The organism is Mesorhizobium sp. J18, assembly GCF_007829525.1.
Classification (GTDB): Bacteria; Pseudomonadota; Alphaproteobacteria; order Rhizobiales; family Rhizobiaceae; genus VLJP01.
The window spans coordinates 84,353-135,531 of the sequence record NZ_VLJP01000067.1 but is presented as its reverse complement, the minus strand read 5'-3'; the positions used below and the strand labels follow the sequence as shown (position 1 = coordinate 135,531).

The following is a 51,179-nucleotide window of genomic DNA, read 5'->3' as shown; positions in this document are numbered from 1 at the left end:
GTCTCGACGGGCGCGCGTCCCGGCGCCGTCGGCGCTTTGGCAGGGGCATCCATGGATGAAAGGCTCGTCTCGGACAAGATTTGCGACTCCGGCAGGCGATAAATCTGTTTCGAGCCTGCATATAGGCCTCTTGTCTCTGCCCCGCCTTCGTGGTTTGGTCTCTCTCTTTCGCGAATGGGCCAGTTCGGTGGCGAGAAAAGCACAAGGCAGCAAATATCCGGGCATTGACGCGCCGCATCATCTGCGGCTGGCCTGGCTCGAGCAGGCGCCCGGCCCTGTCCTTGCTGTGGCGACCGAATATGAGAGCGACTACCGGGTCAACGAGCACACCCATACGCGTGGTCAACTTCTCCATGCGCAAAGGGGCATCGTGCTGGTCACCACGGTGAAGGGACGCTGGATGGTGCCTCCCGGCCACGCATTGTGGATTCCTCCGGGAGTCACCCATGCCGTCGACATGATCGGCAGCGTCAGCATGCAATCGGTCTATGTATCGCCGGACGCGGTCGAAGGCCTGCCGCAGGAATTGCGGGTTTTCGCGCTCACGCAACTCATGCGCAGCCTGATCATGGAGGCGGTCTCCCTTCCGCAGGACGAGCAACCCTTGGGACGGTCCAAGCTCGTCCTCGACCTGCTTCTGGTGGAGATACCGAATCTCGAGCAGCGGCCCCTGGCGCTGCCCTTTCCATCGGAGCCGCGCCTGGCGCGTCTCTGCCGCAAGTTCATCGAAAAGCCTGATCCGCATGCGACCATCGATTCATGGGCGGAAGCCCTGGCCATGAGCCGTCGCAGCTTCACGCGCAATTTCGCCCGGCAGACGGGGCTAAGCTTCTCCACCTGGAGGCAGCAGGCATGCCTTTTCTCGGCCTTGCCGCGATTGACGAGCGGAGAACCCGTCATCAGCGTGGCGCTCGATCTCGGCTATGACAGCGTTCCGGCCTTCACCACCATGTTCAAGCGGATGCTTGGGCAGCCGCCGCGCGCCTATCTAGGTATGGCCCGCAATTCTCTTAATTAGCCCGCGCTGAATTATGGCAGTTCGACAACACTTCTGCGGAATACGAAAAATTTCATACTGAAAGACTCTGTTACTGATTGGCCCTGAGGCCAATTGCCGGTAGATAAGAACTGCACACGGCGCGTAGGCTTGCGCGCCTCTCGGCAACTCACAGGCAACTCACTTGGGCATGCGGGCTTAATCATGCTGGAACCGGCTCTAAGGCGGCTGCGCGCGGGATTGCTTGCAATCCTGCTGCTTCCGATTGCCGCGTGGCCCGTCTCCGCGGAGGAGAAGGTTGCCGCGCTCGACGTAACGAAGATCGAGGCCGCAATCTCCGGACAGATCGGCAAGGGCGCCAGCAACCGCACGCGGCAGCTTGACCTTGTCAACAACCGTCTGGATACGACGCGTGCCTTGCGGCCCGGGGGTAGCAACGCGAATTCAAGCTCCTTAGCAATCCGCTTCAACGGCAAGGACGCTGAAAAAAGCGCTGCCCTGGAAGCAAAGAACTATATCGCTCCCGAAAAGGCACGCCGTACGCGGCGGCTGGCGGTCTGGATGGCCGGCGACGTGATGGTCGACAGCGCCCGCGCGCAAGACCCGCATCTCGCGACCGTCTACACCAATGGTCTCGTGATCGGGGCGGATGCGCGGTTGGGGCCGCGTCTGCTGGTCGGAAATGCGGTCGGCACGGCTTTCGACCGTACCGGTATCGGAGGCGAGGGCTCGCTTCGTTCGCGCTACATATCCAATACCTTCTACGGCAGCGTGTTCACGACGGCCCACACCTTCCTGGATTTCGCCCTCGGCGCATCCCATTCCGATTATTCCAGCCGTTACGGCCATGCCGATCAGGATCGGGCCGCCACCCAGGTCTTTGGTCTCGCCCGCTACAGCCGCGAATTCCGCCGCGACCGCTTCCGCTTCCGTCCTTACGGCCAGGCAGCTCTGTCGCGGACCGGCCTTGGACGTTACGATGGACCGGCGACCGGTTACTGCGGCACCCAATCCACCGACACCATGAAGCTTACGCTCGGCATGGAAGGCGACACTTCGATCGTCACTTCCGCAGGCAAACTGCGTCCGCATGCGGGGTTTGAGATGACGCGGGTAACGAAACACACTTCGGGTGGCGTCATCACCATTGACGACGGCAGCGACGACTACGTGTTCGCCGCGTCGACCAGTGCCTCCGGCAACATGGTGGCAAGCACCGGCATCGATTGGTCGATCAACGACCGTACAACCTTCAATGCCCGATACGGCGTGTCGACCGATGTGGTCGATTTCTCGCCGCAGCAGACGATCAGCGCCAGCTTCAAGCTGCGCTTCTGACCGGATCAGCCGCCGGCGACAGCCTCGACAAGCCTTTTCGCATCGTCGCCTGCCCAGGCAGCCGGACCGTTCATATGGGCAAGAAGGCAACCTTCTCCGTCGATCAGCAGTGTGACTGGAAGGCCGAGCGCCAGGCCCCGCTTCTTCAGATCGTTGAAAAGGACGAGCGAGTTTTCGCGGTAATAGCCCAGATTTTCGATCCCGGCCTCGGCAAGGAACTTCTTCGGTTTCTCATCGTCGCCGGTATCGACATTGACCGCCACCACCTCGAAATCATCCCCTCCGCGCTCCTTCTGTAGAGCGTCGAGTTCCGGCATCTCGGCGCGGCAGGGCGCGCACCAGGTGGCCCAGAGATTCATGAGCACCGTCTTGCCGGAGAGATCGGCGACGGTCATGGGAGCGCCATCCGGCCCGTTGAAGGCGAGACCTTTGAGCGACTGGGGCGGATCGGCGCGAAGCATGGCGGCGACATCCCCTGCGGCGGCATCGCCCGCCTTCTTCGCCAGGTCCGTCTTCGCCTCGCAGGCGGCCACGGCGGCTTCGTCCACCGAAGCGGTGACAGGGGCATTGTTGCCAGACAGGTCGCCCTTCACGTATACGGCAATCGCTCCGGCTGCCACGCCCGCGACCGCCGCAAGCGCGATCAGGCGGAAAGCCGGAAGATGCCATTTGCCGTTCGACATTCGCTTCACCAATTTCTCAAGACGCCGGTTATCACGATGAGCGACGAAAAAGCCAGCAACAGCATGTGGGGTGGACGATTTGCCTCGGGCCCCGACGCCATCATGGAAGCGATAAACGCCTCTATCGGCTTCGACCGCAAGCTCTACGCCCAGGACATCCGCGGATCGCTGGCCCATGCCGAAATGCTGGCGAAACAGGGCATCATTTCGGCCGAGGATCAAAGGCAGATCGCCGACGGGCTGAAGACGATCCTGCGGGAGATAGAGGACGGAAAATTCGCTTTCTCCACACGCCTTGAGGACATTCACATGAATGTCGAGGCGCGCCTTGCCGAACTGATCGGACCGGCAGCCGGCAGGCTGCACACGGCCCGCTCGCGCAACGATCAGGTGGCGGTTGATTTCCGGCTCTGGGTCAAGGAGGAATTGCAGCGGACTGAAGCCGCCCTCCTGCGGCTGATCGCGGCATTCCTCGACCGCGCCGAAGAGCATGCCGCAACTGTCATGCCCGGCTTCACCCATCTGCAAACCGCGCAGCCGGTGACATTCGGCCATCACTGCATGGCCTATGTCGAGATGTTCGGTCGCGATCTCTCGCGGGTGCGCGCGGCAGTTGAGCGCATGGACGAATCGCCGCTGGGTGCGGCCGCACTTGCCGGCACCGGCTTTCCCATCGACCGTCACATGACCGCTGCGGCGCTCGGCTTCCGCGAGCCGACCCGCAATTCCATAGACAGCGTGTCCGACCGTGACTTCGCGCTGGAATTCCTGTCGATCGCCGCGATCTGCGCCACGCACCTGTCTCGGCTGGCGGAAGAGATCGTGATCTGGTCCACGCCGCAATTCGGCTTCGTCCGGCTGTCGGATGCCTTCTCGACCGGCTCGTCCATCATGCCGCAGAAGAAGAATCCGGATGCGGCAGAGCTGATCCGCGCCAAGACGGGCCGTGTCAACGGCCACCTCATCGGCCTTTTGACGGTGATGAAGGGCCTGCCGCTGGCCTATTCCAAGGATATGCAGGAAGACAAGGAGGCCGTCTTTGACGCCGCCGAAACGCTCGACCTGATGATTGCTGCCATGACCGGCATGGTGGGCGACATGACAGTCAATGCCGCCGCCATGAAGAGGGCTGCCGGCTCCGGCTATTCGACGGCGACGGATCTCGCCGACTGGCTGGTGCGCGAGGCGGGCCTGCCTTTCCGCGAGGCCCATCATGTGACCGGCCGCGCCGTTGCCCTGGCCGAGGAGAAGAGATGCGGCCTGGAGAAGCTGTCCCTGGAAGAGCTTCAGGCCATCAATCCGGCGATCACGGTCGACGTCTTTTCGGTCCTCTCGGTCGGCAATTCCGTGAAGAGCCGCACTTCCTATGGCGGCACTGCGCCGGGCGAGGTGCGCCGGCAGATCCGATATTGGCGCAAGCGCCTCACACGGGGTGCAACGAAAAGCAAAAGCCGCTAAAAGCGGGCAACCTGGTTTTTCCATGAACGGAACTGCTCCATGACGGCCATACGGCTCCTGACCATCCTCGCCTTAGCTGCCACCGCCGGCCTTGCCGGCTGCGGGCGCAAGGCAGCGCTCGACACGCCTTATCAGGCCGCGCTCGACGCCCGGGAAGCGGCCGAGGACGAGGGGAAACCGGTTCCCCCGACGCCGGCCCCACCCGTCAGGGACCGGCCGTTCATCCTCGACGGTCTGATCCAGTAATCCTTTTTCGAAAGTCCGTCCGTGAACCATTTCGAATATCGTGACGGCGTGCTCTGCGCCGAGGACGTGCCCCTGACCAGGATCGCAGCCGAGGTCGGCACGCCTTTCTATTGCTATTCCACCGCAACGCTGACACGGCATTATCGCGTCTTCACCGAAGCGTTTTCGGGCCTCGACGCGCTGGTCTGCTACGCCATGAAGGCGAATTCCAACCAGGCCGTCCTCAAGACGCTGGCCAAACAGGGTGCAGGCGCCGACGTCGTTTCCGGCGGCGAATTGCGCCGCGCCCTGGCGGCCGGCATTCCGGGCGAAAAGATCCTCTTTTCCGGCGTCGGCAAGACGGCGGCCGAGATGGATTTCGCGCTTGAAGCCGGCATCCTCTGCTTCAACGTGGAATCCGAGCCGGAACTGGAGCTTCTGTCACGACGCGCGACGGCCCGCGGCTGCGAAGCGCCGGTTTCGCTGCGCATCAATCCCGACGTGGATGCCAAGACTCACCGGAAGATCGCCACCGGCAAGGCGGAGAACAAATTCGGCATTCCGCTGAAGCGGGCACGCGAGGTCTATGCGCGCGCCGCCGGACTATCCGGCATCCGCGTCATTGGCATCGACATGCATATCGGCAGCCAGATCACCGATTTGCAGCCCTTCGACAATGCTTTCGCCCTGCTTGTCGAACTGACGGAAATGCTGCGCGCCGATGGCCATGCGATCGAGCATGTGGATCTCGGCGGCGGGCTTGGAATTCCGTATCATGACGACAATGCCCCGCCGTTGCCGGAAGCCTATGCCGAGGTGGTGCGCAAGCATGTCACCCGACTCGGCGTGAAGGTCATCTTCGAGCCTGGCCGCCTGATCGCCGGCAATGCGGGCGTGCTGGTGTCCGAGGTGATCTATGTCAAGGAAGGCGAGGCGAAGAACTTCCTGATCGTCGATGCCGCGATGAACGACCTGATCCGCCCGACGCTTTACGACGCCTATCATTCCATCCGTCCGGTCGTGGAGCCGCGGCCGGACACGCCGCGCATGACGGTGGATGTGGTCGGTCCCGTCTGCGAGACAGGCGATTTCATCGGCCATGACCGCGATCTTCCGGCCATGAAGTCCGGCGACCTGATCGCCGTCGGCACGGCCGGCGCCTATGGTGCGGTGCAGTCGGGAACCTATAACACCCGCCTGCTCGTGCCCGAGGTTCTCGTCAACGGTGATCGCTACCATGTGGTGCGGCCTCGTCAGACCTATGAGGAGCTCATCGGCCTCGATTCGGTACCGGACTGGCTCTGACGCTCGTCATCACTATTTCGTGGGGTCGCCTCGCCTTCGCCGCGTTTGTTGCTATTCTCTAGTCTGAGACAGCGCGGCCTCGCGCCTGCGCGCAGCAACGACAAAGGAGCTGATGGCCGGGATTTCCGACAAGCCCCATTTCTCGTCCGGATGGCTTTCGCGTCTGGGACGTACGCGCGCGGCGACGCGTGCGGCGATACTGCTTGAGCGCCTGTGGCCGCTTGTCCTGCCCCTACTGCTCGTCGCCAGCCTTTTCCTCAGCCTGTCCTGGTTTGGCCTTTTCCGCATGATGCCGGACTGGCTGCGTTTCGCCATGCTTGGCCTTCTGGGGCTTGCATTCATTGCCTGTCTTTGGCCCTGGCGCCTGTTCCGCTTGCCGACGGAGAGCGATGTCGATCGCCGGATAGAGCGCTTCAATGCGCTTGAGCACACTCCCATTTCCGCGCAGAAGGACCGCCTTGCCGGTTCGGACGATGCTTTCGCGACCGCCCTGTGGCAGGAACACCAGAAGCGCATGGCCGAGCGCCTTGGCGGTCTCAGGACGGACCTGCCGCGCACCGGAGTGCCCACTCGCGACCCTTGGGGCGTCCGCGCGCTCGCGGCGCTCTTCCTCGTCACCGCACTTGCCTTTTCCGTCGGCCCCTATGGCGGAACCATCGGCGACGCCTTCCGCCCCCATATCGGCCGCGAGGCGGTGCCGGCGCGCATCGACGCCTGGGTCACGCCACCAGCCTATACCGGCAGGGCTCCGATCTTCCTGACCGCGGCGACGAAGCCCGGCGAGGACATCCCGACCTTCACGGTGCCTGCCGACAGTGCAATCACCGTGCGCGTCACCGGCGGGGCAGGCGACGAGACGCTGGCATTTCTCGATGCTGCCGGAAACGAACGCGCGATAGAGCCCGACGGAGGCGGGAAGGCGGACGCGGAGAAAGCTGATGCGGCACCGGCTGCGGCGACAGGCTCCAATGCGCGCCAGTTCGCCGGTATGCTGACCGACAACGGCACGATCGCCCTGCGTTCGGCCGGCGGTCGCGCTCTCCAGAGCTGGACCTTCTCGGTCATTCCCGACAATCCGCCCTCGATCCGTTTTGCAGGCGAGCCGCAGCGGGCCGTCAATGGCGCGCTGGAACTGGCATACGAGATCGAGGACGATTACGGCGCGGCAAGCGCCGACGCAAAGTTCGAGCTGGTCGAAGAGGCGCCGGACGCAAGACCGCTTTATGAAGCACCCGAACTGCCGCTGACCTTGCCCCGCCGCGGCAGTGACAGCAAGGCGGCAAAGACCTCGCGCGACCTGACGGAGCATCCCTGGGCCGGCCGCGAGGTCAGGCTGACGCTGGAAGTCACCGATGATGCCGGGCAGACCGGACAGAGCGAGACAAAGACCTTCACCCTGCCGGAGCGGCCCTTTACCAATCCGCTCGCCAAGGCTGTCGTGGAACAGAGAAGCGAGCTGGCGCGCGACGCGAACCAGAAGGGTCGCGTCATGGAGCTTCTCGAGGTCCTGACGCTCTGGCCCGAGGAAACTTTTGAAAACATGGCGCATTTCCTCGGCATCCAGTCGGCGCATTCGCGCCTCGACATGGCCGGGACCGACGACCAGTTGCGCGATGTCGTGGATTACCTGTGGGAGATCGCGCTCAATATCGAGGATGGCGACCTGAGCGCCGCCGAAAAGCGCCTCCGCCAGGCGCAGCAGGCGCTGCGCGACGCTCTTGAGAGAGGCGCCAGCGAGGAAGAAATCGACCGCCTGATGGCGGAATTGCGCGACGCCATGCAGGAATTCCTCCGCGAATTCGCCGAGCGCGCGATGCAGAACCGCGAATTCTCGCAGCAGATGCCGCAGGACGGTCAGATGATGACCGAGCGCGACATCGAGCGCATGCTCGATCAGATCGAGGACCTGGCCAAATCCGGGTCACGCGATCAGGCCGAGGAACTGCTCTCGCAACTCGAAAACATGATGAACAATCTGCAGGCGGGCCGCCAGCAGCAACAGCAGCAGGGCGGCGGAGAGCAATCCGAAATGCGCCAGCAGATGGACAGGCTCGGCGACATCATGCGCCGCCAGCAGCAGACGATGAACGAGACTTTCCGCCTCGACCAGATGCAGCGCGGCCAGCGCCAGCAGGGACAGCAAGGCCAACAGGGACAGCAGGGCCAGCAAGGACAAGGCCAGCGGGGTCAGGGCCAACAAGGGCAAGGCCAACAAGGGCAAGGCATGACGCCTGAGGAATTCGCTGAAGCCATGCGCCGGCTCCAGGAAGGCCAGGGTCAGCTGCAGAGCGAGCTCGAGGAACTGATGCAGGGCCTCGAAGGCCTCGGCATCCAGCCGGGCGAGGGTTTCGGCGAGGCCGGCGAGGCGATGGGCGAGGCCGAGGGCGCGCTGGGCGACAATGACGGCGAACGCGCCACCGGCGAGCAGGGCCGCGCGCTGGAAGCGCTGCGGCGCGGCGCGCAGGACATGATGAACCAGATGCAGCAGGCCATGCAGGGCGACCAGGGCACCGGCGAGCAGGGCCGCAGGCAGCAGAATTCCGATCGCGATCCGCTCGGCCGGCCGCGCGCTACCACCGGTCCCGATTTCGGCGATTCGGTCGACGTGCCCGACGAGATCGATATCCAGCGCGCGCGTCAGATTCTCGAAGCCATCCGGCGGCGCCTTGGCGATGCGTTGAGCCCCGAGCTCGAGAAGGAATATCTGGAGCGGCTGCTCGACCTGAGATAAGCGTGCTGAAAACTTGTCAGGCCAGAGCCTGCGCCACCCGGTCGCGTATTTCCTTCAGCGTGAAAGGCTTGTTGACGACGCCGATGACGGCGCCGTCGAGTTCGGCTGCCCGCTCGCGCTGTTCCGCATAGCCCGTCATCATCAGGATGCGCAGGCCCGGATAGGAACGGGACGCCGTACCGGCCATTTCGAGCCCGTCCATCACCGGCATGCGTATGTCGGACAGGACGAGGTCATATGCGCCTCCGGAGGCCGCGATGCGGTTGAGACCTTCGGCCCCGTCGACCGCGGTCTCGACCTTGTGGCCGGCGGCGGCGAGGGCGCGGGCGGTGAATGTGCGGACGGACTCGTCGTCCTCTACAATCAGCAAGTGAGACATGCGCCAATTATGCAGGCCAAATGTTACGGGGAACTGAATCCCGCGCTACGCATCGCCCTTGACGATGCCCACGAAAGGCAGTTCGCGGAAGGCATGAGCAACGTCCATGCCGTAGCCCACGACGAAGTAGTCCGGGCACTCGAAACCGACGAAATCCGCATTCAACTCGGCCTGGCGGCGGGTATGCTTGTCGAGAAGCACGGCGATGGAAACCGAATTGGCGCCGCGCGACAGCATCAGGTCGCGTGTGAATTTCAGCGTCTTGCCGGATTCCAATATGTCGTCGATCAGGAGGATGTCGCGGCCCGTCACGTCATTGTCGATGTCGCGCAGCACCTTGATCTCGCCGCTCGTCGTACCGGCGCCGTAACTGGATATCATGATGAACTCGACCTCGGGCGATATACCCACATCGTGCATGGCGCGGATGAGATCGGCGGCGAATATGAACGACCCCTTCAGGACAGAGATGACCAGAAGGTCGCGATAGTCGCGTTCGGCGATCTCCTTGGCCAGTTCCAGATTGCGGCGCGCAATCGCGGAGGCCGAAAAGAGAACCTCGATATCCTTGCCACGTACGATCGGCATCGGCTTCCGGTCTCCACAAAACGAACCGCAGGGATTTTACGCCGCCCATAGGGGCAGGAAAACAACGGGAGAAGGGAATGCGTTCGCCTGGCGGAGGCAGGCTTTCATTGTCCCCAGAAAATAGCGGGTGAGACGGCCATTCATGGCGAGCACATCGATGGATTCGACTTGCCGGGCACCGGCGGGATTTGCCGCGTCGGCCATGATTTCGCCGGAAACCGGGCGTGCCTTGGCCCGGACATTCATCGGGGCGATCGTCCTTTCGCCGTCAGCCGATACGGAGTAAACCGAAACGGTTGATGCTTCGCCGTCCAACGGTGGCGATGCCCCGAAATTAACCCTTGATTAACCATGCGCATTCGATGGTCGGAATGCGCATGGCCGCCGCAAGCATGCAGGTTCGTCTCAAGTGATTCGCTTCGAGAATGTAGGTCTCAGATATGGGATGGGTCCGGAAATTCTCCGCGACATATCCTTCCATTTGCCCGAACGCTCGTTCCAGTTCCTGAGCGGGCCGTCCGGTGCCGGCAAGACCACATTGCTGCGACTGCTTTTCATGTCGCTGAAGCCGACCCGAGGCCTCATCACCATTTTCGGCAAGGACCGCTCGCGCATCACGCGCCGCGAATTGCCGCTCCTGCGCCGGCGCATCGGCGTGGTCTTCCAGGATTTCCGCCTGCTCGACCATATGACCACCTATGAGAATGTCGCCTTGCCCCTGCGCGTGCGCGGCCGCGAGGAGGCAAGCTATCGTGACGATGTCGTGGAGCTACTGAAATGGGTCGGCCTGGGCGACAGGATGCATGTGCTGCCCCCTGTCCTTTCCGGCGGCGAGAAGCAGCGCGCCGCGATTGCGCGTGCCCTCATCGAGCAGCCACAGATCCTGCTGGCCGACGAGCCGACCGGCAATGTCGATCCGCCGCTGGCGCGCCGGCTCCTGCGCCTGTTTATCGAGTTGAACCGGCTCGGCACCGCCGTGGTGATCGCAACCCACGATCTCAGTCTAATGGACCAGGTCGATGCGCGGCGCATGATCCTTTCGGGCGGAAGGCTCGAAACCTATGATTGACGCCGCCCGCGACGGAGCCCTGCGGCTCAAGGCCGGCGTTTCCGGCCTGCGCCTGCCCTCCCGCACGAGGCGCAAGACGACCCCCATCGTGCCGCCCGACAATGTGGCCGGCAGGGCCATGGTGCTCGTCATCGCCATCATGACCTTCCTGTCCTGCCTGACGCTCGGCGCCGTTACCCTCGTGCGCGACACGGCCACCACGTGGCAGACCCAGATCGCCCGCGAGGCCACGATCCAGATCAAACCGGCCGACGGGCTGGACATGGAGGCGGCACTGGCGGAGGCACGGGGCATCGCATCGGGCTATGCGGGCGTGCGCGAGGCTCGCATCATCGGCACGGAGGCGACGGCCCGCCTTCTGGAGCCCTGGCTCGGCACCGGCTTCGACATAGAAGAGCTTCCTGTCCCGCGTCTCGTCATCGTCACGCTCGACACTTCCGCGCCGCCCGATTTCGCCGCCATGCGCGCCGAACTGGGCGAAAAGATTCCCAATGCGAGCCTTGATGATCATCGCACCTGGGTGGACCGTCTGGTGGCCATGGCACGAACGACCGTCACGATCGGCATCGCCGCCCTTGCGCTGATGCTGTCGGCCACGGCCTTGACGGTCATTTTCGCAACCCGTGGTGCGATGTCGGGCAACGGCCATGTCATCGAGGTGTTGCATTTCATCGGCGCGGAGGCCCGTTTCATCGCCGCGGAGTTCCGCCGCCATTTCCTTCTGGCCGGAATGAAAGGGGCCGCAGCCGGAGGATTGAGCGCCATTGCAGTTTTCATCGCCTTCGCATGGTGGTCCTCGGTCAACCTGGCAACGCCGGAAGCGGACCAGGCGACGGCCCTGTTCGGCAATTTCGCCATCGGCACGGCCGGCTATGTGGGCGTCGGCATCATCGTGCTGGTGATTGCGGCGCTGACGGCCACCACCTCGCATATAACCGTCGTATCGTTCCTCAGCGACATCGATACGCGGCATCCGGACCATTCGTGATGGATCGGCGTCTCATTCACTCTGTCAAGACAGCCGGAAATCAATTGTGGCTAAACTCCGGCGGCCCCGACTATTCCTTGCCCCAATTCGGAATTAATGGATGAATAGGTTGGGTCAGATGTTCGATCGCGATGGCTTTTAGCACCGCCCTCAACCGGACCAGTAATCGCTTCGTTGCGCTGCGCGTCGTGGCGTGGGCCGTGTTTCTATGCGTCGCCGTTTTTCTCGGCGGCTTCGGGCTTTTTGTGGCGCATGTGAGCCGTCTGGCAGCTCCAAGCGATCTGGCCGCCGCCGACGGCATTGTGGTACTGACCGGCGGCCAGTCCCGCATCGGTGCCGCAGTGGATCTTCTCAAGGCAGGCAAGGGCAAGCGCCTGCTTATCAGCGGCGTCAATCCCATTGCCGGCCTTGACGACCTGCGCGCGGCGACCGGGGCCGACAAGGGGCTCTTCAACTGCTGCGTCGATATCGACCATGCTGCGCTCGACACCATCGGCAATGCCGAGGAAAGCGCCAAATGGGTCAATGCCAACGCCTATGGCAGTATCATCCTGGTCACCAACAATTACCACATGCCGCGCAGCCTTCTGGAGATGCGCCGGCTTCTGGGGCAGGCGGACCTGATGCCCTATCCGGTGGTGACGACCCGCCTGGACGACGGAGCATGGCTGGCGAAGCCGGATGCGTTGCGGGTTCTGTTCATCGAGTATTCGAAATATGTCGCGGCCCTCGTCCGGGGCGTCCTGCCCCACACGGACGAGGGATCCGACATCCATGTCACGACGGCCGCCGTCGTGCAGGAAGAGCAATGACGGTCAACGGCGCGAGCGGTCTTGCCTTTCGGCGGCCATGATGTAACCAACGGGCCCGCTTCATCGGCAGGCCTTCCATGATCGCACTTCGCTCCCTTGCCTTCAATTTCGTCTTCTATCTGAATCTCGTGATCCAGATGATCTTGTGGACGCCCTATTATTTTCTGGCGCCGAGGAAAAAGGCGTGGATCGTGCCGAAATTCTGGGCCCGGTCGAGCCTTTGGCTTCAGGAAGTGCTGGCCGGCACGAAAACCGAGATAACCGGGCTGGAGAATCTGCCGGACGGCCCATGCATCATCGCGCCGAAACACCAGTCCTTCTGGGATACGATCGCCTTCCTGCCCGATATCCCGGACGCCCTCTACATTCTCAAGCGCGAGCTGATGTGGATCCCGGTTTTCGGCTGGTACGTGGCCAAGATGCGCATGATCCCGATCGACCGCGGCAGCCGCTCCAAGGCACTGCGCCAGGCGGTCCGGGAAGCGCGCATACGCATGGCGGAGAACCGTCAGCTCATCATCTATCCAGAAGGCACGCGCCGTCCTCCCGGCGCCGAGCCGAGCTACAAATACGGCATCGTCGAGCTTTACAATCAGCTAAACATCCCGGTCGTGCCCGTCGCCCATGTCGCCGGCCTGTACTGGCCCCGGCGCAGGTTCATGCGTTATCCGGGCACCATCCATGCCCGTTTCCTGCCGCCGATCGAGCCTGGCCTGCCGAAGGAGGTCTTCCAGAAGCGGCTGATACAGGAGACCGAAGCCGCCTGCGACCAGCTTCTCGTGGAGGCGGCCCGCTCGCCCAATCCTCCCCCCATGCCGCCGAGCGCCGTCAACAGGCTCAGGGAGCTGGGCGTGGATGTCGAAACGTCACCCTTCTAAGGTCAGGCGACGGGCCACCGCCTCCAGCCAGTGATCGCGGATGCCGAGCGCCTTCAGGTGAGCGACGGTATTCTCGACATATTCCTCGTTGCGGCCGGAAATGCCGACTGCGCCGCGCACGCTTTCGGCCGCATGCTCTACATCGAGCCTGCCGGCATACTGGACGTGCGAGCGGTCGACCACATAACCCAGTGCCTGCACGATCCCGCCCTCTTCCAGCCGGACGGAAAGAATCCGCTCCAGATAGACATTCGTCACCAGTTCCCGCGCGCGCAGATAGGTAACGACTTCATCGCGCAATTCGCCGGGCACGCGGAAGGCCATGCCGAGACAGGAGCCGCCGCGGTCCAGTCCCAGAACCAGGCCCGGCCTTTCCGGCGTGCCGCGATGGACATGCGAGCGGACGCAGAGCGCCCGACGATAGCCGTGCAGGCGCGCCTTGCGCGTTTCCGTATGCGCGAAGCCTGGCCGCCACATCAGCGATCCGTAGCCAAACACCCAAAAATCGTCCATATCGGCTCGCCTGATCGGATTCGGTCGATGAACAGTTGCCAACTGGGGTAGCGGGAGGTCCGGCATGCCGTCAAGAAACCGAGCAGGGCACAGTCACAGCCGCCGGTTCTTCTGGCTGGCGGTGTTCATCGTGGCGGCGATCCTCGCCTATACCGGCGCGTGGTTCTATTTCGCCCGTGAGATCGAATTGCGCACGGCAAGCGCGCTGACCCGCCTGACCGGCAGCGGCATCAGGGCCGGCTGCGAGGAAGGCATCGCACGCGGCTATCCCTTCCGCATAGGCATGTTCTGCAACCGCGTCTTCTACGACAATCCCGGCGAGGGCGTTTCCGCAGAGGCCGGCGCCTTCCGTTCGGCCGCGCAGGTCTATGCGCCTTGGCATGTCGTCGCCGAGCTGGACGGACCGGCCATGGTCGAGATGCGTTCCCTGCCGCCCCTGACGATCGGCTGGGACCTGCTCCATGCAAGCACCCGGCTGGCCCGGCCGTTGCCCGAGCGCATATCCGTTGAAGGCAAGGCAGTCACCGTCTCCGCGCGGGAAAGCGGGCAAGGGTTGCTTGCGAGCGCCGAGGCCGGCGAATTGCATGCCCGCCCCTCCGGGCGCGATCTCGATGTGGCCGGCCTCTTCACTGGTCTGACTGCCGATCCGTCGCTGGTGAGAGGCCTGCGCCTTCCCAGGCTCGACGGCAGCGCCGACATGACGATCAAGGACGGCGTGGCGCTGGTGCGCAAACCGCCGACCGACCTTCGCGGCCGTTCCGTGACCATCCGCACGCTGTCGCTTTCGAACGCCGACGCAGACGCGGGGGTGACCCTCTCCGGCCCGCTTTCGGTGGACGGAAAAGGCCGGATCGATGCCCGGCTCAATGTCTCCCTGCGGAATCCCAAGGAAATCTCGCGGCTGCTCGAGGAAGCGTTTCCGGAGCGGCGGGACGAGATCAGGACCGCCTTTTCGGCCATAGGCGCCCTCGGCGATGCACCGAGCTTCCCCTTGCGGATAGAGCGCGGGAAAGCCTATCTCGGCTTCATCCCGTTGGGCCGCATTCCGCCGTTATGACTTGGCAGGCGGATGGGCCGCCACGATGCGGCCGAAATCCGGCGCGTCGACTTCCTGGCCCGCCTCGATGATCGAGCGGCGTATGGCGCGGGTGCGGGTGAACAATTCGAAGAGCTTGTCGCCGTCACCCCAGCGGATCGCCCGCTGAAGCGCCGACAGGTCTTCCGAAAATCGCGCCAGCATCTCCAGGATAGCATCCTTGTTGTGCAGGCAGACGTCGCGCCACATGGTCGGGTCGGAAGCGGCAAGACGAGTGAAATCGCGGAAACCGGAGGCGGAATATTTGATGACTTCGGATTTGGTCACCGTTTCCAGGTCGTCCGCCGTGCCGACGATATTATAGGCGATGATGTGCGGCAGGTGCGAAACGATGGCGAGCACCATGTCGTGATGCTCCGGGTCCATGGTGTCGACGCGCGAGCCGCAACGCTCCCAGAACGTCGTCAGGCGGGAGATCGCCTCCGCATCCGTTCCGGGCACCGGCGTCAGGATGCACCAGCGGCCTTCGAAGAGTTCGGCAAAGCCCGCATCCGGGCCCGAATGCTCCGTGCCGGCGATCGGGTGGCCGGGAATGAAGTGCACATGCGGCGGCATGTGAGGGGCCATCTGCGCGATGACCGACGCCTTGGTGGAGCCGACATCGGTCACGATGGCACCCGGCTTCAACGCCGGTGAAATGCTTTCGGCCACCGCTCCCGATGCCCCGACGGGAACAGAGACGACCACGAGATCGGCTCTGGCGGCCGCATCGGCCGCATCGGCGAAATAGGTGTCGCCAAGGCCGAGCTTCCTGGCCCGATCCAGGGTCCCTGGACTGCGCGTCGAGATGGCGATTTCGCCGGCCAGGCCTTCGCGGCGGATGACCCGGGCCAAGGATGAGCCGATGAGGCCGATGCCGATCAGCGCGACCTTGTCGAAGAGGGGCTTTGGCACGATGTCAGCCTTTCAGGAACTCGGTCAGAGCCGCGACCACGCCGTGATTGGCTTCCTCCGTCCCGACGGTCATGCGCAGTGCGTTCGGGAAACCATAGCCGGTCACCCGGCGCAGGATGAAGCCGCGCGAGGTTAGAAAAGCATCGGCAGCCTCGGCCGATTTCCCGCCATTTTCCGGGAAATGGACGAGCAGGAAATTGCTTATGCTCGGCGTCACGCGCAGCCCCAGCTTCGTGAATTCGTCCGTCAGCCAGGGAAGCCATTTTTCATTGTGCGCGATGGCCTTTTCCACATGCGCTCGGTCGCGGATCGCCTGCACGCCGGCCTCGATCGCCATGGCGTTGACATTGAAGGGACCGCGCACGCGGTTGATGGCGTCGATCACGTGGGCCGGCGCATACATCCAGCCGATGCGCAAGGCCGCAAGTCCGTAGATCTTGGAGAAGGTGCGCGTCATGACGACATTCTGCGAGGAGGATACGAGCTCGATGCCGGACTCGTAATCGTTGCGCCGGACATATTCGGCATAGGCCGCGTCGAGAACCAGGAGCACCTTCTTCGGCAGGCCGGCCTGAAGCCGCCGCACTTCTTCGAAGGGCAGATATGTGCCTGTCGGATTGTTGGGATTGGCGAGGAAGACGAGCCTGGTGCGCTCGGTGACGGCCGCCAGGATCGCGTCGATATCGGCGCGCTCGTCCTTTTCCTTCACCACGACCGGTGTCGCTCCTGCGGCAAGAGTCTGGATCCGGTAAACCAGGAAGCCGTGCTCGGTGAAAATGCCCTCGTCGCCCGGCCCCATATAGGTCTGGGCCAAAAGGCCGAGGAGCTCGTCCGAACCGTTGGAGCAGAGGATGTTGGCCGGGTTCAGCCCATGCACCTCGGCGATCGCCTCGCGCAGTCTGGTAGCGGAGCCGTCGGGATAGACCTCCAGATGGCTGGCGGCAGCATGCACGGCCTCGATGGCCGCCGGAGACGGCCCGAGCGGCGTCTCGTTGGAGGAAAGCTTCCAGATTTTCGCCACGCCCGGCGCGGACTCGCGACCGGGCACATAGGCGGCGATATCCATGACGCCGGGATTGGGTTGCGGACGGTCAAGCGCGCTCATGAAGGAAATCCTGAAAAAGAAAGCGGCCTGCTTTACCCGATCAATGCCGTTGACGCAAAGGGTAGGGCGTCCTAAATAGCAGGCCAGTTCCGTGGTGATTTGGCCGGTCGGCTTGCAGCCACGTTAAAGAAGTCGCTAAAAGGCCGATGACAAGTCCGTCGGGGCCGGCCGCGATTTCGCCGCCGGTCTTTTGTTTTGGAGCTTGTTCGATGCCCATCAAGATTCCCGATCAGCTTCCTGCCCGTGAGGTGCTCGTGCGCGAAGGCGTATCCGTCATGGATGAAAAGACGGCGTTGCGGCAGGATATCCGCCCCCTGCAGATCGGGCTTCTGAACCTGATGCCGAACAAGATCCGCACGGAAACGCAATTCGCCAGGCTGATAGGTGCCACGCCGCTGCAGGTGGAATTGAGCCTGGTGCGCATTGGCGGGCATCGGGCCAAGAACACGCCCGAGGACCATCTCATCACCTTTTACCAGACCTGGGAAGAGGTGGCCGAGCGCAAATTCGACGGCTTCATCGTCACCGGCGCGCCCATAGAACTGCTGCCCTTCGAGGAAGTGACCTATTGGGACGAACTGACCCGCATATTCGACTGGACGACGTCTCACGTCCACTCCTCCTTCTTCATCTGCTGGGGCGCGATGGCCGCCGCCTGGCATTTTCACGGCATCCCGAAATATACGCTCGAGAAGAAAGCCTTCGGGGTCTTCCGTCACCAGAACCACGCCCCCGCCTCACCCTATCTCGCCGGCTTTTCCGACGACTTCGCCATTCCCGTCTCCCGCTGGACGGAGGTGCGCACGGAAGACATTCCAGCCGATTCGGGCCTGGAGCTGCTCATGGAATCGGATGTGACCGGCCCCTGCCTGCTTGCCGAAAAGACCGGCAACCGACTCTATATGTTCAACCACATCGAATACGACTCCACCTCGCTCAAGGATGAATACGACCGCGACGTCGCGGCCGGCGTGCCGATCGATGTGCCGCATGAATATTATCCCGACAACGATCCTTCCCGCAGGCCGCTCAATCGCTGGCGTTCGCATGCCCATCTGCTCTTCGGCAACTGGATCAACCAGGTGTATCAGACCACCTCGTTCGACCTTGATGCGATCGGCAAGGACATGGTGACCGGCTAGGATTTCGGCCCTTGGCACAACAGCCTACCGGCTTGCCGTGCAGCGCCGGTCGTCGCCCCCTGCGGCGCCAGGGCCGGTACGAAGACGCGGCGCCGCGCCCGTGCTGTAGAAGGCAGCCCCTGATAGAGCCGCTTTTCCGCCTCGACGATCAGCACACCGGCGAATATTGGCCAGAACCGCCTTCCCGTCCGCTCCAGAACATGGCTGGATCGTATGACCCAATGCCGCTTGGAAGGGGGAAAATGCAGTGCGTCGGACCACAGCACCGGGGTGAAATTAGCCTCGCGCAGCACCTCCGTCATCTGCGAGCGCGAAAAGGGTCTGCCGGTCCCGAAAGGCGTGTGCTCGAAGCGCGCCCATACGCCTCGACGGTTCGGGACCACGATGACGATCCGTCCACCGGGCGCCAACACACGCCATGCCTCCATGAGGGTCTGGCGCGCATTCTCCGAATGCTCGAGGGCATGAACCATGAACACCCGGTCGACCGCCGAATCGGGCAGCGGCAGTTCCTCCTCGAAGACGAGCGCCGCGGCCGACGGGCCTCCCGGCGGCCAGTTCACCGCTCCCTGCGTTGCCGGCATGAAGGCGAAAACGCGCTCGGCGTCGGCTCCGAAGCGGTCTAGCCATGGCAGCGTATAGCCGAGACCGACAAGCCGTTCGTCAGGCAGCGGCGACCAGATCGACGACAGGGCCATGGTGATGGACCGCTCGGCGAGCTGCCCCAGCGTCGTGGAATAGAAGGTCTTGAGATCGACAATGTCGGATATCATGGCGCGGACGGTAGCCATCCCGCCGCCGAACCGCAAGAAATCCCGCCAGACTTACGGAGTTGCCAGTGTCATTCTCGAACCTGAAATTCGGACGGGCTTGCCGGATATCGTAACGTATTTGAGCTTCGGGACACTGGACTGATGACAAGGGGCGGGCTGCGCCCTATCGTTCCGGAGACGGAGGCTTTCATGGCATTGGACATTGAGCAATTCATCTGCCGGAGCGACAATTTCGGCATTCTCGCCCGCGATTCGGCCACCGGGGAGACGGCGCTGATCGACGCGCCGGAGGAGAGGGCGATCCTGGAAGCGGTGGAACGGACCGGCTGGACGCCGACGATCATCCTGACGACCCATCATCATATGGACCATGTGGAAGCCAATCTGGCGCTCAAGAAAAAATTCGGACTCAAGATCGTCGGACCCGAGAAGGAAGCGGCGAAGATCCCCGGCATCGACGAGACCGTGAAGGAGGGCGACACGGTCCGCATCGGCAATCAGCAGATGCGCGTCATCGAGACGCCGGGCCATACCGCAGGCCATGTCTCCTACTATTTCGACCATGCCGGCGTCGCCTTCACGGCCGACACGCTTTTTGCGCTCGGCTGCGGACGCCTGTTCGAATGCAAGCCGGCGGTGATGCTGAATTCGCTCAAGAAGCTTACCGCGTTGCCGCTGGAGACCATCATCTATTGTGGGCACGAATATACGCAGTCCAACGCACGCTTCGCGCTCACCGTCGATCCGACAAATTCGGCGCTGAAGGAACGGGCCGCCAAGATCGACGGCCTGCGCGAGGAGGGCAAGCCGACACTGCCGACCACCATTGCCGAGGAGATGGCGACCAATCCCTTCCTGCGCTGGCACGATCCCATCATCCGCCGCAATCTCGGCATGGAGAATGCCTCCGACGAGGAGGTCTTTGCCGAGATCCGGAAAAGGAAAGATCTCTTCTGAATTTAGGGGCGGTCGAGAATGAGAAGTGCGGATTTTTCCTAGCTCAAGCTCTTGCCGCCGGAGAACGCCCCGCGGAAGGCGATCAGCGCCAGGATCAGGCTGGCGACGACGTTCCATCCCGCAAAGGAAAGGCCGAGAAAGCGGCCCGCCGCCTTGTCGCAGGAGGGCGGGATCACCGTGTTGAGTTGATCCAGAACGCCGCCGGCACTGCCAGCCGGTGCGGCAACCGCGCCGCAATCGGTCGGTCCCAGCCACCAGCCCCATTCGACGCCGGAATGGTAGACGCCGAGCGCCATGGTCCACAGCATCATGGCGCCACCGACCGCGAGCAGAAGGCGGGTAACGATGGGCGGCAGCTTCAATACGGATGCAGTGAGCGCGAGGACCGCCACCGGGATGCCGACATAATAGGGAACGCGCTGCTCCAGGCAGAGCTTGCAGGGTATATAGCCGCCAAAATGTTGGAAGCCGAGGGCGGTTCCAACCGCGGCAGCCATGCCGAGGGCGGTGATCGCGGCGGTAAGGGTCTGTGTTCTTCCAGTCGGAGCGTTCAATGTCATTTCTGCCTCTGGGCAAGGCGCAGCATCATGTCGGTCTGTCTAGAAGCATTGACGGGATAGCGCAATGATCGAAGCCTGCACTATCTGACGCGGCCCGTGTTATCTCCCCGGTTGACGAGCAGGGGGTTCACCGTATAGTCCGCAGCCTGCCGGTCATACTTTCATGGCCGATGCCCCTGTGGCGGAATTGGTAGACGCGCTCGACTCAAAATCGAGTTCCGCAAGGAGTGCTGGTTCGATCCCGGCCAGGGGCACCAACGGTTTTCTAGGGTATTGAAACTCAAGCTTTTTTCGCGACATTCCCCGCACCGGAATTATGGGTGCGGGGCGATATGTTCCCGATCTGCTCCGCGACGATGGCAGAATTCTTGATGCCGAGGCGCACTCTGTCGGCACCTTTGGTATAAATTTCAGCCATGGACATCTTCGTCCAGCCATACTGGGCCATGAGCTCGTGAGCGGCCGCGCCACCTTCCGCCGCCAGTGTGGCCGATAGCTTACGCAGGCCATGGGCGCTTTTCGTCACGCCCGCTTCGTCGCACCAATCCCGGAAATTGTTCCCGAAGCTCTCTACCGTGTAGGGTTTTCCATTGTCCTGCCCTATCAGGTGCATTCCGCTGATCGGCGTGGCATCGATCATGTCGAGAAGGTACTGCGGCAGGATGATGGTTATCACTGTGCCCGTCTTGCCCGTCCGCAAGGTCAGGACGCCATCGCGGATATGCTGCCTGCCAACGGTTGCCATGTCGCCACGGCGTAAGCCCGTCAGAAGCATGAATTCCATAGCAAGGCGCGGCTTTGTCCCGATCGGGTGCTTCTCCCGGAAGGCGATCACATCATCAACGGTCCAAGCCGGAATCCCGTCAGTCTTGTCTCTAAGGCGTTCGACGCCATCGCAGGGATTGGATGTGACTTGATCGTTGCGCACAGCCCAGTCAAACAGGCCGCGCATGGCTTTCAGGAAGCTGTTCGCTTGCGCTGGCGTGTCTGCCCGCTTATCCATTGCGCGTTGCATTGTGCGCTTGTCTATGGCCGCGAACGGCTCATTCCCTGACTTCTGGACAACCTTCTCGAATATCTTGTCTCTCTGATAGCGCGTGGCGTCCGATAGCTGCCTCCACGACGCGCTTTCCTTGTAGCGGAGTATCAACCACCGGAGAGATTTTGGAGCCGCTGCACGGTCGCCTGTGGGCCGTTGCGCGGCATCTCCCGCAAGCACTGCTTCATAGGCGTCCTTAAACGCCTTGCTGCTCGGATCAGCATTCGGCATCCGAATCCGCTGGCCCTTGCCGCGCCGGAAATAGGCCACCTTCTTTCCGTGGCGGGTGGTCTCAATCGAGACATAGAGGGGCAGCTTGCGGGGCATGACTTCCCTCAAAGATCAATCACCCTTTCCTCGTCAATCCGCTCATTGTCCTGTGGAGGGATAGCGCGATCTTCGGGGACAAGCCGCACCAGCACGTTGCCAATCTGGACGATCGGTGCATATCCGGCCTTTTTCGCGCCCTCGCATAGAGCGCGAATCTGGCGCTGGTTGAGAGCAAGCGCCCGGCTCATCTACTTCTCCTGCTCCTGTAGGGCGGCAAGGGCGCGCTTCTTCTTCGTCACGTGGTCAAGCCAGTCCCGACGCTCTTTTTCGCGCCCGCCCATGACGGCGACAGCGTAGACCGCACCATCCCCAAGACCGTCATGATAGGCTTGCTCGATTGTCTTCGGCAGCACGAGCCTCATCACCGCGTCTCCTTCTCAGAGAGGGCGGATTTTGCGATGCCTACGGCGCGCTGCAATAAAGTGTCCGCATCCTCGGCATATCCGATACGGATCATGGCGATATCCACCAACGCTTCTTCCAGTCGCGCTACTCTGGCGGAGAGGGTGGAATAGTCGGAGAAGCGGACCCACTCGCCGTTAGCATCCTGCGAGATTTCCGGGTCGCATTCGTGTGCCCATATTTGAAACCGAACAAACATCACTCGCCCTCCTTCTCGGCTGCGGCGACTGGCGGCTTGGGAAGCGGCATCCAGTGGGTTGCGAAAATCCTCTCATCACCACTTGCGGCTAACAACGCACCGTCTCGATCGAGGCAATCCAGATAGACGCCATCATCTTCCACATAGAAAAGTGCGTGATCGTTCTCGGGTGCCGTCTCTATCGGCTGCCACCCCTCCGGCACTGCGGGATGGGCGAGGGCGGAGCGTGCCATCTCGTAGTGATGGCGAGCAGTAGATACTGGCTCAGGCAGGGCGCGCCGGTTACAAAGCGCCTCAATTATCCTTTGTAGATCGGTCGCGTAGTCAATCCATCGCAATCTCTCTCTCTGGTATTCAGTAATTTCGCGCTCTGCTTCCGCCAGCCTCGCAGCATCCAGCGGCTTGACTTTCACTTCCACCGCCTCCGCTCTGGCATGGGCGGCGGCTTCGAGGGCGGCAATCACCATGTTATCGAGCCAAGTGCCCGTGAATGTCAGACCCGCTGCTTTGCGAGCCGCCGCGATTTCCTTCTCGCTGATCTCACTCATCACCCCTTCTCCCCTGTCTTTTGCTGGTCATCCCATACGATTGCTCCCCGCGCCTGTCCTTTGATGACAACCTCGGCACAGCGAACGCATATTTGATTGTCGGAGCCGCCCATTCCGGTTGCGATACCTCCGCAAAGACCACAAACACCAACGGAGGCATTGGCTATGACAAACTCACCCGGATCAGGTGGATAGACGGGCACAAGCGAATAGAAGTCAGGTTTCTTCTGCATCACCCTTCCTCCCCTGTCTTTTGCCCGTCGCGGAAAGAGCGGGCGCGGCGGAGGTGGCCCCATGTCACGCCAAGAACACCGTATTCTTGACTGTCGGGAACATCCTTTGTGTGGATGCCACCGAAGTATGCATTGGCTGCTTCAGCGCGCCGAACGACTTCGGCAAAAGGCTCGATCACCCGATGAGCTTCTGCCAGTTCCGCCTTGAGGCGCGCTACTTCGGCCTCGGCTTCTTCTGCGCGCTTCATTGAAGCCTTGAACTCAGGACGCCAGAACGTCTCAACTTCACGTTTCAGCGTGACCCTCTCTCCCTGCAAGGCGATGATTGCCTGGGCGGCTTCGTAATAGAGGTCGGCTTTCGGATATCCGCTGTTGCTACCGCGCTCCTTCAACCGCTCCACCAGACCGTCATAATCGGTGTTTGTGGATGGTGCAGGTTTCGGGTTCAGCGGATCGTTTTCCGTATCAACCTCTGACACTTCGCCCGTGGTTAGGTTAAATCGGGTGATGGTGGTCATTGCTCGGCTACCTTCTCGAACAGATTCCTCGGAGGAAGCGGGGTTTTCTGAATGCGTGTGGTCTTGGCAGTGGGTGCAAAGCCACGGCTCTTGATGGACTGCTTTGGGCGCACGGCCCCGGAAGCCTTGTCGCGCTGGCGATCCGCCTTGCGGGTGCGGCGGATATCGGTCGCTGTCTTTTCTGCGTGGCAAACTCGGCAGAGGACCTGTGCATTGGCAAGGATAGGCTCGCCTCCGAGGATGTCGGGCAGGATATGATCCACTTCCGCCTCGCCGGGCTTGAGAGCGGCCTTGCATTTCTCACAATGGCCGTTTGCTCGCTCGATGGCCTGCTGGCGCACCTTACGGCTGAATTCGCGCCTACCCATGGCGCACCTCGCCTTTCAGGGCCTTCACGCGAATGCGGGGCTTGAACCCGAGTTCCTTGCGCAGACGGCGATGGGTTTCGTTGTCGAACATGCTCGGCTTTACCGGGACGGATCGGACGTGCTGGCGGACTGTGGTGGTCTTGGTGGTCACGATCAGACCCCCTTTGCCATTTTCGCGTATGAATTGACGGGACCGGAGGTCGGCCTGGGAGAATGGGAAACCGCCCCCGGCCCCGATGCGTCAGGCGGGGAGGAAGTGCCTGACGGTTCGTTGAATCCTGCATATCTGGTCTCGCGTAGCTCCACTCCATTGGCGACACAGAATGCAGTCAGATATTCGATCAGGCTCGCAGCACGTGAGACCGACATGCTGGCGCTGCTCTCGCGTATGGCTACGAATTCGCCCTCAAGGCCGGGGACAACCTCGCCACCTTGCTTGGTCGCGACGGCATGGCCGCTGATGATAAGAGCCTTCCATTCTTCCATCGACCGGCGCTTGCCGGCCCATTTCAGATCTGATCGGGCTAGGTCGGACAGGAGAGCATGAAGCTTGGCGTTCTGTTCGCTGGATCGCGTTGGCTGAGCGATGGTGACGACATACCCCTCGGCAGCGTACCGAACCGCCTCCAGAGCGTTGTTGCGCACCCGGTCATTGATCAGCACGAATGTCTTGCGGCTGCCCATCTATGCGGCCTCCTGCAAGAACTGGTTCGCAAATTCGAGATAGTCTGCAGCAAGGCGCTCGCAGTCGTCGCGCATTTCAGGATAGCGGTAGGCGGTCAGAACCTGTGGCGGGGCGACGGTGTATTCCTTCTCGCCGATTTCCTTGATCTCGAAGATGTTCCAGACGAAAAAGTCAGCCTCGAAGATTTCGAGATAGAACTTCCACTGACAGCCGCCGAGATACCGCTCGGGATCGCAACGGCCTGTCGTCTTGTGGTCGATGACAGTCTTCCCGACGATCCCGTCACACTGTCCGGTGACGGTCAGGCCGCCATACTGGCGATAGCCGCGAAGCTCGCGCGTGATTGGCAGCGACAGAACCGCGTCCGGCAGGCGGAATATGTATCCGTTTGCCTCCAGAAGCGAATACTCGCCATCGTCAGCCGTCTCCAGAGCCTTGTGGAAGGCGGTTCCAGCCTTCATGGCTTCGCTCGGCTCGTCCGTGGTGATGAACCGGACCAGTTCCTCGACGGTCTGGTCCTCGTTCTCTCGCCAGCGGCGGAAGGCCTCTATGTTCGAAACCCTCGCCAGCATCAGGCCGCTTCCTTCTGGCCCTCGACGTATTCACCCTTGGCCTTGTCGAAGATCAGGCCGATTTCCTTGGCTCGCGCCGCCAGAAGCGCCTTGCATGCGACACCGCCGCCCGAAGCCCTGCCGATCAGGCTGTTGATGCCCTCGGCGTCAGAAACATTCGGCAGAGTGTCCTTGAACCATTTCTGTTCCTCAACAGCCGCCTGCTGTTCCTCGCTAAGTTCATTGAGCCGATCTTTCGTCCGCTGGATGACAGAGCCGAGGAAGCCTTCAAACTCGGGGCTGCTGAAATGCGGTACCGTCAGAGGTTCCAGCTGTCCGGGGTTCTTGCCGAATGCCGCGTCCGAAGGTGAGAAGCGCAGAAGAAGCTTGCCGTTCACCATGGATAGACGCCCCATGGCGTCAGCAGCCTTGTAGATTTCGTTCTTCGATCCGCCCTGCACGTCCAGGCGCTCGATAACGTCGTCTCCGTTGCGCTGCTCGTCCATATGGGCAATCAGCACCACGTCCTTGCCGAAGCTGTTCAGGAGCTTGAGGAAGGCGATGAAGCGGGCTTTCAGTTCGCCGTAGCCCTGCAAGGTAAGCGCACCGCCACGGCCATGCTTGGGATTGGCGCGGATGATATCTACCGTCAGGGCGTCGAGCGCCCGGCCAGCAGTATCCATGATGACTGTCTTGTAGGGCGACAGGTCTTCCGCGTTGATGCTGGCGACATCCGACCAGTCCGAAACGCGCACCGCGTCCTTGCGCCGCGCGGCACGGTGAGAGCCGGCGTCGAAATCGAGAAGAAGCGGGGCTTCCGCCGTGAAGGCCAGACTGGTTTTGCCCAAGCCCGGAGGAGAGTAAATTACCATATTCAGGCGATCGACCTTGATAGGGTCAGTGGATTTGGTGATCTTAAGGGCCATCGGTTTCTCCTAGTGTTGGAACATGCGGGCGCGGGCCAGGTAGAATTTCGCGGCCTCCCAAAGCCTCTGGCTTTCCGCCCGGTACTTTCGGCTGCGATCTGCCTTGCCTGCCGCTTCGTCTTCGAGCGCCCATCTGCGGTACTGGTGCGCAAAACGACGCTGCGTCTTCGCCAGTGACAGGAAATTCTCCACCTGCCTCATGACTGCCTCCGGACCCGCTCGCCTTCCGGCGCATTGTCCTGATCCTCGCGGGCAAGCATTGCCTGCCGGGATTTCTCAACCACCTGGGCGGCAGGGCCTCCGATATGCTCAAGGTCGCCCTGCTCAATTCGGACGGCCTTGAGCGTCCATTCCTTCGCCTCGGCAAGAACAGCCTTCGCCAGGACGTATTCCCTTGCGGCCATCAGAACCCCGTATCGACGGGCGCACTTCTCGGCCTCGGCCCTGCATTCGGCGGGGGTCATGACAGTGCTTCCTCGTCATCCACCAGAACAAGCCATTCGATCGACGGCTCAACCTCACCGGACAGAAGCTCCGGCAGTTGGTGCTGGTGGCAGCGCCACGTGCAGCGCTTGACGCGATCGAAGACGTCGGCCGTCGGAACCGCCCCTTGCGTCCGTGCCACGACGAAGAACCGTTCGCGTCGGGGCGACACCATGTCGGTCAGGGCAAAGGCCGTATGGGCGTAGGATTGAGCTATGGCGGTCATTGATCCGCCCCGCAGCTTTCCGGCAGGCTCTCGTCAATGCTCTCGACAAGATCGAGCACCGCGTTGACAGCCGCGTCTGCCTTCTCACCGCCAACGGTCTTGGAAATATCCACAGCCGTATGCATGAGACGGACGGCAAGGTTGTAGGCCGAGACCTGTGACTTCGTGCAGGCATGGGCCGGGTTCTCGATTGCGCCGGTGATCAACACGGCGGCGGCTATGGCGAGCAGGCTGCGTTTCATTTCGTCATCTCCCATCCATTCGCCCCTCGGGGCTGGTTGCCACCGGCAGGGCCGGGGTGGCTGTATGGGAGAGACCATAGTGGGAAGTTTCCTACTATGCAAGCGAGAAAATGGGATTAATCCAACTTTTTTGTTGCAGAGTGGGAAATATCCGCTATCCCTATGTGCGTCGGGCCTGTTGCCAGTTGCCCGACAGCGGCCGCGACCCGGTGCAATTCCGGTGCAGGTGAAGCGGCAGGCGCGGGGGTCGAAAGTCCTACGGTGCCGCCTGAAACAGAGGACGGATTTGCTGAGAGGCGTCCTGCCAAGCGAAAGCGACCGAGACGATGGGTCAGACTTCGCGGCAAAGGTCTCCCTGCCTTCATGGAATATGTCCATGGGGGTAGGGGGGGTCTTTGCCTGCTCCGCTCCCTCCTCTCCGGGTCAGACCCGGGAAAGAAAACCTTCAAAGGTAGAGATGATCTGAGAGGTAGAAGGGAAGGGTGATATGCGGCTGAACAATTTCAGCGCCAGGTTGATCGTTAACGACTGGCTCGCGAGAACCGGACGAGCCCCGCTACCGAGCGATCTTTCATATGAGCAATTCGCTACTCGGCTACGGGAGATAACCGCGCCGGCACAAGTCCAGGTACCGTTCGCGTCAAGGGCGGATGCGGTGGCCTATATCCGACATGTTGCAACGGCGAATGTAAAATCGGTTCCGGAACCCTCCCTCACCAGCCTTCAGAACCTCGATAACGGACCTTTCATCATCTCAGATTAACCATGATCGGAAACTAGGAGAATCATCCTATGGCTGAAACATCGATCGAATGGACAGATGCAACGTGGAATCCGGTTGCGGGCTGCACGATCCTGACGGCTGGCTGCACCAACTGTTACGCCATGCGCATGGCAGCTCGACTGGAGGCGATGGGCGTAGAGAAGTACCAAGGTCTTACGCGCAAAACTGGCGGTCGGGCAAAATGGACAGGGAAGATCCACCTTGATCGGAAATCCCTATCGATCCCGGCAACATGGTCGAAGCCACGCCGGGTTTTCGTGAACTCGATGTCTGATCTGTTCCACAGCGATGTACCGGCAGAGTTCATCTCGGATGTTTGGCGGGTCATGGAAGAAACGCCTCGTCACACCTACCAAATCCTCACGAAGCGGCCGGATAGGATGGCAGCGATTGTTCCTGATCTTCCTAAACTACCGAATGTCTGGCTCGGAACGAGCGTCGAGGACAGCCGTGTTCTTCATCGCGTAGACGAGATGCGGCAAGTTCCTGCGGCGATCCGGTTCATTTCCTTTGAGCCGCTGATCGGCTCAGTTGCCGGCGCCAATCTCAAGGACATTCATTGGGCGATCGTCGGTGGCGAGAGTGGGCCGAAGGCGCGTCTCATGGACCCGGCCTGGGTAGATGAAATTGAACGCATGTGCCGCATTGCCGGAACGGCCTTCTTCTTCAAGCAGTGGGGTGGCCGGAACAAGAAAGCGACTGGTCGCATGCTCAACGGCAGGACCTACGACGAGATGCCAGCAGCTACCCTTTGAGGATATCTCGCCCGAATTGTTGTGCGAGAGCTATGGCCTTTGGGGACGGATTGGAAATGGCACAGAAGAGCGAAAAGCGTTGAGGCTTTTCCGCGGGTGGAAGTGGATAAGGATCAAGGACTTCCGGGAATATCGTTTTCAGGCGTTTCTGTACGTATTTCTCGATCGTTGCGACATCTGCATTCCGCTGTCGTTCTTCATCGCTTTCCAATGCACCGAGCAAATCTTCCAAGGGAGGTGGGCCGAGAGAGGAATACAACTCTTGTTTCCAGCTGTCGGTGCCAAGCATTCGCGTGATGGATGCCTCTTTTGAATTGTCAATTTTCGCGAAGCTTCGGGCTGCCTGCCTGTATAAGCCAGCGAGCGGAAACAGATACCACACGTCAATCGCCTTGGTTTCCGCGATCATCTGAAGCGTCTTCCACTCGACCTCCATTCCATAAGGGTCAAGAAACATGACAGCTCGGGTTTTTTTCCATCCGTCCCAGCGAATAGCGCCTTGGATCAGAGTATTGGCGTCTCCTCGCAATACCGTAATGTCGCGATCGGGATGCTGGTCCCGCAGATGGCAGAGAGCTTCGAAGTGTTTCCTCTTAGCATCCATGAAAACCAGCCGATCGAAAGGCGGGTCGATGTCGATGGCGATCTGTGCCGAGCCCCTTCGCTGTTCAACACGCTCTGGCGCAGGTCTTTCAAATAGATCGCCGGCGCGAGCTTCTACGCGGACGGTCCGTTTTCCCGTTCCTGCGAATGCGTCTATATACCAAACGGAATCGCACCAAGTGTGCAGAGCGGCTGAGTAGCGTTTCAGATATCTCTCTACAATTGCCAGTTTGATGTCTGTGTGCTGGCCGCCGAACTCATGATCGGCTTTCACCATCCCAAGCCCTCCAGCATTCCCCTGCCACATTCCGCCATTCCGGCGACGGTGAGTCCATAGCTCTGAGAGGGAAGTTTATATCTACAGGGGATAGGGGAGGGATTTAGTACTGAGACAACCGTTCAAGGATCAGGTCCTTCATCTCCTGCGAGAGAGCCGAACACGCCTTCACAGATACGATAAGGGCAGTCACATGAGTTCGTGTCAGACGCCCGAGCACATCGGCTTCGGTAATCTCAAGGGCATAGTGACGGACAAGCTGCTGCAATTCGACATAGCTGTCGGCGTCCAGAAAATCGGCACCATCTGACCTGATGATCATGTGCGGCGGGAAAAGAGCGCGCGAGTTGATGCGGAGGAAAAGCTGCTTCTGAGGGCAGATGCAGATATGGCGCTTGAACTTAGGCGGCCGAGTATGGCGATCCCATACACGGATCACGTCCCCCACCCGTATCGCCATTATTAGAATACCGCGTAAGGGGCGGTTTCTTCGATGGCCTCGACCTTCTCGGCCTTGGCCTGATCGTCATCGGGAATGAAGTCCCGGTAATCCATCTGAGAGCCGCCAGCGTTGATATACGCCGGATCGGCATGTGTCTCTTGGTAGATTTCCTCGAAAGACATCTTTTCGACGTGCCTGACACCAAACTCCAGCGCCTCTACATCGGATTCGGATAGGCGTCGAAGGTTTGGTTCGCGTTCACCGAAAACCCGGTGCCTCTCGTCAACGCGAAATGGCAACTCGCCGTTGCTTTGCAAGGCGATCATTTCGATTGGATCATGGCGAAGCAGGTTATAGATCACCTGGGGCAACGGCCCCCATGGGGCGGCGGCGTAAGTATCTCCGCAGATAGGCCGTCCGAATGACGCTACATGCATCTTGTCCGCAAAGAAAGCGGTCTTGACGATGCGATAGATGTCGAAGCCAGGCTTGCGATGGACTATCCAGAGGATGACTTCCAGCGCCTTCGAAGCATTCGGGATATAGCGCGGAATGTAGGTCATGGGCTGCATATACCGTAGCCGGTCGCTATTTTCCAGAAATTTCCCGTTTTGCCCCATCCTAAGCCTCCCCGTCCGTCTCTGAATCCTCCTCCAGATCGTCCTTGGACATGAAGCCCATGCCGATCGCCCAATCGGTCAAGGCGAGGTTTACGGCTTCGTCTCTGGAAACGCCACGCGCGGCGGCAAACTCATCGATCATCGCCGCGACCTCTGGGATCAGGACTGTGGTCCCGGCCGCCTGTGTCTTGTTCGTCACGCGCAAGGCGGCCCGGCGAAGCAATATCTGGATATCCGAGCGGGATAGATCGTCCAGCTTGTCGGAAGCCTCATAGAGCTGCTTAGCGAAACGATCGGGCATCACTTCAAGCCGAATTGAGCCTTCGACACCAGTTTGTCGTTCTGGAACATCGCGTTCATGTTCGCGCCAAGGCTTTCACCCTCCCACATGAGCATCACGGTTTTGATGCCGGCAATCTCCGAACTGCTCATCTCCTCGCCGTCGCATCCGAGTATCTGAACGGCTTCCGCATATGACATGCCTGTCTGAAGTTCGCTGTATTGCGCCATGGTCACTTCGCAGGCCATAGCCGATGAAGAAGCCACTACGATGGCAAGCGCGGCGAATACTGTCCTCATCCTCCCCCCCTTCCAAGCCCTATTTCCGAGCTATGTGTCCGCAAACCCTTCCAATGATCGTCAGCTTCTCAAGCTCTACGGTATCGGTCTCCAGAGCGGGATTGTCGGAGATAATCCGTACCTGAACCGGGTCGCTGAACATCACGCGCTGTAACCGCTTGATCTGCGGCTCGCTTATGCCGTCGCTGATCGCGTAGACCGTATCGGTCGTCATGGTGTTCTGAGAAAGATCGACCAGAACCCGATCGCCGGGAAGGTAGTTTGGCTGCATCGAGTCCCCGATCACCTCCATGACGACGGTATGGGCGACCGAAGCCTTGGCTTCGTGCCGGATGAATTGTTCCGACAGCAACCACTCCGCAGTCACGCGGTGGCCGGAAATATTATCGTTGCCGACAGGCAGGGTGATCACCTCGCCAACATTGCCGTTTCCTGCACCGAGCCTCACATCCACCTCTGGCAACGCGCCCTTGATGGACGGCTTCCAATGGCCGCGCGAATAAGCGACTTCGCCAGCCTCGGGGGAAGGGGACTCGTCGGGGTCGAATGACGAGATTATTCGAGAGGTCTTTCCAGCAACGAGGGGCGACGACTTCTCAGGACCAGCGGGCACAAGCTCGCCTCGCGCCAGTGCAGATTCATCTAGCGCCAAGGCATAGGCCAGCTGCGAAATCTTGTCAGCCCGAACGGACTTTTTCCGATCCTCAACGATATCGCGGATGAACGTACGCTCCATCTCAGCCGCGTTGGCGGCCTCGATCGGGCCAACACCAAGCTGCTTTAGTCTCTCCACCACGATTTCTTTAAGGCTCATCATCAACAGACAATAGGAAAATTCCAACCCTGAATGGAAATGGGAACTTTCCTATTGATAAATGGGAAGTTTCCCACTATACGGCGAGTATGGAAACAGAACTCGCCTCTCACCTAACCGCCCTGGCTTCTGCGTATGGCGAAGCTCGCGGGCTAAACGAAAGCACCGTTGGACGCCTTTGCGCCGCAGACGGCCGGTTCTTCTCGCGCCTGCGGGAAGGCAAGACGTTTACGGCGAAAAAGTACGACGAGATCGTTCGCTGGTTCGATGAGAACTGGCCTGAGGGCGCGATATGGCCAGAAGCCGTCAAGCGCCCGTTAACCGCAGAAAGGTTCGACGCGGCATTCCCCACCCCCACCCCCACCCCCGCCCCAGAGCAAGGGGAAGCGGCATGACCACTCTCGTCATTCTCGCCATATGGCTAGCTCTTGCCATTGTGTTCACGTCGCTGCTGACGGGGGCGCATGAATGACACGGCTCACCCAGGAAGAGCGGCAGGCCATTTTCGACGCCTATGCAGCCGGAAAATCCAGCATCCTTCTGGGGAACCTCTACGGCGTCCATCCAGCCTATATCCGCACCCTGTATCAGCGCATGGGCGGGACGGATCGTCCTCACAGCGAACGCCGGCCGAGAAAGGTTCATCTCGTCAAGGATTTTGCCGAGCGAAACCCCGGCCTGACGGTAAAGGAAGTCGCGGAATCGACTGGCGTTTGCCTTGCCTCGGTTCACAACGCCATCCGGCGGTACAATCTCGACATCAAGGTGTTTAAGAGTGGCCGCCGCAAGGGACAGAAGATAGCCCATATCCCGCTGCCCGAGGCTGTTGTTCCCGCATTGGAAAAGGCCGCACGAGACCGTCATTGCAGTATCCATAGCCTGATCGCCTCGATGATCGACGCTGTTGTGGCGGACGGGATCATCGACGCTGTTCTGGATGATCGGGAGGCCGCGTAAATGGTCAGGCTCCCTCGCTGGAACTTCAAATGGACTGTCGCCAATACCGACATCATCCGCAGCATGGCCGAGGACGGCTGCGATGCTTACGCGATAGCCCTTCATTTCACCCGCCTCGGCAAGCCTGCGACCACCGACGAAATCCTGCGCATTTGCGACGACATGGGCGTGAAGGTGAGGCGGACCGCATGACGCTTCTGCTCGCCCTCCTTGCCCTACCTGTTTTCTACGCCGGGATGCGCTTTGAGCGTTGGCGGGCTCAGCGGAAGGTGTTCGGTGGAGAAGGGGCGGATAATCCCGGTCCCCGGCGCTGTGTTCTGGTTCGCGTACAGTTTGAGGCGCCGGTCGGCCCCGCATGTGCTGCGAGGGCCTGACGATGCTTCCGGGAACAGTTCCAACTGCAAAGCTCTCTGATGTTGGCGCGTCCGATAGCGATGCATTTGTGATCCCTTTCTTGCCTTTCGAGATTGAGCCGTTCCGGCTCGACCCCAACCACGGTTCGGAAAGTAACCGTGGAGCGTATGCAGTATGTGCAAAGAATTTGAGCAAGAGGTGCAAAGTATGAGTAGCGCCGAGATCGCGGCCGGATATGTCCGCCGCATGGTATCCAGAGAAAGCAGCGGGTGGGGCGATCAGACAGAAGCTCTGAAGCGTCTGGCCCGCAATTACAAATTGCCATTCTGGACCCTGAACAATCTTCGAATTGGTCGCGCCAAGACTATCGAGGCTGGTTTGCGCGACCGCATCCGTGAGGCCTACCTGGACCTCTGCGAGCGGCAGATCAGGCGGCTTCAACACGAACTGGAAATCGAGAAAGCGGCAGCTGCGGATGATTCTCTTATCGACATTGAAAACGAGGCTGAAGCTCTTGCTGCGCGTCTTCTGGCGGCACGAGCGGCGCGAAAGGAAAGGAAAGCGCAGTGACTGACACGAAAGCGGGACACAATTCGGAACTCACGCCGGCCGAGATCAAGGCGCTGAAGTTCCACCACTTCCATGCGATCTCGGCTCAGAAGGCGAAGGTCGAAGCCGAGCAAGCCGAATACAAACGTCTTCGTAAGCTGGCGAAGGCTGACCATATCGTCCTGTCCGACATCGACTTCATGATGAAGTGCGCGGATATAGAGGATGAGACCATCCTGACCGATCGTGCCAAGCGTGAAGCCGAGATCATGGCGTGGTTTGCCCTGCCAGTCTCATTCCAGCCCGACATGTTCACCGACCTCGATGCCGAGCCGCTTGAGGATCGTGCCGCGCGTGAAGGCGAGGCCGCCGGTTATCAGGGCAAGGATGCAGTTCCTCCCTACGATGCCAGCAGCGCTGCCGGGCAGGCATGGATGAAGGCCTGGCACCTCGGCAACAAGAACCGCACCGAGGCGCTTGCTTCGGCTCTTGAGAAGATGGCTGCGGCGCCTGACGAGAAAGACGACGCCTTCCCCGATGCGGATGAGGACGAAGAGGAGGCGTGATGAACCTGATCCCCATGAACTTCTTCCAATCCGAGCCTGCACCGGAACTGCCTGCACCATCCCTTGCCGATGAAGCAGTGAGCCTTGTCGGCTTCCATGACGCCATGCGGGCGAATGTCCTGAGCGAATTGCAGGCCATGCGTGACAGGCTGAAGCTGAATATCGAGTACGAAACGGCAGCACTTGCGGAAGTCGAAGCGGCCATAGCGCGGGAAGAAGCAGCGGCTCCGAAAGTGGTGAAGCTGGAAGCGGCTGAATAAACCATGATCCGCTGGCGCGCTCCATCCTACTCAGGCGACCGCCGTGTTGCTCTAGCAGGACGTGTCGAGATCGGCGCGGTATTCCCGCCGCTCGACAAGAAGGGCTGGGCATGGCGGCTCTGGATCACCGGCTCGGTATGCAGCACGGGCGGTTTCGCACCATCCGAGCTTGGCGCGAAAACCGCATTGGATCGTGCATGGGCCGATTTTCTGAACAAGGCAAATCTGAGGGAGGCGGCATGATCATCCTCGGCCTCGACGTGGCAACCAAGCTCGGCTGGGCGGTCTACGATACGAGCAAGACGCCCTCATCGATCATATCCGGGTCGATCAAGCTGGAGGGCGACAATGCTTTCGAGAAGGCTCAGGACATGCGCCGGAAGCTTCCGAAGTTGATCCGCGAGCATCAGCCTGACTTCGCGGCCATGGAAGCCCCGCTGGAATTCGCCCCTCAGTTCAAGAAAATGCAGCGGACGCTCTTGGGTGAGGAGGAGACCACCAGCACCATCAACTCCAAGACCATCGCGATGCTGAACCGCTTGGCCGGGGCGGCACAGATGGCGGTGCAGGGGCAGAACGTCCGCTGCATCGAGGTACGGCCGCAGACCTGGCAGACGATCATCCCGAAGACGATCACCGGTAAGCCAAAGCAGCGGGCGCAGCAGTTCTGCGACATGCTCAAGATCGTCTCGCCCAACATGGATGCGAGGGATGCGGCAATCATCGCCTATTGGGCTGCGGGGCATTGCCAGGAACTTCGCCTTCTTCAGCGCGCACGGGAGGCGGCATGATGCGATACGGCAGCGTATGCAGCGGTATCGAGGCCGCGACCGTCGCTTGGGAGCCTCTGGGCTGGCAAGCCGAGTTCTATTCCGAGATCGAGGCGTTTCCCAGCCACGTCCTGCACGAGCACTATTCCAGCGGTCGGCCGCAATTCATGCCCGACCCCGATGAACCGGGGTTGAAACCGAAAGACCGCAAGGCCCGTGCCGCGGCGATCAAAGCCGTCTCACGTCTGCCGGAGCGCGCCAACGGCGTCCCTAATCACGGCGACATGACACAATTCGAGGAGTGGCCCGACCATGCAATTGACCTTCTTGTCGGAGGAACCCCCTGCCAATCGTATTCCATCGCGGGTCTCCGAAAAGGATTGGATGACCCGCGTGGCGACCTCATGCTCACCTATGCTGCGATTGCTCGCCGATATCGGCCCCGATGGCTGGTCTGGGAGAACGTCTTCGGCGTCCTTTCAAGCAAGGGAGGACGAGACTTTGCAAGCCTTCTGGGATTGCTCTCCGGACGAAGGGTCGAAGTCCCGGCAGACGGATGGAAATCTGCGGGAATTGTCGAAGGCTACGGCGGCGCATACGGCCTCGCATGGAGGGTGCTTGACACTCAATATGTCCGAGTGGACGGCGCTCCCCGCGCACTTCCGCAGAGACGAAGGCGTGTGTTCGTTGTCGGACATTCTGGAGGCGACTGGAGACGTGCCGCAGCGGTTCTATTTGAGCGCGACGGCCTGTCGGGGAATCCTGCGCCGCGCAGAGAAACGGGGAAAGGAATTGCCCCCACAATTAGCGCGCGCCCTACAGGCGGTGGCGGACTTGGGACTGACTTCGATCTAGACGGCGGCGTCATCATCGATGATGCAGCCCGCTGTGTCACAGCGGGCTATGCGCAGCGGCTCGATTGGGAGACGGAGAACTTCGTCGCTCACGTCGCGCCTACAATGCGAGCGGGCGGCAATCAAACTGGCGGCGATCGTCCATATGGAACGGACGTGGATACCTGCGATAGCCTAGTCGCGCACAGCCTTCGGCCCGAAGGCTTCGATGCCAGCGAGGATCGAACAGGCAGGGGAACGCCGCTGATACCAGTCTCTGTCGCCATACGCGGCCGCGACGAAGGCGGGGCAATCGAAATGGGCGATGACGTTGCCCATGCGCTGCGAGCCAGTCAGGGCGGCGGAGACAAGCCGCATGTGCTGGCACCTGTCGCGTATTCCATCATGCCGCAGAACAGCGGCAAGGAATACAACCGGTCCGGCCCGCTTGGGTCGTCCAGCCCGCAGGCGCAGGCTATCGCCTTCGCTCAAAACAGCCGGGATGAAGTTCGTCTCCAGAATGGCGATGGATCAATATCAGGAGCTCTGGCTGCTGAAGCGGGCATGAAGCAGACGAGCTATGTCGCCTATCCCCTTGATCTTCGAAATGCCGGACGCGATCCAGACAAGCGAGATGCGCAGAACCGGCAAGGCCTTGGTGTTGGCGATGATGGCGATCCGGCCCATACGCTGACGAGCGAGTTCGTCCCGGGAGTCGCTACGCAATGGGCGGTGCGCCGCCTAACTCCGACAGAGTGCGCCCGCCTCCAAGGCTTTCCGGACAACCATTGTCGCATTCCGTGGCGCGGCAAGCCCGCCGAGGAATGCCCAGACGGTCCGCAATACAAGGCCTACGGCAACAGCATGTCCACCAATGTCATGCGCTGGCTCGGAGAGAGAATCCAGACAGTAGACGCTATCACCGAGCGAGGAAGGGCGGCCGCATGATCCAGGAGCAGATCGAGGCCGTCCCGCAGAACCTTGAGGCAGAGGAGCAGATCATTGGCATCCTCCTGAACTCCAACGCGGCGTTGACAAAGGTGCCGTGGCTGGAGCCGGATGACTTCTTCAACCCCGTTCTGAAGCGCCTGTTCGAATCCATCACCGCGATGGTGGAGAAGGGCATGGCGGCAAATGCCCTGACGATGAAGGATGCCTTCGAACCGGGGGTGATGATCCATGACCAGCCGCCGATCGCTTATCTGGCGCGTCTGCAGGGCGAGATCGCCACTACCGACCCGGTCGGGTTTGCGAAGACACTGCGCTATGCCCGCAGCCGTCGGTCACTGGTCTCCATTGGCGAGGATCTTGCCAAGGCTGCCCGCCTGTCGCCTCCCGAGGTCATCCCGACCGAAATACAGGGCGAGATAGAGGACAGGCTTGCCGAGGTTCGCTTATTGGCGCCGAGGCAGGACACCAGAACGGCAATCGGTTCGTATGCCGATGCGTTCCTCTCCTCACTGTCGCCGTCTCATTCCAGCGGTCGCGGTGTGCCTCTGGTCTTCCCCGAGCTGGAGCAGGTTATTCAGGAGCCGTTGGAAGGCGGGAACCTCTACGGTCTTCTTTCCTCGTCGGGTGAGGGCAAGACGAGCCTCATGCTGCAGATCGCTGAACATGCCGCCCGCAAGGGCTCTCCGGTCCTCATCATGAGCTACGACCAGAACGGGGAGCAGGTATTCCGACAGATCGTTTCGCAGTGTGTCGGGACTGAGGTGACACGGATTCGTCGCGGCGACTTCTCCGAAAAGGAGGCCGAGCGGATGATTTCCGAGACCAACCGGATCAAGGCTCTGCCGATTGAGATCATCCGGTGCAAGCGGGAGAAGATCGGTCGGATCGCGGCCTATGCCCGGGCCTTCGTCAAGCGGTGGCAGACGGTCACGGAAGGAACCCCGCTGATCATCCTCGATCATTCCCGCAAGGTCCAGCCTGACAGGCCGAATGACCATGAGGGTCGAATTGCGGGTGCCATCAACGGAGAATGCAAGGCCGTTGCCGAAGAAACCGGCGCTGCGTGGCTGAACATCAACCAGCGCAACAGCGGCGGGATGTCGAGACCCAACCCCAGACCGATCGCCAGAGACCTGTTTGGCGGCGAGCAGGCCAAGGAGGACTTCGACGCCATCTTCTACCTGTACCGCAAAGAAAAGTGGCGGGACGAGCAATTGAAGATTGCCCGGGACGCAAAGGAGAAAGAGCAGATCATGCAGCGCTTCGGGGACTGCGAGGGCAAGGCCGAGATCGGCGCGATCAAGGTCCGCTATGGATCGGACAACCAGCGACGGGAACTGATCTGGGAAGGGCGGTTCACGAGATACCGCAGCGAGCAGCAGGGTGATCAGGTGGAGGGGCTGTTCTGATGAACCGCGCCACGGCATTCGCTGAGGAAACCATAGGCGGCTATATCGGCCGCTTTCGCCTTGCCTGGCGCTCGGAAGCCTTCAAGGTGCGCGAGCATCGGGAGGGAAGGGTTCTCTACTTCGCCACGGCCGAGGAGGCCGAATTGGCGGCATGGCGCGTCAAACACAAGATCGAGGACCGCCACATGCGCCGCGATGGCGAAACGCTCTCCACGGCCATCTCTGCGGCCGATGCGCTGTTCCCTACGCTGGTCAGGCAGAAGGGCAGCAGCCGGTATACCAAGGTCGAGACGCGGAGGCAGGCATGAGCCACCCCTGCGACGTATACCGCGTGGCCCGTCAATGCGGTGTGATCCTCCGCGATAGTCATGAGCATAGCCCGACCAGTCGGCGCCCTCGGGAATGCTTCTGTAAGCCCACGCTGCGGGAAATCGGGCGTGAGCATGGCGAGGATCATCTGCGCCTCGTCCTCATGCTCATGACCGGGACAAAGGCCAACTCGGCCGAGCTTTATGCCGACATGATCAAGGCTGTGTCTGCCGTGCTTCTATGGATGCCGGATCTACTCCGCCGGCCGACGCTGGTGTCGGACTTCAACGCGATCGATCTGGGCTCATTGCGGCGGAAGGCGAGGGCAATGAACTGCGGTGTCCCGACTACCCACGTTCTGCGCATCCTACTCGCCACGCGCTTCTATCAACCCATACAGGGCGACATGCTCGAAATGCTCCAAGGAGAGGCGGCTTGAACTATCAGGCATGGACGGCAAAGGCGGTCGAGGATCGCGTTCTGGAAGCTGCGGAGACGCTTATGCTTCTGCCGGGCGTCAAAGGCCCGCAGGCCTATGGAAGCGCAATGCCAACCCCGGTCAGGGACTGGCAGTCCTATGGGCTAGAACCGTCCACGTACAAGCGCCGGCCCAGCCGCAGCGCATTGGACCGCATGCCCGAGGTTTGGACGTGGATTAACGGGCTTCCCAACCAGGCGGATCGTGTGCTTCTCTACTCATGGGCATGGGTGAAGGTCCGCTCGGGCAAGAAGATTGCCGACTTCGCCAGCCGAGAAGGCATGAATGTCAGAACTCTGCGGCGGTCAATTACCCGTATTTGTCAACTAATTGCGAACGACCTTAACCGAATGCATGCTGTTCGGTTGAACAGTACCGTTGACCTGGTGTCCGAAAATCAGGCAGAACCCGATCCAGAAACCGTATCGTCGGTGAACTACGCCAATCACTGGATGGCTCCCGGCGCCAAGCCCCGACACCTCCCTGAACGGCTCGAACCGCTTCAAAGGAAATCCGCATAGCGGATGGGGCATCAATCATTCATGGGCTGGTGCAAAGCCATGCTCGGCCATGCAAGCTCGGAATGTACTATTTGAAGCGATGGCGCCTGCAATCCATAGCCTACCTGCTGAAACTTGCGTTTCCGCGGCGCGGCCATTGCAAATCGCCATCGCTTTTTCGAAGCGAGCCTCATAGCTGTCATTTGAAATGGGCTTCCACTCACTGGATGTGCTGCTGTTGCAACTGGCAAGCATTCCAATCGCCAAGAGCATGCACAACATTCGCGACGTGATCATTCCGCCGTTCCTCCCCTCCTTAGCCAAAGGAAATCACATCTGGCGCAAGGTCTCAACTAGCGAGAGGTGGGTATGGACGCGGAAGCGGAAGGCGGCTTAGGTCCACCAGCCGTAGTGCAGGCCGACCTGCCATAAAGCAAAGGCAATTGTGATTATTGCGGCGGACAATTCGATCTTGGACATGTCGATCTCCGATGTGAGGCCGACTCCCCAATTATCAGCAGATGGTTGCCGCCATCGTCCGTCTATTCTGCGGTGTGTGGAGAAGTGGTATGTCTCGCCACGCTCATGACGTAGAGACCGCGGGTTTGCTGTGACTGATCAGATATCCTTGGAGCGCAACCCGATCTCGGTCGGGGCAATTGCCAGGTGATCGAACTTGCGGATATGCCTTGCCAGCTTTGGGTGGGGGTAGATTTGATGTGTCGAGTCCCCCGAGTGAAAGATCTCGAACATCCTGTTGCTCAACCCATGCCAGCCAAAGCCAAGGAACACGTCCGCGATCGAGAGCACAAACACGAATGTTTGTTTGGCGTCGTAAAATGGTAGGTGGCTTTTGCGTACAAGCCCGAAACCGAGATTCGATTGAGCCCACTGTATGGTCTTCCCAGCCTCTACCTTGCCAGCGATCACTTTAATCCCGGCGGGAATGCTGGAGCCTTGTGACAGAGCGCGAGGTAGCGAGGCAGGAAGAATGGAGCGGTAGTTAGCGCTTCGATGAGCAACCACACCGGTCTTCGTGATCCAGGCTGCAATCGTATACCTTTCCGCCTTCGAAAAGCAGCGCGGCGATATGTCAGCCTGCAGTCGGGGAAGCAGTGCCCGAAAACCACTCTCTAAACGAGACATCCACCCATTGTTGCAGGAAGAGCAGACAGAGCCGAGTGTGTGAGAGTTGCCGCTAGCGACCCGTTCCGACAGCGGCACTCCGATCCAACTCATATGAGTGCCGCGGAGGCTACCCTTTTCGCTACCGCCAACATAGTGCTGGAGCCATAGCGGGATCACATGCTCACGCGTGAGAGGCCCGGGTGCGCCGCAGAAGATACATGAGCGCTTCGCCATCGCCGCAGTCAACTCAAGCGAGCGGTTCAGCGGGACGGATCTAAAGGTGGTCCTTCAACCATTTGCTCCCGTTGTCGGCAATTCCGTGCCACGCACCCACGCCTGTGAGGGCGACGACAAGAAGCTCATCGTTGTCGTCAACATAGTTGAGCAGATCGTCTCGAATCTGCTTGGCGGTCAGGTCGGTGACGACAATGAACGTGGAATCCAAGTGAGCCCAATAGGTGGGGTATTTCTCTTTAAGATGATCGCGAAGGGCTTTGTTCCTTGCGTAGTAGTTTTCGCCCTCGCGATTTAGATCATACCCGATGAGATAGCTCATCTTTCCGCCCTCCCTTTGAAAAACTATCAAACCCCGCGACAGAAAATCAAAGATGGCACGTGGTGGCAAGAGAGATGGTGCAGGGCGGAAGCCCGGCACACCGAATAAGGCTTCGATCGAGCGCCAGAAGAAGGTAGCGGCAACGGGGATCACTCCGCTCGACTACATGCTGAAGGTGATGCGTGATCCGAAAGCAGATGCTGGTAGGCGCGATGACATGGCCAAGGCCGCAGCCCCTTATGTCCATCCAAAGCTGGCCTCCATGCAGCACACCGGCCGCGGTGGTGGGCCAATCCAGACGATGGACGTCACCAAACTCAAGGGCATGACGGATCAGGAGCTCGAACTTCTTGAACGTGCACTTGTCCAGATCGGAATTGTTGACGGCGATCAGGGCCGAGAGGGAGGCGAGGAGGACTGAGGCCGATCGCAAGGCTGAGCGGAAGGAATTGCTCGGCTCGCATCTGGCCTTCACCAAGAAGTTCTTCCGGGAGAAGGAAGGCCAGCCGTTCTCGGTTGCCCCGTTTCATCCCGTCGTTTGCGACACGCTCGATCAGGTATTCACCGGTGATATCAACCGGCTGATCATCAACATCCCGCCTGGCTACGGGAAAACCGAACTGGCGGTGGTGAACTTCATCGCCCGTGGGTTTGCGATCAATCCTCGCTCGAGGTTCATTCACGCCAGCTATGCGCAGCCGCTGGCGCTGGACAACTCGACCAAGGTCAAGGACGTCATCAACCTGCCGGGCTATCAGGCGCACTGGCCGGTGAGGATGCGTGTCGATACAAACGCCAAGGGATTATGGCGCACGACTGACGGCGGGCATCTGAGAGCGGCCGCGGCGGGTGAGCCGATCACGGGCTTTCGTGCCGGCATTCTTGCCGAACCGGGCTTCACAGGCGCGCTGGTCATAGACGATCCGCTGAAGCCTGACGATGCGTCATCGGATACAACGCGGAAGTTCATCAACGAGCGGTGGGAGAACACCTTCAGGTCGCGTCTGGCGCATGAGGACGTGCCGGTCATCGTGATCATGCAGCGGCTGCATATCGATGACTTCGTGGCCCACCTGCTGGAGAACTCGGGCGAGCACTGGCATCTGCTGAAGCTGCCTGTGCTCGTTGAGGGCGAGGGCAAGGCGCCGGCGGGGAAAGTGACGCTGATCCCGCACGGCCTTCCCGACGGCCCGCTGTGGGAGGAGAAGCACACCCTCGATCAGATCAAGGTCCTACAGGGTGCACCGCACGTCTATGCGGGCCAGTATGCGCAGGAGCCGACAGTCGAGGGCGGCAACCTGTTCAAGCCGGGTCTGCTGCCTCGGTATGACGAAGTGCCGAAGCTCTCCTGGCGGGCGATCTACGTCGACACGGCGCAGAAGACGAAGGAACGGAACGACTATACGGTCTTCGAGCATTGGGGCGCCGGGGTAGACGGGCGAGCCTACTTGCTCGAGGTGGTGCGCGACCGGTTCGAGGCGCCCGAGCTAGAGAAGACCGCCTTCGCGTTGTGGACGCGCCTTCGCGGTGATGATTGGCCTGCCGATCGGTACGGTCATCTTCGCAAGATGGTGATCGAGGACAAAGTTTCTGGAACGGGGCTGATCCAGTCGCTCACCCGCAAGGCGATCCCGGTGATCGCGATGCAGCGCGAGAGGGACAAATACACCCGCGCACTGGACGTGGTGCCGGCGGCCGCGGCTGGACTCATTGTGCTGCCCAAATCGGCCCTGTGGCTGAAAGACTTCGAGAATGAACTGGCGGCGTTTCCCGATGGCGGATTCGACGATCAGGTCGACCCCTTCATTGATGCCGCACTGGATATCTGCGGCTTCCTCGGCATGAACCTGGACAACCTGTGAGGCACGGATGGGCAATATTCTGACCTTCGTCCGCGACGGCCTCGCAAGCGCCATAGCAGGGCTCGGAACCGAGCGGGACAAGGCAGCGACGGTCTATTACACCGATCCGACGATTGACCTGCAGCAGCTCGTTGCAGCCTATCGCACCTCCTGGCTGCCTCGGAAGATCATCGACATCCCGGCGCTGGATAGCTGCCGCGCCTGGCGGTCCTGGCAGGCCAAGAACCCGCAGATCGAGAAGCTGGAAGAGGAGGAGACGAGGTTAGGCGTCCAAGGCAAGGTTCTCGAGGCGCGGAAGAAGGCAAGGTTGTTCGGCGGTGCAGCGATCTATTTCGATCTCGGCGATGATGCCTCGCAGCCGTTGAATGTCGAGAAGGTAAGGGCAGGGGGCGTTAGGTTCTTGACCGTTCTCACGCCTCGGCAGTTGCAGCCGGGCGAGATCGAGACCGATCCTCTGTCACCGCTCTATGGCCGGCCGAAGGAGTATACCGTCGTCAGCGGCACAGCGGCCCAGGCCAAGATCCATCCGTCTCGGCTCGCCATCTTTATCGGCAACGAGCTGCCGGATCGGGATATCACTTCTGGCGCTTCCTATGCATGGGGCGATAGTGTTCTTACCTCGGTCTTGGAGGCGGTGAAGCAGGCCGACAGCACGTCGGCCAACATCGCCAGCCTGATCTTCGAGGCGAATGTCGATGTCGTCACGATGGAAGGCCTGATGGCCTATGTCGGCACGCCCGACGGCGAGAGGAAGGTCACGGACCGCTACAGGATCGCAGCGACGGGCAAGAGCATCAACCGCATGCTCATCCTCGACGGCAAGGAGAAGTACGAGCGCAAGGCGGCCAGTTTCACCAACCTGCATGAGCTGATGGATCGGTTCTTTCAGAACGTCAGCGGCGCGGCCGATATCCCGATGACACGCCTGTTCGGCATGTCGCCGGGCGGACTGAATGCTACGGGCGAGGCTGATCTTCGCAACTACTATGACCGGATTGCCTCGGGGCAGACACTGGAGATGCAGCCGGCACTGGCGAACCTGGACGAATGCCTGATCCGCTCGGCTCTCGGCACCCGCGATCCGGACATCCACTACGTATGGAACCCGCTCTGGCAAATGAGCGAGAAGGAAAGGGCGGAGATCTTCAAGGCCAAGTCTGACGCGGCCAGGACGATCGCCGGCAAGGGTGGCATGGAAAGCCCGCTGATGCCGGTCGAAGCTCTATCCGACGCCTTTGTCTCGGAATTGGTCGAGGATGGGACGCTGGCCGGCCTCGAGGCTGCGATCAAGAAATATGGCACGCTGGCCGAGCAGGAGGAGGATGAGGAGGATATCGAGGCGGCAGACCTAAGCACCGATCTGAGGGAATAGAACTTTCTGTTCGGGTGAACCAATTGGGAAGTACTGAAACTTCTTCTTGTTTGGCTTGCCGACAGACAAACATTGCATCTGGTTCTCCCCAATGCGCCGCACCAAGATGGATCCAACGAGATCTAAACACTCGTGAGCTTTCATTGGCCGGAAGGCGGCGTTCAGTGATTGCCGATTTTTGGTGGAAGAATAAACCCAGCAATCCTGCAGCTCGGGTGGCCCGTCAAACCACCATTTCGCAATGATTTCCGACGAACGGTATAGGTGCTCAAGTCCCACTTCGACTTCACGAGCGAATTCATCGTGCAGAAAATCGTTGATAATATTAAGCTTCAGCTTTTCTTCATCGGTAAATTCCGATCCATGCTCTGTGGCTCCTATTATAGGAGCCTTGATAGACCGTCTTGCTTTGTATGCAAAAATTACGGCGTGGCTGCCGACAGGTATCCTGCATTCGGACAACGTGATGTGGGGGTCATGTATTGCCGTGTATAATACGGACTCCCCGATTTTATGCAGTCTGCCTGGTCTTCTGACCAATGAGCCGTCAGGAGCTTCTGAATCTCTTATGGTTGTGCCTGTTTGCGGCGGTATCGAACTATCCTCCGCGCGGCGAGCTCGAAAGAATAGTGTTCCAGTTGGAAATTCTGTGACGTGAATTTTAAGAAATGCCCTTTGGCTGCCGTCCGATGAATTCACGGACATGACCTTAAGGATTTCCTGTGTAAGTTGCTCGTCGTTCAGGGTTCTATGTTCACTCCGGCGAAAGTCGCGCACTCTTTGCATCAATTCTGACGGGGTAACTTCCGCCAGCATAGCTTTTTGCTTGGCGAGCATCTGTTGTGCGTTCAAATCCATTGAGACGTTCAAGTGTTGCTCCCCCCGGAACGTGAACTCAGGTCGCGATAGCGGTTTTCAACAGAGCTAGCAACAATATGCAATTCACAGACGCTGTAACCGTCGCGGGAACGCGGCGGACCGGTGACGGCTATCTTGTCGCCACCGCCAAATGCGTGCGCGCCGGCATCCAGCTCTATACCGGCGATGAGCTCGGCAGGCCCGAGATGAAGATCGTCCGGGTTTATCGCCCGGCCGAGGAAGTCTTTGCCAAGGATAGCCTGCAAAGCTTCAGCCACGCCCCGATTACGATCGACCATCCGACCGAGCAGGTCACGGCCGACAACTGGAAGGCACTGTCTGTCGGTGAGGTCAGCACGGCGGCGAAGAAGGTCGACGATTGGGTTGAGCTTCCCCTGATCTTCAAGGATGCCGCCGCTATCGGCCTGATCGAGAGCGGCAAGCGGGAACTGTCGGCCGGCTATGTCGCTGACTTCGACTTCACCTCAGGCGTAACGCCCTCCGGCGAGCCCTATGACGCCGTTCAGCGGTCCATCCGCATCAATCACCTCGCCCTGGTCGATAAGGCCCGGGCCGGGTCACAAGCTCGCGTTGGCGACAGCGCGAAAACCTGGGGCGCTGCCCCGATCACCCAACCCATAGCAGACGAAAGGAACCCGGATATGCCCGGAGAAAATCTGCGTACGGTGGTTGTGGACGGTCTCTCGGTCCAGACGACCGATCAGGGCGCCCAGGCCATCGAAAAGCTTCAGAAGGCCGTCGCCGACGCCCAGACGAAGCTTGCTGATGCCGAAAAGGCTCACGCCGACGCCATCAAGGCGAAAGACGAGGAGATCGGCACTCTCAAGGCGGACAAGAAGAAGCTCGAGGACGCCGCACCGAAGCCGGCCGACATCGACCGCATGGTGGCCGATCGTGCGGCTCTCGTCACCGCGGCAAAAGCCGTCGACGAGAAGATCGTCACGGACGGCAAGACCGATGCCGAGATCCGCAGGGCTGTCGTCGCCACCAGGTTCAGTGACGAAGAGCTCAAGGATATGTCGGACGACATGATCGCCGGCATGTTCAAGGCCCTGACCAAGGATGCCAAGCCGAACGACAGCGTTCGCGATGCGCTCCGCACTCAGGACCATTCCATCGCAGCCAATGACGCGTGGGGCGAGGGTGTCTTCGCTGCTGCCGGCGTCAGCGTGAAGAAGGGAGCCTGATCCAATGGCACAGCTCAATGAAAATCGCGGCACGGCCAATTTCCTCGTCTCCGAGGCGAACGGCATGTACCGCAGCCGGGAAGAGGGCACGGTGGCCGCTGGGACTGCTCCTGGTCTTCTCGCCGGCACCATCCTCGGCAAGCTCACCGCCGGCGGGAACTACGTCCAGTACAACCCGGCTGGTGCCGATGGCTCACAGACAATCGCCGGCATCCTGTTTGAGGCTGCCGTCGGTACGGTCAAGCGCACCATTGTCGTTCGCGACTGCGAGGTGAACGGGGCGCATCTCATCTACCAGGCTGGCGCCGATGACGCTGCGAAGGCTACGGCCAACGCGGCTCTGGCGGCGCTCGGCATCATCGTCCGCTAACGGAGGCCGAAACCATGGCATCTATGGATATCTTCAACAACTCGGCCTTCTCGATGACCTCGCTCACCGGCGCGGTCTCCAAGGTCGGGTACAAGCCCCAGCTTCTTGGATCGCTCGGCATCTTCGAGCCGATGCCGGTTCGTACCCGCTCGATCTTCGTCGATCGTCGCGAGAACAAGCTGGTCCTGATCCCCGCGAGCGCCATCGGTGCACCGCCGAAGGAGCTTGAGGTCGATCCCCGCAATGCGGTTCCGCTCAAGACGGTTCGCCTCGCCAAGGGCTTCACGCTCTATGCCGAGGAGATCCAGGGCATCCGCGCATTCGGATCGGAAACCGAGTTCGCTCAGGTGCAGGCCGAATACCTGCGCCGCATGGCGATGATCCGCGACGACATGGAGCTCACCCATGAGTTCCATCGCCTCGGCGCCCTGCAGGGCCTCCTGCTCGATGCCGACGGCACGACGGTGATCTACAACTACTTCACCGAGTTCGGTGTGGCCGAGCCTGCCGCGATCAACTTCGATCTCGACAATGCCGCGCCGGCGCCTGGTGCCGTGCGTCTGAAGTGCGCCGAGGTGATCCGGTCCATGCAGCGGTCGGCCGGCGGCGCGTTCACCCCGGCGACAACGGTGCACGCCTTGGTCGGCGACGCCTTCTTCGATGCGCTGATCACGCATCCGGAGGTGGAGAAGACCTACATCAACTGGCAGGCCGCCGCCGATCTGCGACAGGATCGGTCGTTCCAGTCCTTTGTTTATGGCAGCATCACCTGGCACAACTATCGGGGCACCGACGACAATTCGACCGTGGCAATCGACACGGACGAGGCGAAGTTCTTCCCCGTTGGTGCGCGTGACGTGTTCAAGGTGGCGTATGCGCCGGCAGAGTTCGGCCCGTACATCAACACGCTGGGTCAGCAGACCTATGCCATCAACATCCCGGATCGTGACCGGCAGGCATGGACGCGCGGCGAGCTCTACAGCTATCCGCTGTATTTCGTGCAGCGTCCCGATGTCCTGAGGAAGGGTGTGAGGACCTGATCATGGCACAGTATCACGTCAAGAACGGCAGCCATGTTGCCAAGGCCTTCAAGGTGAGGGGCGGCCACACGGTCGTCCCTGCCGGCAAGCAGGCTGACCTGGTCGATGCCAAGGAACTCACTGAGGCCCAGATCGAGGCCTTCGAGCGGGAAGGCGTCAAGGTGAAGGCCAAGGGTGGCAAGGAGAAGAAGGGGGAGGAGGCTGACGATACAAAGTCGGCCGCCGAAGTCCTCGCGATGGCCGACGGCAACTTCATGGCCTTCAAATCGGCAGCCTCGAAGCTCCTCGGCGAGGCGACCCCATCCAAGAAGGATGAGATCGTCGCCGCGCTCGAGGAACTGGCTACGAAGCCGGAGCCCTAATCCCTCTCGAGCATTTCATCTGTTACCTCGCGGCCTGTGTGCCGCGGGGTTATAAGATGGGTAAGGTCGAAACCTTGCCGGCGGGCTTCAGCAAGAAATTCGGCTTTCGTCTCTTCGGATATCTCAGGCTGGCGAGACAGAATCCAAAGGTACTTTCGATCCGGCGTGCCGACCAAAGCCGTGTGGTAGTCGGGGTCGATTTTGAGGACCCAATAGTCTGCTTTGGTGAACGGTATCCAGCGGATGTATTCGGGCAGGAAGGTGAGTTTCAGGCGAGATTTTGCATCGTCAACGGGCACGGCCTCGCCAACTGCTTGAGATGGCTTACCGTCTTCATCGAAGCATCTATTGTCGACCCTGACGTTCCCGTCCTCGTTTAGCGAGTAGTTCGCGGTAATGTCGGTCGCCGTCTCGTCTTCCCATCTCAAGGGCAAGCGGCAGATTTCATACCAGCGCCCAAGGTATCGATTTAGATCGAGGCGCCTCACGGCGGTCACGTCGGTCATTAGCATCGATCCTGTTGAGCCAAGCTGGAGTAAGGGACATGGGCCGCGGCTTTGTTCGCGGCCCTTTCCGATCCGTCAGCCCTTCAGCTTGTCACGGATCTTGTCTTCGGTCTTGCCAAGGCCTTTCTGAGTGTCTTTATCCAACTCTTGGATCGGCTCGACATTCTCTTTGTCGGTCTTCGTCTGACCGCGTGACTTATCTTCGGAACCCTTCATCTTCTCGTTCTGCATGGTTCTCTCCCTTCAAGGAGAAAACCCAACAGGCGCTTGGAGAGAATGTTCCAATCCAACGGAGTGACCGATGGCCGGTTATGGCGATGATGCCGGGTTTGAGACATGGCTGACGGAGAACGGCTACACGCTGCCGGACGACGCGCCATCGCCGGCCGTGCTACGTCAACGTGGGAGCGCCTATATTGATGCGACCTACGGGCCGCGCTTTGTAGGCACTCCCACTGATCCTGAGCAGGAGCGGGAGTGGCCGCGGACTGGCGCGTACATCTTCGGATCTGCTCTTGCTTCCGACATGGTTCCCGACCGCGTGGTGAAGGCGAGCTATCGCGCCGCCTACATCGCTGCGACCAATCCAGCCGCTCTGTCGGTCGTCATCGATCCGGCTCGCCGTGTGAAGAGGCAGAAGGTGGATACGATAGAGCGGGAATTCTTCGACGGAGGCGAGGCCACGGGAGGCGCGGTGACCGCTTCGCTGTCGTCGGATATCGAAGGGCTGCTGGCGCCGCTCCTGATGCCCGTGGGCGGCTTCCCTTCCATCCTGGTGGTGTGATGACCTTCTACGACGAAATGCGCGGCGTTGCCGACGAGCTGCTGTCAGAGTTCCAGCAAGGCACCGTCCTCCTTAAGCGCGTGACCACAACGCCGGGCGAGAACGAATGGGACCCGCCCGGTGAGACGGTCACGACCTATCCACTCAGCGCGACGGTCAAACGGCTCCACCAGCGCTACGAGAACGGCGTCCTGATCGTCGAGACCGGCGACATGGTGACGTTTGCGGTGCCGACAATCCCTGCATCGGTGGAACCGGAGATCCCGGCGAACACACCCGCCCTGACCGACACGCTCATTATCGACGGTGTGGAGCGCGCGATAAGCAATCTGACCCCGATACCTGGTTCAGGGACTGTGGTCGCGTGGAAGGCGTGGTGCGCGGCTTAAGGGACGTCGTCCCGTCCCGTCGCTCCGCCCTCGTTCTCGAGGATGCCAATGCGCTTTGTAAGCGACCGATTGAATTTCAACCTGACGCCTACCCCCTGAGAGCCCTCTTCGGGGAGGAAGACGGCACCGATGGCTTCGAGCTCCCGCTGAATTGCTAAGATGGTGGCATCGTTAGGAATGCGGACATCCCGCTCGAAATTCTCGATGACCGCCTCATCAACATTCACGTTTGCCGCCAGTTTGGCGCGGCTGATCTCCACCAAGGCTCGAGCAGCTCGACAAAGGGAACCGGTGATCATCGGGGCCTCCATGATGGTCAGGAGGAGAGTATAGTGGTTAATCGCCCAACCCGCGACATCATCAAGGAACTGCTCGCCACATATGACGAGCGGCTGCGCTTGGCCTTTCTCTCGGCCGTCGACGATATCCGCAACGCAATTGTCCTCAGGGTTATCGTTGAGCGCCTGGAGCGCGGTGACGTTACCGGCGCGATCGAGGCAATGCATCTGGACGCTGACGCCTTTGCCAAGCTCGAATTGGCGATCGCCGAGGCATACAACGCCGGCGGTGCTGCCACGGTTGAGAACTTGCCCAGGGTGACCGATCCCGAGGGCAACAGGGTCGTGTTCCGGTTCGGCGTCCGGAATCCCGAGGCTGAGGCTTGGCTGCGCGGGCATTCGTCCACTCTGGTGA

At 60.7% G+C, this 51,179-nt stretch carries 75 protein-coding genes, 1 tRNA gene and 1 riboswitch (2 of these 77 running past the window's edge); of the genes, 37 read left to right on the top strand and 39 right to left on the bottom strand.

The window, feature by feature from the left end; all coding sequences use genetic code 11:
* Positions 1–53: the 5' end (the start) of an MFS transporter gene (locus L598_RS19285; RefSeq protein WP_144865318.1), read on the bottom strand. The gene continues 1,159 nt to the left of window position 1, outside the view; only the first 53 of its 1,212 coding nucleotides appear in the window; its start codon is at positions 51–53; the stop codon falls past the left edge of the window.
* 170 nt (positions 54–223) lie between these two features.
* Here L598_RS19285 and L598_RS19280 point away from each other — a divergent pair, with 170 nt between their 5' ends.
* Positions 224–1,018, top strand: coding sequence for a helix-turn-helix transcriptional regulator (locus L598_RS19280; protein WP_246658838.1), 795 nt, complete (start codon positions 224–226; stop codon positions 1,016–1,018).
* A gap of 183 nt (positions 1,019–1,201) precedes the next feature.
* On the top strand, positions 1,202–2,335 hold the full coding sequence (locus L598_RS19275; protein WP_144865285.1) for an autotransporter outer membrane beta-barrel domain-containing protein: 1,134 nt from the start codon (positions 1,202–1,204) through the stop codon (positions 2,333–2,335).
* Positions 2,336–2,340: 5 nt separating this feature from the next.
* Here the strand turns inward: L598_RS19275 and L598_RS19270 are convergent, their stop codons facing one another.
* A complete protein-coding gene (locus L598_RS19270) occupies positions 2,341–3,018 on the bottom strand; it encodes a TlpA disulfide reductase family protein (protein WP_144865283.1) in 678 nt (225 codons plus the stop codon).
* 36 nt (positions 3,019–3,054) lie between these two features.
* On the opposite strand from L598_RS19270, the gene argH reads away from it, so the two are divergent.
* From argH to L598_RS19250, 4 genes are all read left to right on the top strand, one after another.
* Positions 3,055–4,476: an argininosuccinate lyase gene (gene argH, locus L598_RS19265; RefSeq protein ID WP_144865281.1), complete on the top strand. Its 1,422-nt coding sequence runs from the start codon at positions 3,055–3,057 to the stop codon at positions 4,474–4,476.
* Between the two features lie 39 nt (positions 4,477–4,515).
* Positions 4,516–4,722 (top strand): lipoprotein, encoded by a 207-nt coding sequence (locus L598_RS19260; RefSeq protein ID WP_144865279.1) that lies wholly within the window; start codon positions 4,516–4,518, stop codon positions 4,720–4,722.
* A gap of 21 nt (positions 4,723–4,743) precedes the next feature.
* Entirely contained in the window at positions 4,744–6,006 is a 1,263-nt protein-coding gene (gene lysA, locus L598_RS19255) for a diaminopimelate decarboxylase (protein ID WP_144865277.1), read from the top strand.
* A 112-nt stretch (positions 6,007–6,118) separates the two neighbouring features.
* Positions 6,119–8,737, top strand: a complete 2,619-nt coding sequence (locus L598_RS19250) for a TIGR02302 family protein (RefSeq protein ID WP_144865275.1) — start codon at positions 6,119–6,121, stop codon at positions 8,735–8,737.
* A gap of 16 nt (positions 8,738–8,753) precedes the next feature.
* Here the strand turns inward: L598_RS19250 and L598_RS19245 are convergent, their stop codons facing one another.
* The 3 genes from L598_RS19245 to L598_RS19235 are packed head-to-tail and all read right to left on the bottom strand — an operon-like array spanning position 8,754 to position 9,950.
* A complete protein-coding gene (locus tag L598_RS19245; RefSeq protein ID WP_144865273.1) occupies positions 8,754–9,116 on the bottom strand; it encodes a response regulator in 363 nt (120 codons plus the stop codon).
* A gap of 45 nt (positions 9,117–9,161) precedes the next feature.
* Entirely contained in the window at positions 9,162–9,704 is a 543-nt protein-coding gene (gene hpt, locus L598_RS19240) for a hypoxanthine phosphoribosyltransferase (RefSeq protein WP_144865271.1), read from the bottom strand.
* A 36-nt stretch (positions 9,705–9,740) separates the two neighbouring features.
* Positions 9,741–9,950: a hypothetical protein gene (locus L598_RS19235; protein ID WP_144865269.1), complete on the bottom strand. Its 210-nt coding sequence runs from the start codon at positions 9,948–9,950 to the stop codon at positions 9,741–9,743.
* Between the two features lie 163 nt (positions 9,951–10,113).
* Between L598_RS19235 and ftsE the strand changes: the two genes are divergently transcribed.
* The 4 genes from ftsE to L598_RS19215 all read left to right on the top strand — a co-directional run bounded on the left by ftsE (position 10,114) and on the right by L598_RS19215 (position 13,451).
* Positions 10,114–10,773, top strand: coding sequence for a cell division ATP-binding protein FtsE (gene ftsE / locus L598_RS19230; protein ID WP_144865267.1), 660 nt, complete (start codon positions 10,114–10,116; stop codon positions 10,771–10,773).
* Entirely contained in the window at positions 10,766–11,761 is a 996-nt protein-coding gene (locus tag L598_RS19225) for an ABC transporter permease (RefSeq protein ID WP_144865265.1), read from the top strand. The genes ftsE and L598_RS19225 overlap by 8 nt, the downstream gene beginning before the upstream one ends.
* 131 nt (positions 11,762–11,892) lie before the next feature.
* The gene (locus tag L598_RS19220; RefSeq protein ID WP_144865262.1) at positions 11,893–12,573 is read left to right on the top strand and encodes a YdcF family protein; all 681 of its coding nucleotides are present in this window, start codon (positions 11,893–11,895) and stop codon (positions 12,571–12,573) included.
* Positions 12,574–12,650: 77 nt separating this feature from the next.
* Positions 12,651–13,451, top strand: a complete 801-nt coding sequence (locus L598_RS19215; RefSeq protein ID WP_144865261.1) for a 1-acyl-sn-glycerol-3-phosphate acyltransferase — start codon at positions 12,651–12,653, stop codon at positions 13,449–13,451.
* On the opposite strand, the gene L598_RS19210 is transcribed toward L598_RS19215, so the two are convergent.
* Positions 13,440–13,964, bottom strand: a complete 525-nt coding sequence (locus tag L598_RS19210; RefSeq protein ID WP_144865259.1) for a gamma-glutamylcyclotransferase — start codon at positions 13,962–13,964, stop codon at positions 13,440–13,442. The two genes, L598_RS19215 and L598_RS19210, sit on opposite strands and share 12 nt — an antisense overlap.
* A 64-nt stretch (positions 13,965–14,028) precedes the next feature.
* Between L598_RS19210 and L598_RS19205 the strand changes: the two genes are divergently transcribed.
* Complete coding sequence (locus L598_RS19205; RefSeq protein ID WP_144865257.1) at positions 14,029–15,021, top strand: DUF2125 domain-containing protein; 993 nt, start codon at positions 14,029–14,031, stop codon at positions 15,019–15,021.
* On the opposite strand, the gene L598_RS19200 is transcribed toward L598_RS19205, so the two are convergent.
* Both L598_RS19200 and hisC read right to left on the bottom strand, forming a co-directional pair.
* The gene (locus L598_RS19200; protein WP_144865255.1) at positions 15,016–15,954 is read right to left on the bottom strand and encodes a prephenate/arogenate dehydrogenase family protein; all 939 of its coding nucleotides are present in this window, start codon (positions 15,952–15,954) and stop codon (positions 15,016–15,018) included. The genes L598_RS19205 and L598_RS19200 overlap by 6 nt on opposite strands.
* A gap of 4 nt (positions 15,955–15,958) precedes the next feature.
* Positions 15,959–17,059 (bottom strand): histidinol-phosphate transaminase, encoded by a 1,101-nt coding sequence (gene hisC / locus L598_RS19195; protein WP_144865253.1) that lies wholly within the window; start codon positions 17,057–17,059, stop codon positions 15,959–15,961.
* Between the two features lie 81 nt (positions 17,060–17,140).
* A riboswitch (SAM riboswitch) is annotated at positions 17,141–17,218 on the top strand.
* 50 nt (positions 17,219–17,268) lie between these two features.
* Here hisC and metA point away from each other — a divergent pair.
* Positions 17,269–18,201, top strand: a complete 933-nt coding sequence (gene metA / locus L598_RS19190; protein WP_144865251.1) for a homoserine O-succinyltransferase — start codon at positions 17,269–17,271, stop codon at positions 18,199–18,201.
* On the opposite strand, the gene L598_RS19185 is transcribed toward metA, so the two are convergent.
* Positions 18,198–18,974, bottom strand: coding sequence for a class I SAM-dependent methyltransferase (locus L598_RS19185; protein WP_144865316.1), 777 nt, complete (start codon positions 18,972–18,974; stop codon positions 18,198–18,200). The genes metA and L598_RS19185 overlap by 4 nt on opposite strands.
* A 189-nt stretch (positions 18,975–19,163) precedes the next feature.
* On the opposite strand from L598_RS19185, the gene gloB reads away from it, so the two are divergent.
* Entirely contained in the window at positions 19,164–19,931 is a 768-nt protein-coding gene (gene gloB, locus L598_RS19180; RefSeq protein ID WP_144865249.1) for a hydroxyacylglutathione hydrolase, read from the top strand.
* Positions 19,932–19,969: 38 nt separating this feature from the next.
* Here the strand turns inward: gloB and L598_RS19175 are convergent, their stop codons facing one another.
* The gene (locus L598_RS19175) at positions 19,970–20,491 is read right to left on the bottom strand and encodes a disulfide bond formation protein B (RefSeq protein ID WP_144865247.1); all 522 of its coding nucleotides are present in this window, start codon (positions 20,489–20,491) and stop codon (positions 19,970–19,972) included.
* Positions 20,492–20,663: 172 nt separating this feature from the next.
* Here L598_RS19175 and L598_RS19170 point away from each other — a divergent pair.
* A tRNA-Leu gene (locus L598_RS19170) sits at positions 20,664–20,748 on the top strand.
* A 23-nt stretch (positions 20,749–20,771) separates the two neighbouring features.
* Here the strand turns inward: L598_RS19170 and L598_RS19165 are convergent.
* The 16 genes from L598_RS19165 to L598_RS19100 are packed head-to-tail and all read right to left on the bottom strand — an operon-like array spanning position 20,772 to position 27,241.
* The gene (locus L598_RS19165) at positions 20,772–21,857 is read right to left on the bottom strand and encodes a tyrosine-type recombinase/integrase (protein WP_144865245.1); all 1,086 of its coding nucleotides are present in this window, start codon (positions 21,855–21,857) and stop codon (positions 20,772–20,774) included.
* 8 nt (positions 21,858–21,865) lie between these two features.
* On the bottom strand, positions 21,866–22,048 hold the full coding sequence (locus tag L598_RS19160) for a hypothetical protein (protein ID WP_144865243.1): 183 nt from the start codon (positions 22,046–22,048) through the stop codon (positions 21,866–21,868).
* On the bottom strand, positions 22,049–22,222 hold the full coding sequence (locus tag L598_RS21535; RefSeq protein WP_186445109.1) for a hypothetical protein: 174 nt from the start codon (positions 22,220–22,222) through the stop codon (positions 22,049–22,051).
* Entirely contained in the window at positions 22,222–22,461 is a 240-nt protein-coding gene (locus tag L598_RS19155; protein ID WP_144865240.1) for a hypothetical protein, read from the bottom strand. Before L598_RS19155 ends, L598_RS21535 begins: the two co-directional genes overlap by 1 nt.
* Positions 22,461–23,009, bottom strand: a complete 549-nt coding sequence (locus L598_RS19150) for a DUF551 domain-containing protein (protein ID WP_144865238.1) — start codon at positions 23,007–23,009, stop codon at positions 22,461–22,463. The genes L598_RS19155 and L598_RS19150 overlap by 1 nt, the downstream gene beginning before the upstream one ends.
* The gene (locus L598_RS19145) at positions 23,009–23,242 is read right to left on the bottom strand and encodes a hypothetical protein (protein ID WP_144865236.1); all 234 of its coding nucleotides are present in this window, start codon (positions 23,240–23,242) and stop codon (positions 23,009–23,011) included. Before L598_RS19145 ends, L598_RS19150 begins: the two co-directional genes overlap by 1 nt.
* Entirely contained in the window at positions 23,242–23,760 is a 519-nt protein-coding gene (locus L598_RS19140) for a hypothetical protein (protein WP_144865234.1), read from the bottom strand. The genes L598_RS19145 and L598_RS19140 overlap by 1 nt, the downstream gene beginning before the upstream one ends.
* Entirely contained in the window at positions 23,757–24,128 is a 372-nt protein-coding gene (locus tag L598_RS19135; protein WP_144865232.1) for an HNH endonuclease signature motif containing protein, read from the bottom strand. The genes L598_RS19140 and L598_RS19135 overlap by 4 nt, the downstream gene beginning before the upstream one ends.
* The gene (locus L598_RS21530; protein ID WP_186445108.1) at positions 24,121–24,279 is read right to left on the bottom strand and encodes a hypothetical protein; all 159 of its coding nucleotides are present in this window, start codon (positions 24,277–24,279) and stop codon (positions 24,121–24,123) included. Before L598_RS21530 ends, L598_RS19135 begins: the two co-directional genes overlap by 8 nt.
* A gap of 2 nt (positions 24,280–24,281) precedes the next feature.
* Positions 24,282–24,812 (bottom strand): recombination protein NinB, encoded by a 531-nt coding sequence (locus L598_RS19130; protein WP_144865230.1) that lies wholly within the window; start codon positions 24,810–24,812, stop codon positions 24,282–24,284.
* On the bottom strand, positions 24,813–25,385 hold the full coding sequence (locus tag L598_RS19125; protein WP_144865228.1) for a hypothetical protein: 573 nt from the start codon (positions 25,383–25,385) through the stop codon (positions 24,813–24,815).
* Positions 25,385–26,290 (bottom strand): ATP-binding protein, encoded by a 906-nt coding sequence (locus L598_RS19120; RefSeq protein WP_144865226.1) that lies wholly within the window; start codon positions 26,288–26,290, stop codon positions 25,385–25,387. Before L598_RS19120 ends, L598_RS19125 begins: the two co-directional genes overlap by 1 nt.
* 9 nt (positions 26,291–26,299) lie before the next feature.
* Positions 26,300–26,491, bottom strand: a complete 192-nt coding sequence (locus tag L598_RS19115) for a hypothetical protein (protein ID WP_144865225.1) — start codon at positions 26,489–26,491, stop codon at positions 26,300–26,302.
* Positions 26,488–26,754: a hypothetical protein gene (locus L598_RS19110; protein ID WP_144865223.1), complete on the bottom strand. Its 267-nt coding sequence runs from the start codon at positions 26,752–26,754 to the stop codon at positions 26,488–26,490. Before L598_RS19110 ends, L598_RS19115 begins: the two co-directional genes overlap by 4 nt.
* Entirely contained in the window at positions 26,751–26,999 is a 249-nt protein-coding gene (locus L598_RS19105; RefSeq protein ID WP_144865221.1) for a hypothetical protein, read from the bottom strand. Before L598_RS19105 ends, L598_RS19110 begins: the two co-directional genes overlap by 4 nt.
* Positions 26,996–27,241: a hypothetical protein gene (locus tag L598_RS19100; protein ID WP_144865219.1), complete on the bottom strand. Its 246-nt coding sequence runs from the start codon at positions 27,239–27,241 to the stop codon at positions 26,996–26,998. The genes L598_RS19105 and L598_RS19100 overlap by 4 nt, the downstream gene beginning before the upstream one ends.
* A 792-nt stretch (positions 27,242–28,033) precedes the next feature.
* On the opposite strand from L598_RS19100, the gene L598_RS19095 reads away from it, so the two are divergent.
* Positions 28,034–28,780 carry a DUF5131 family protein gene (locus L598_RS19095; RefSeq protein WP_144865217.1) on the top strand — a complete coding sequence of 249 codons (747 nt, stop codon included), beginning with the start codon at positions 28,034–28,036 and terminating at the stop codon, positions 28,778–28,780.
* Here the strand turns inward: L598_RS19095 and L598_RS19090 are convergent.
* The 6 genes from L598_RS19090 to L598_RS19065 all read right to left on the bottom strand — a co-directional run bounded on the left by L598_RS19090 (position 28,770) and on the right by L598_RS19065 (position 32,142).
* Positions 28,770–29,660, bottom strand: a complete 891-nt coding sequence (locus L598_RS19090) for a three-Cys-motif partner protein TcmP (protein ID WP_144865215.1) — start codon at positions 29,658–29,660, stop codon at positions 28,770–28,772. The two genes, L598_RS19095 and L598_RS19090, sit on opposite strands and share 11 nt — an antisense overlap.
* A gap of 103 nt (positions 29,661–29,763) precedes the next feature.
* Positions 29,764–30,120, bottom strand: coding sequence for a hypothetical protein (locus L598_RS19085; RefSeq protein ID WP_144865213.1), 357 nt, complete (start codon positions 30,118–30,120; stop codon positions 29,764–29,766).
* A 2-nt stretch (positions 30,121–30,122) separates the two neighbouring features.
* Entirely contained in the window at positions 30,123–30,722 is a 600-nt protein-coding gene (locus tag L598_RS19080) for a Panacea domain-containing protein (protein WP_144865211.1), read from the bottom strand.
* A 1-nt stretch (position 30,723) separates the two neighbouring features.
* Entirely contained in the window at positions 30,724–31,023 is a 300-nt protein-coding gene (locus tag L598_RS19075; RefSeq protein ID WP_144865209.1) for a hypothetical protein, read from the bottom strand.
* Positions 31,023–31,301, bottom strand: a complete 279-nt coding sequence (locus L598_RS19070; RefSeq protein ID WP_210245029.1) for a DUF3862 domain-containing protein — start codon at positions 31,299–31,301, stop codon at positions 31,023–31,025. Before L598_RS19070 ends, L598_RS19075 begins: the two co-directional genes overlap by 1 nt.
* Before the next feature lie 19 nt (positions 31,302–31,320).
* Positions 31,321–32,142, bottom strand: coding sequence for a S24 family peptidase (locus tag L598_RS19065; protein ID WP_246658837.1), 822 nt, complete (start codon positions 32,140–32,142; stop codon positions 31,321–31,323).
* Positions 32,143–32,583: 441 nt separating this feature from the next.
* Between L598_RS19065 and L598_RS19055 the strand changes: the two genes are divergently transcribed.
* From L598_RS19055 to L598_RS18990, 12 genes are all read left to right on the top strand, one after another.
* Entirely contained in the window at positions 32,584–33,072 is a 489-nt protein-coding gene (locus L598_RS19055) for a hypothetical protein (protein WP_144865205.1), read from the top strand.
* Entirely contained in the window at positions 33,073–33,264 is a 192-nt protein-coding gene (locus L598_RS19050) for a hypothetical protein (RefSeq protein ID WP_144865203.1), read from the top strand. It begins immediately after the preceding gene.
* Between the two features lie 369 nt (positions 33,265–33,633).
* Positions 33,634–33,996 (top strand): hypothetical protein, encoded by a 363-nt coding sequence (locus L598_RS19045; RefSeq protein WP_246658836.1) that lies wholly within the window; start codon positions 33,634–33,636, stop codon positions 33,994–33,996.
* Positions 33,993–34,541, top strand: coding sequence for a hypothetical protein (locus L598_RS19040; RefSeq protein WP_144865199.1), 549 nt, complete (start codon positions 33,993–33,995; stop codon positions 34,539–34,541). The genes L598_RS19045 and L598_RS19040 overlap by 4 nt, the downstream gene beginning before the upstream one ends.
* Entirely contained in the window at positions 34,541–34,801 is a 261-nt protein-coding gene (locus tag L598_RS19035) for a hypothetical protein (RefSeq protein ID WP_144865197.1), read from the top strand. The genes L598_RS19040 and L598_RS19035 overlap by 1 nt, the downstream gene beginning before the upstream one ends.
* Before the next feature lie 3 nt (positions 34,802–34,804).
* On the top strand, positions 34,805–35,044 hold the full coding sequence (locus L598_RS19030) for a hypothetical protein (protein ID WP_144865195.1): 240 nt from the start codon (positions 34,805–34,807) through the stop codon (positions 35,042–35,044).
* Complete coding sequence (locus tag L598_RS19025) at positions 35,041–35,592, top strand: crossover junction endodeoxyribonuclease RuvC (protein WP_144865193.1); 552 nt, start codon at positions 35,041–35,043, stop codon at positions 35,590–35,592. Before L598_RS19030 ends, L598_RS19025 begins: the two co-directional genes overlap by 4 nt.
* Positions 35,589–37,352, top strand: a complete 1,764-nt coding sequence (locus tag L598_RS21660; RefSeq protein WP_210245028.1) for a DNA cytosine methyltransferase — start codon at positions 35,589–35,591, stop codon at positions 37,350–37,352. The genes L598_RS19025 and L598_RS21660 overlap by 4 nt, the downstream gene beginning before the upstream one ends.
* On the top strand, positions 37,349–38,764 hold the full coding sequence (locus tag L598_RS19005) for a DnaB-like helicase C-terminal domain-containing protein (RefSeq protein WP_186445106.1): 1,416 nt from the start codon (positions 37,349–37,351) through the stop codon (positions 38,762–38,764). Before L598_RS21660 ends, L598_RS19005 begins: the two co-directional genes overlap by 4 nt.
* Positions 38,764–39,072, top strand: a complete 309-nt coding sequence (locus tag L598_RS19000; protein WP_144865189.1) for a hypothetical protein — start codon at positions 38,764–38,766, stop codon at positions 39,070–39,072. The genes L598_RS19005 and L598_RS19000 overlap by 1 nt, the downstream gene beginning before the upstream one ends.
* A complete protein-coding gene (locus L598_RS18995; RefSeq protein WP_144865187.1) occupies positions 39,069–39,512 on the top strand; it encodes a hypothetical protein in 444 nt (147 codons plus the stop codon). Before L598_RS19000 ends, L598_RS18995 begins: the two co-directional genes overlap by 4 nt.
* Entirely contained in the window at positions 39,509–40,072 is a 564-nt protein-coding gene (locus tag L598_RS18990) for a DUF6362 family protein (protein ID WP_144865185.1), read from the top strand. The genes L598_RS18995 and L598_RS18990 overlap by 4 nt, the downstream gene beginning before the upstream one ends.
* A 15-nt stretch (positions 40,073–40,087) precedes the next feature.
* Here L598_RS18990 and L598_RS18985 read toward each other — a convergent pair whose 3' ends face one another.
* The 3 genes from L598_RS18985 to L598_RS18975 form a co-directional block, all read right to left on the bottom strand.
* A complete protein-coding gene (locus L598_RS18985; protein ID WP_246658835.1) occupies positions 40,088–40,348 on the bottom strand; it encodes a hypothetical protein in 261 nt (86 codons plus the stop codon).
* Between the two features lie 321 nt (positions 40,349–40,669).
* Positions 40,670–41,197 carry a hypothetical protein gene (locus tag L598_RS18980; RefSeq protein ID WP_144865183.1) on the bottom strand — a complete coding sequence of 176 codons (528 nt, stop codon included), beginning with the start codon at positions 41,195–41,197 and terminating at the stop codon, positions 40,670–40,672.
* Positions 41,198–41,453: 256 nt separating this feature from the next.
* Complete coding sequence (locus L598_RS18975; RefSeq protein WP_144865181.1) at positions 41,454–41,735, bottom strand: SinR family protein; 282 nt, start codon at positions 41,733–41,735, stop codon at positions 41,454–41,456.
* A 52-nt stretch (positions 41,736–41,787) separates the two neighbouring features.
* On the opposite strand from L598_RS18975, the gene L598_RS18970 reads away from it, so the two are divergent.
* The 3 genes from L598_RS18970 to L598_RS18960 are packed head-to-tail and all read left to right on the top strand — an operon-like array spanning position 41,788 to position 44,969.
* A complete protein-coding gene (locus tag L598_RS18970; RefSeq protein ID WP_144865179.1) occupies positions 41,788–42,156 on the top strand; it encodes a hypothetical protein in 369 nt (122 codons plus the stop codon).
* A complete protein-coding gene (gene terL, locus L598_RS18965; RefSeq protein WP_246658834.1) occupies positions 42,116–43,597 on the top strand; it encodes a phage terminase large subunit in 1,482 nt (493 codons plus the stop codon). The genes L598_RS18970 and terL overlap by 41 nt, the downstream gene beginning before the upstream one ends.
* Positions 43,598–43,604: 7 nt before the next feature.
* Complete coding sequence (locus L598_RS18960) at positions 43,605–44,969, top strand: DUF1073 domain-containing protein (RefSeq protein WP_144865177.1); 1,365 nt, start codon at positions 43,605–43,607, stop codon at positions 44,967–44,969.
* Here L598_RS18960 and L598_RS18955 read toward each other — a convergent pair.
* Positions 44,946–45,839 (bottom strand): hypothetical protein, encoded by an 894-nt coding sequence (locus tag L598_RS18955; protein ID WP_144865175.1) that lies wholly within the window; start codon positions 45,837–45,839, stop codon positions 44,946–44,948. The two genes, L598_RS18960 and L598_RS18955, sit on opposite strands and share 24 nt — an antisense overlap.
* A gap of 65 nt (positions 45,840–45,904) precedes the next feature.
* On the opposite strand from L598_RS18955, the gene L598_RS18950 reads away from it, so the two are divergent.
* From L598_RS18950 to L598_RS18935, 4 genes are read left to right on the top strand one after another with little or no spacing between them, the layout of a single operon-like run.
* A complete protein-coding gene (locus L598_RS18950) occupies positions 45,905–47,035 on the top strand; it encodes a DUF2213 domain-containing protein (protein ID WP_144865173.1) in 1,131 nt (376 codons plus the stop codon).
* A 4-nt stretch (positions 47,036–47,039) separates the two neighbouring features.
* Complete coding sequence (locus L598_RS18945; protein ID WP_144865171.1) at positions 47,040–47,405, top strand: head decoration protein; 366 nt, start codon at positions 47,040–47,042, stop codon at positions 47,403–47,405.
* Positions 47,406–47,419: 14 nt separating this feature from the next.
* Entirely contained in the window at positions 47,420–48,445 is a 1,026-nt protein-coding gene (locus L598_RS18940; RefSeq protein ID WP_144865169.1) for a major capsid protein, read from the top strand.
* Between the two features lie 2 nt (positions 48,446–48,447).
* Positions 48,448–48,807: a hypothetical protein gene (locus L598_RS18935; RefSeq protein ID WP_144865167.1), complete on the top strand. Its 360-nt coding sequence runs from the start codon at positions 48,448–48,450 to the stop codon at positions 48,805–48,807.
* Here L598_RS18935 and L598_RS18930 read toward each other — a convergent pair.
* Together L598_RS18930 and L598_RS21525 are read right to left on the bottom strand one after the other, a co-directional pair.
* Positions 48,804–49,313 carry a lipocalin family protein gene (locus L598_RS18930; RefSeq protein ID WP_144865165.1) on the bottom strand — a complete coding sequence of 170 codons (510 nt, stop codon included), beginning with the start codon at positions 49,311–49,313 and terminating at the stop codon, positions 48,804–48,806. The genes L598_RS18935 and L598_RS18930 overlap by 4 nt on opposite strands.
* A 75-nt stretch (positions 49,314–49,388) precedes the next feature.
* Positions 49,389–49,544 carry a hypothetical protein gene (locus L598_RS21525; protein ID WP_186445105.1) on the bottom strand — a complete coding sequence of 52 codons (156 nt, stop codon included), beginning with the start codon at positions 49,542–49,544 and terminating at the stop codon, positions 49,389–49,391.
* A 70-nt stretch (positions 49,545–49,614) separates the two neighbouring features.
* Between L598_RS21525 and L598_RS18925 the strand changes: the two genes are divergently transcribed.
* Entirely contained in the window at positions 49,615–50,097 is a 483-nt protein-coding gene (locus tag L598_RS18925) for a DnaT-like ssDNA-binding protein (protein WP_144865163.1), read from the top strand.
* Complete coding sequence (locus L598_RS18920; protein WP_144865161.1) at positions 50,097–50,486, top strand: hypothetical protein; 390 nt, start codon at positions 50,097–50,099, stop codon at positions 50,484–50,486. Before L598_RS18925 ends, L598_RS18920 begins: the two co-directional genes overlap by 1 nt.
* Here the strand turns inward: L598_RS18920 and L598_RS18915 are convergent.
* Positions 50,483–50,785, bottom strand: coding sequence for a helix-turn-helix transcriptional regulator (locus tag L598_RS18915; protein WP_144865158.1), 303 nt, complete (start codon positions 50,783–50,785; stop codon positions 50,483–50,485). The genes L598_RS18920 and L598_RS18915 overlap by 4 nt on opposite strands.
* Positions 50,786–50,818: 33 nt before the next feature.
* Here L598_RS18915 and L598_RS18910 point away from each other — a divergent pair, with 33 nt between their 5' ends.
* Positions 50,819–51,179 carry the 5' portion of a phage minor head protein gene (locus tag L598_RS18910; RefSeq protein WP_144865156.1) on the top strand. Its footprint extends 692 nt past the window's final position, so only the first 361 of its 1,053 coding nucleotides appear in the window; the start codon lies at positions 50,819–50,821; its stop codon lies beyond the right edge, outside the window.

What these genes read in the sequence shown, in the direction of transcription:
- L598_RS18920 (WP_144865161.1), top strand. Translation starts at nt 50,097, where the DNA reads ATGACCTTCTACGACGAAATGCGCGGCGTTGCCGACGAGCTGCTGTCA.
- L598_RS19270 (WP_144865283.1), bottom strand. Translation starts at nt 3,018, where the DNA reads ATGTCGAACGGCAAATGGCATCTTCCGGCTTTCCGCCTGATCGCGCTT.
- L598_RS19095 (WP_144865217.1), top strand. Translation starts at nt 28,034, where the DNA reads ATGGCTGAAACATCGATCGAATGGACAGATGCAACGTGGAATCCGGTT.
- L598_RS19140 (WP_144865234.1), bottom strand. Translation starts at nt 23,760, where the DNA reads ATGACCACCATCACCCGATTTAACCTAACCACGGGCGAAGTGTCAGAG.
- L598_RS19150 (WP_144865238.1), bottom strand. Translation starts at nt 23,009, where the DNA reads ATGAGTGAGATCAGCGAGAAGGAAATCGCGGCGGCTCGCAAAGCAGCG.
- gloB (WP_144865249.1), top strand. Translation starts at nt 19,164, where the DNA reads ATGGCATTGGACATTGAGCAATTCATCTGCCGGAGCGACAATTTCGGC.
- L598_RS19135 (WP_144865232.1), bottom strand. Translation starts at nt 24,128, where the DNA reads ATGGGTAGGCGCGAATTCAGCCGTAAGGTGCGCCAGCAGGCCATCGAG.
- L598_RS19105 (WP_144865221.1), bottom strand. Translation starts at nt 26,999, where the DNA reads ATGACCGCCATAGCTCAATCCTACGCCCATACGGCCTTTGCCCTGACC.
- L598_RS19275 (WP_144865285.1), top strand. Translation starts at nt 1,202, where the DNA reads ATGCTGGAACCGGCTCTAAGGCGGCTGCGCGCGGGATTGCTTGCAATC.
- L598_RS21535 (WP_186445109.1), bottom strand. Translation starts at nt 22,222, where the DNA reads ATGAGGCTCGTGCTGCCGAAGACAATCGAGCAAGCCTATCATGACGGT.
- L598_RS19145 (WP_144865236.1), bottom strand. Translation starts at nt 23,242, where the DNA reads ATGCAGAAGAAACCTGACTTCTATTCGCTTGTGCCCGTCTATCCACCT.
- L598_RS19080 (WP_144865211.1), bottom strand. Translation starts at nt 30,722, where the DNA reads ATGGGGCAAAACGGGAAATTTCTGGAAAATAGCGACCGGCTACGGTAT.
- L598_RS19000 (WP_144865189.1), top strand. Translation starts at nt 38,764, where the DNA reads ATGAACCGCGCCACGGCATTCGCTGAGGAAACCATAGGCGGCTATATC.
- L598_RS19220 (WP_144865262.1), top strand. Translation starts at nt 11,893, where the DNA reads ATGGCTTTTAGCACCGCCCTCAACCGGACCAGTAATCGCTTCGTTGCG.
- L598_RS19215 (WP_144865261.1), top strand. Translation starts at nt 12,651, where the DNA reads ATGATCGCACTTCGCTCCCTTGCCTTCAATTTCGTCTTCTATCTGAAT.
- L598_RS19210 (WP_144865259.1), bottom strand. Translation starts at nt 13,964, where the DNA reads ATGGACGATTTTTGGGTGTTTGGCTACGGATCGCTGATGTGGCGGCCA.
- L598_RS18970 (WP_144865179.1), top strand. Translation starts at nt 41,788, where the DNA reads ATGGCACGTGGTGGCAAGAGAGATGGTGCAGGGCGGAAGCCCGGCACA.
- L598_RS19225 (WP_144865265.1), top strand. Translation starts at nt 10,766, where the DNA reads ATGATTGACGCCGCCCGCGACGGAGCCCTGCGGCTCAAGGCCGGCGTT.
- L598_RS21525 (WP_186445105.1), bottom strand. Translation starts at nt 49,544, where the DNA reads ATGCAGAACGAGAAGATGAAGGGTTCCGAAGATAAGTCACGCGGTCAG.
- hpt (WP_144865271.1), bottom strand. Translation starts at nt 9,704, where the DNA reads ATGCCGATCGTACGTGGCAAGGATATCGAGGTTCTCTTTTCGGCCTCC.
- L598_RS19115 (WP_144865225.1), bottom strand. Translation starts at nt 26,491, where the DNA reads ATGAGGCAGGTGGAGAATTTCCTGTCACTGGCGAAGACGCAGCGTCGT.
- L598_RS19030 (WP_144865195.1), top strand. Translation starts at nt 34,805, where the DNA reads ATGATCCGCTGGCGCGCTCCATCCTACTCAGGCGACCGCCGTGTTGCT.
- L598_RS19085 (WP_144865213.1), bottom strand. Translation starts at nt 30,120, where the DNA reads ATGGCGATACGGGTGGGGGACGTGATCCGTGTATGGGATCGCCATACT.
- L598_RS19110 (WP_144865223.1), bottom strand. Translation starts at nt 26,754, where the DNA reads ATGACCCCCGCCGAATGCAGGGCCGAGGCCGAGAAGTGCGCCCGTCGA.
- L598_RS19250 (WP_144865275.1), top strand. Translation starts at nt 6,119, where the DNA reads ATGGCCGGGATTTCCGACAAGCCCCATTTCTCGTCCGGATGGCTTTCG.
- L598_RS19260 (WP_144865279.1), top strand. Translation starts at nt 4,516, where the DNA reads ATGACGGCCATACGGCTCCTGACCATCCTCGCCTTAGCTGCCACCGCC.
- L598_RS18980 (WP_144865183.1), bottom strand. Translation starts at nt 41,197, where the DNA reads ATGTCTCGTTTAGAGAGTGGTTTTCGGGCACTGCTTCCCCGACTGCAG.
- L598_RS19245 (WP_144865273.1), bottom strand. Translation starts at nt 9,116, where the DNA reads ATGTCTCACTTGCTGATTGTAGAGGACGACGAGTCCGTCCGCACATTC.
- metA (WP_144865251.1), top strand. Translation starts at nt 17,269, where the DNA reads ATGCCCATCAAGATTCCCGATCAGCTTCCTGCCCGTGAGGTGCTCGTG.
- L598_RS18925 (WP_144865163.1), top strand. Translation starts at nt 49,615, where the DNA reads ATGGCCGGTTATGGCGATGATGCCGGGTTTGAGACATGGCTGACGGAG.
- L598_RS19120 (WP_144865226.1), bottom strand. Translation starts at nt 26,290, where the DNA reads ATGGCCCTTAAGATCACCAAATCCACTGACCCTATCAAGGTCGATCGC.
- L598_RS19165 (WP_144865245.1), bottom strand. Translation starts at nt 21,857, where the DNA reads ATGCCCCGCAAGCTGCCCCTCTATGTCTCGATTGAGACCACCCGCCAC.
- L598_RS18940 (WP_144865169.1), top strand. Translation starts at nt 47,420, where the DNA reads ATGGCATCTATGGATATCTTCAACAACTCGGCCTTCTCGATGACCTCG.
- L598_RS18975 (WP_144865181.1), bottom strand. Translation starts at nt 41,735, where the DNA reads ATGAGCTATCTCATCGGGTATGATCTAAATCGCGAGGGCGAAAACTAC.
- L598_RS19050 (WP_144865203.1), top strand. Translation starts at nt 33,073, where the DNA reads ATGGTCAGGCTCCCTCGCTGGAACTTCAAATGGACTGTCGCCAATACC.
- L598_RS18915 (WP_144865158.1), bottom strand. Translation starts at nt 50,785, where the DNA reads ATGATCACCGGTTCCCTTTGTCGAGCTGCTCGAGCCTTGGTGGAGATC.
- L598_RS19155 (WP_144865240.1), bottom strand. Translation starts at nt 22,461, where the DNA reads ATGTTTGTTCGGTTTCAAATATGGGCACACGAATGCGACCCGGAAATC.
- L598_RS19125 (WP_144865228.1), bottom strand. Translation starts at nt 25,385, where the DNA reads ATGCTGGCGAGGGTTTCGAACATAGAGGCCTTCCGCCGCTGGCGAGAG.
- L598_RS18950 (WP_144865173.1), top strand. Translation starts at nt 45,905, where the DNA reads ATGCAATTCACAGACGCTGTAACCGTCGCGGGAACGCGGCGGACCGGT.
- L598_RS19070 (WP_210245029.1), bottom strand. Translation starts at nt 31,301, where the DNA reads ATGAGGACAGTATTCGCCGCGCTTGCCATCGTAGTGGCTTCTTCATCG.
- L598_RS19055 (WP_144865205.1), top strand. Translation starts at nt 32,584, where the DNA reads ATGACACGGCTCACCCAGGAAGAGCGGCAGGCCATTTTCGACGCCTAT.
- L598_RS19175 (WP_144865247.1), bottom strand. Translation starts at nt 20,491, where the DNA reads ATGACATTGAACGCTCCGACTGGAAGAACACAGACCCTTACCGCCGCG.
- L598_RS18935 (WP_144865167.1), top strand. Translation starts at nt 48,448, where the DNA reads ATGGCACAGTATCACGTCAAGAACGGCAGCCATGTTGCCAAGGCCTTC.
- L598_RS19130 (WP_144865230.1), bottom strand. Translation starts at nt 24,812, where the DNA reads ATGGGCAGCCGCAAGACATTCGTGCTGATCAATGACCGGGTGCGCAAC.
- L598_RS19160 (WP_144865243.1), bottom strand. Translation starts at nt 22,048, where the DNA reads ATGAGCCGGGCGCTTGCTCTCAACCAGCGCCAGATTCGCGCTCTATGC.
- hisC (WP_144865253.1), bottom strand. Translation starts at nt 17,059, where the DNA reads ATGAGCGCGCTTGACCGTCCGCAACCCAATCCCGGCGTCATGGATATC.
- L598_RS19235 (WP_144865269.1), bottom strand. Translation starts at nt 9,950, where the DNA reads ATGAATGTCCGGGCCAAGGCACGCCCGGTTTCCGGCGAAATCATGGCC.
- L598_RS19090 (WP_144865215.1), bottom strand. Translation starts at nt 29,660, where the DNA reads ATGGTGAAAGCCGATCATGAGTTCGGCGGCCAGCACACAGACATCAAA.
- L598_RS19005 (WP_186445106.1), top strand. Translation starts at nt 37,349, where the DNA reads ATGATCCAGGAGCAGATCGAGGCCGTCCCGCAGAACCTTGAGGCAGAG.
- L598_RS19025 (WP_144865193.1), top strand. Translation starts at nt 35,041, where the DNA reads ATGATCATCCTCGGCCTCGACGTGGCAACCAAGCTCGGCTGGGCGGTC.
- L598_RS19185 (WP_144865316.1), bottom strand. Translation starts at nt 18,974, where the DNA reads ATGATATCCGACATTGTCGATCTCAAGACCTTCTATTCCACGACGCTG.
- L598_RS18995 (WP_144865187.1), top strand. Translation starts at nt 39,069, where the DNA reads ATGAGCCACCCCTGCGACGTATACCGCGTGGCCCGTCAATGCGGTGTG.
- L598_RS18985 (WP_246658835.1), bottom strand. Translation starts at nt 40,348, where the DNA reads ATGATCACGTCGCGAATGTTGTGCATGCTCTTGGCGATTGGAATGCTT.
- L598_RS19075 (WP_144865209.1), bottom strand. Translation starts at nt 31,023, where the DNA reads ATGCCCGATCGTTTCGCTAAGCAGCTCTATGAGGCTTCCGACAAGCTG.
- L598_RS18930 (WP_144865165.1), bottom strand. Translation starts at nt 49,313, where the DNA reads ATGACCGACGTGACCGCCGTGAGGCGCCTCGATCTAAATCGATACCTT.
- L598_RS21660 (WP_210245028.1), top strand. Translation starts at nt 35,589, where the DNA reads ATGATGCGATACGGCAGCGTATGCAGCGGTATCGAGGCCGCGACCGTC.
- L598_RS19205 (WP_144865257.1), top strand. Translation starts at nt 14,029, where the DNA reads ATGCCGTCAAGAAACCGAGCAGGGCACAGTCACAGCCGCCGGTTCTTC.
- L598_RS19045 (WP_246658836.1), top strand. Translation starts at nt 33,634, where the DNA reads ATGAGTAGCGCCGAGATCGCGGCCGGATATGTCCGCCGCATGGTATCC.
- L598_RS19035 (WP_144865197.1), top strand. Translation starts at nt 34,541, where the DNA reads ATGAACCTGATCCCCATGAACTTCTTCCAATCCGAGCCTGCACCGGAA.
- argH (WP_144865281.1), top strand. Translation starts at nt 3,055, where the DNA reads ATGAGCGACGAAAAAGCCAGCAACAGCATGTGGGGTGGACGATTTGCC.
- L598_RS19100 (WP_144865219.1), bottom strand. Translation starts at nt 27,241, where the DNA reads ATGAAACGCAGCCTGCTCGCCATAGCCGCCGCCGTGTTGATCACCGGC.
- L598_RS18945 (WP_144865171.1), top strand. Translation starts at nt 47,040, where the DNA reads ATGGCACAGCTCAATGAAAATCGCGGCACGGCCAATTTCCTCGTCTCC.
- L598_RS18960 (WP_144865177.1), top strand. Translation starts at nt 43,605, where the DNA reads ATGGGCAATATTCTGACCTTCGTCCGCGACGGCCTCGCAAGCGCCATA.